The sequence below is a fragment of the Coleofasciculus sp. D1-CHI-01 genome (assembly GCF_040218875.1).
In the GTDB taxonomy this organism is placed as follows: Bacteria; Cyanobacteriota; Cyanobacteriia; order Cyanobacteriales; family Coleofasciculaceae; genus Coleofasciculus.
The window spans coordinates 1-57671 of the sequence record NZ_JAVJQP010000107.1 but is presented as its reverse complement, the minus strand read 5'-3'; the positions used below and the strand labels follow the sequence as shown (position 1 = coordinate 57671).

General features: G+C 45.5%; 58 protein-coding genes (1 of these 58 running past the window's edge). 34 read left to right on the top strand and 24 right to left on the bottom strand.

Annotation, left to right across the window (positions count from 1 at the left end; genetic code table 11):
- Positions 1-1822: the 5' portion of a CHAT domain-containing protein gene (locus RIB93_RS19550; protein ID WP_446374720.1), read on the bottom strand. The gene continues 383 nt to the left of window position 1, outside the view; 1822 of the gene's 2205 nt are visible here — the first part of the coding sequence; it begins with the start codon at positions 1820-1822; its stop codon lies beyond the left edge, outside the window.
- Between the two features lie 228 nt (positions 1823-2050).
- On the opposite strand from RIB93_RS19550, the gene RIB93_RS19545 reads away from it, so the two are divergent.
- The gene (locus tag RIB93_RS19545; protein ID WP_446374718.1) at positions 2051-3421 is read left to right on the top strand and encodes an RNA-guided endonuclease InsQ/TnpB family protein; all 1371 of its coding nucleotides are present in this window, start codon (positions 2051-2053) and stop codon (positions 3419-3421) included.
- Here the strand turns inward: RIB93_RS19545 and RIB93_RS19540 are convergent.
- Positions 3407-3601, bottom strand: coding sequence for a hypothetical protein (locus RIB93_RS19540; RefSeq protein ID WP_446374716.1), 195 nt, complete (start codon positions 3599-3601; stop codon positions 3407-3409). The genes RIB93_RS19545 and RIB93_RS19540 overlap by 15 nt on opposite strands.
- 293 nt (positions 3602-3894) lie before the next feature.
- A complete protein-coding gene (locus tag RIB93_RS19535; RefSeq protein WP_446374714.1) occupies positions 3895-4491 on the bottom strand; it encodes a Uma2 family endonuclease in 597 nt (198 codons plus the stop codon).
- 265 nt (positions 4492-4756) lie between these two features.
- Here RIB93_RS19535 and RIB93_RS19530 point away from each other — a divergent pair, with 265 nt between their 5' ends.
- The 10 genes from RIB93_RS19530 to RIB93_RS19485 all read left to right on the top strand — a co-directional run bounded on the left by RIB93_RS19530 (position 4757) and on the right by RIB93_RS19485 (position 14745).
- The gene (locus RIB93_RS19530) at positions 4757-6838 is read left to right on the top strand and encodes a phosphodiester glycosidase family protein (protein WP_446374712.1); all 2082 of its coding nucleotides are present in this window, start codon (positions 4757-4759) and stop codon (positions 6836-6838) included.
- Positions 6839-7391: 553 nt separating this feature from the next.
- Complete coding sequence (locus tag RIB93_RS19525; protein WP_446374710.1) at positions 7392-7592, top strand: hypothetical protein; 201 nt, start codon at positions 7392-7394, stop codon at positions 7590-7592.
- A 91-nt stretch (positions 7593-7683) separates the two neighbouring features.
- A complete protein-coding gene (locus RIB93_RS19520) occupies positions 7684-8103 on the top strand; it encodes a phosphomannose isomerase type II C-terminal cupin domain (RefSeq protein ID WP_006103117.1) in 420 nt (139 codons plus the stop codon).
- A 248-nt stretch (positions 8104-8351) separates the two neighbouring features.
- Positions 8352-8681, top strand: coding sequence for a HesB/IscA family protein (locus RIB93_RS19515; protein WP_446374708.1), 330 nt, complete (start codon positions 8352-8354; stop codon positions 8679-8681).
- A 178-nt stretch (positions 8682-8859) separates the two neighbouring features.
- Positions 8860-9231, top strand: coding sequence for a 30S ribosomal protein S12 (gene rpsL / locus RIB93_RS19510; RefSeq protein WP_006103254.1), 372 nt, complete (start codon positions 8860-8862; stop codon positions 9229-9231).
- A 197-nt stretch (positions 9232-9428) separates the two neighbouring features.
- Positions 9429-9899: a 30S ribosomal protein S7 gene (rpsG, locus tag RIB93_RS19505; protein ID WP_446374706.1), complete on the top strand. Its 471-nt coding sequence runs from the start codon at positions 9429-9431 to the stop codon at positions 9897-9899.
- Between the two features lie 190 nt (positions 9900-10089).
- Positions 10090-12165 (top strand): elongation factor G, encoded by a 2076-nt coding sequence (fusA, locus tag RIB93_RS19500; protein WP_446374704.1) that lies wholly within the window; start codon positions 10090-10092, stop codon positions 12163-12165.
- A gap of 23 nt (positions 12166-12188) precedes the next feature.
- The gene (gene tuf / locus RIB93_RS19495; protein ID WP_446374702.1) at positions 12189-13418 is read left to right on the top strand and encodes an elongation factor Tu; all 1230 of its coding nucleotides are present in this window, start codon (positions 12189-12191) and stop codon (positions 13416-13418) included.
- 177 nt (positions 13419-13595) lie between these two features.
- Positions 13596-13913 (top strand): 30S ribosomal protein S10, encoded by a 318-nt coding sequence (gene rpsJ / locus RIB93_RS19490; RefSeq protein ID WP_044208966.1) that lies wholly within the window; start codon positions 13596-13598, stop codon positions 13911-13913.
- A 190-nt stretch (positions 13914-14103) separates the two neighbouring features.
- Positions 14104-14745 (top strand): LON peptidase substrate-binding domain-containing protein, encoded by a 642-nt coding sequence (locus RIB93_RS19485; RefSeq protein ID WP_446374700.1) that lies wholly within the window; start codon positions 14104-14106, stop codon positions 14743-14745.
- Positions 14746-14747: 2 nt separating this feature from the next.
- On the opposite strand, the gene pheA is transcribed toward RIB93_RS19485, so the two are convergent.
- A complete protein-coding gene (gene pheA / locus RIB93_RS19480; protein WP_446374698.1) occupies positions 14748-15611 on the bottom strand; it encodes a prephenate dehydratase in 864 nt (287 codons plus the stop codon).
- Between the two features lie 306 nt (positions 15612-15917).
- Here pheA and RIB93_RS19475 point away from each other — a divergent pair, with 306 nt between their 5' ends.
- Positions 15918-16508, top strand: coding sequence for a DUF1997 domain-containing protein (locus tag RIB93_RS19475; RefSeq protein WP_446374696.1), 591 nt, complete (start codon positions 15918-15920; stop codon positions 16506-16508).
- Positions 16509-16685: 177 nt separating this feature from the next.
- Positions 16686-17774 carry an RNA-guided endonuclease InsQ/TnpB family protein gene (locus tag RIB93_RS19470; RefSeq protein ID WP_446374694.1) on the top strand — a complete coding sequence of 363 codons (1089 nt, stop codon included), beginning with the start codon at positions 16686-16688 and terminating at the stop codon, positions 17772-17774.
- A gap of 323 nt (positions 17775-18097) precedes the next feature.
- Here RIB93_RS19470 and RIB93_RS19465 read toward each other — a convergent pair whose 3' ends face one another.
- From RIB93_RS19465 to RIB93_RS19450, 4 genes are all read right to left on the bottom strand, one after another.
- Complete coding sequence (locus tag RIB93_RS19465; protein WP_446374692.1) at positions 18098-18733, bottom strand: ribonuclease HII; 636 nt, start codon at positions 18731-18733, stop codon at positions 18098-18100.
- 300 nt (positions 18734-19033) lie between these two features.
- Positions 19034-21067, bottom strand: a complete 2034-nt coding sequence (locus tag RIB93_RS19460; RefSeq protein ID WP_446374690.1) for an Rne/Rng family ribonuclease — start codon at positions 21065-21067, stop codon at positions 19034-19036.
- A 552-nt stretch (positions 21068-21619) separates the two neighbouring features.
- Positions 21620-22798, bottom strand: coding sequence for a cysteine desulfurase family protein (locus RIB93_RS19455; RefSeq protein WP_446374688.1), 1179 nt, complete (start codon positions 22796-22798; stop codon positions 21620-21622).
- A 164-nt stretch (positions 22799-22962) separates the two neighbouring features.
- Complete coding sequence (locus RIB93_RS19450; RefSeq protein WP_446374686.1) at positions 22963-23595, bottom strand: type I restriction endonuclease; 633 nt, start codon at positions 23593-23595, stop codon at positions 22963-22965.
- A 315-nt stretch (positions 23596-23910) separates the two neighbouring features.
- Between RIB93_RS19450 and RIB93_RS19445 the strand changes: the two genes are divergently transcribed.
- Positions 23911-24774 (top strand): Uma2 family endonuclease, encoded by an 864-nt coding sequence (locus tag RIB93_RS19445; RefSeq protein ID WP_446374684.1) that lies wholly within the window; start codon positions 23911-23913, stop codon positions 24772-24774.
- A gap of 292 nt (positions 24775-25066) precedes the next feature.
- Here RIB93_RS19445 and RIB93_RS19440 read toward each other — a convergent pair whose 3' ends face one another.
- From RIB93_RS19440 to RIB93_RS19425, 4 genes are all read right to left on the bottom strand, one after another.
- Positions 25067-26800 (bottom strand): protein kinase domain-containing protein, encoded by a 1734-nt coding sequence (locus RIB93_RS19440; RefSeq protein ID WP_446374682.1) that lies wholly within the window; start codon positions 26798-26800, stop codon positions 25067-25069.
- Positions 26801-27106: 306 nt separating this feature from the next.
- Positions 27107-28174: an MFS transporter gene (locus RIB93_RS19435; protein ID WP_446374680.1), complete on the bottom strand. Its 1068-nt coding sequence runs from the start codon at positions 28172-28174 to the stop codon at positions 27107-27109.
- Positions 28175-28185: 11 nt separating this feature from the next.
- On the bottom strand, positions 28186-29049 hold the full coding sequence (locus RIB93_RS19430; protein WP_446374678.1) for a type IV pilin-like G/H family protein: 864 nt from the start codon (positions 29047-29049) through the stop codon (positions 28186-28188).
- A gap of 293 nt (positions 29050-29342) precedes the next feature.
- Entirely contained in the window at positions 29343-30218 is an 876-nt protein-coding gene (locus tag RIB93_RS19425; RefSeq protein WP_446374676.1) for a type IV pilin-like G/H family protein, read from the bottom strand.
- A 361-nt stretch (positions 30219-30579) separates the two neighbouring features.
- Between RIB93_RS19425 and RIB93_RS19420 the strand changes: the two genes are divergently transcribed.
- Positions 30580-31122: a hypothetical protein gene (locus tag RIB93_RS19420; RefSeq protein ID WP_446374674.1), complete on the top strand. Its 543-nt coding sequence runs from the start codon at positions 30580-30582 to the stop codon at positions 31120-31122.
- Between the two features lie 444 nt (positions 31123-31566).
- Here the strand turns inward: RIB93_RS19420 and RIB93_RS19415 are convergent, their stop codons facing one another.
- Positions 31567-32442, bottom strand: coding sequence for a WD40 repeat domain-containing protein (locus RIB93_RS19415; RefSeq protein ID WP_446374672.1), 876 nt, complete (start codon positions 32440-32442; stop codon positions 31567-31569).
- Positions 32443-32514: 72 nt separating this feature from the next.
- On the opposite strand from RIB93_RS19415, the gene folK reads away from it, so the two are divergent.
- The 5 genes from folK to RIB93_RS19390 all read left to right on the top strand — a co-directional run bounded on the left by folK (position 32515) and on the right by RIB93_RS19390 (position 36286).
- On the top strand, positions 32515-33009 hold the full coding sequence (gene folK / locus RIB93_RS19410; protein WP_446374670.1) for a 2-amino-4-hydroxy-6-hydroxymethyldihydropteridine diphosphokinase: 495 nt from the start codon (positions 32515-32517) through the stop codon (positions 33007-33009).
- A 152-nt stretch (positions 33010-33161) separates the two neighbouring features.
- Entirely contained in the window at positions 33162-33359 is a 198-nt protein-coding gene (locus tag RIB93_RS19405; protein ID WP_446374668.1) for a recombinase family protein, read from the top strand.
- 39 nt (positions 33360-33398) lie between these two features.
- Entirely contained in the window at positions 33399-33965 is a 567-nt protein-coding gene (locus tag RIB93_RS19400) for an IS200/IS605 family accessory protein TnpB-related protein (protein ID WP_446374666.1), read from the top strand.
- Positions 33966-34041: 76 nt separating this feature from the next.
- Positions 34042-34593, top strand: coding sequence for an NUDIX hydrolase (locus tag RIB93_RS19395; protein ID WP_446374664.1), 552 nt, complete (start codon positions 34042-34044; stop codon positions 34591-34593).
- A 265-nt stretch (positions 34594-34858) separates the two neighbouring features.
- Positions 34859-36286: an FAD-binding domain-containing protein gene (locus tag RIB93_RS19390; RefSeq protein WP_446374662.1), complete on the top strand. Its 1428-nt coding sequence runs from the start codon at positions 34859-34861 to the stop codon at positions 36284-36286.
- A gap of 46 nt (positions 36287-36332) precedes the next feature.
- Here the strand turns inward: RIB93_RS19390 and RIB93_RS19385 are convergent, their stop codons facing one another.
- Together RIB93_RS19385 and RIB93_RS19380 are read right to left on the bottom strand one after the other, a co-directional pair.
- Entirely contained in the window at positions 36333-36623 is a 291-nt protein-coding gene (locus RIB93_RS19385; RefSeq protein WP_446374772.1) for a zinc ribbon domain-containing protein, read from the bottom strand.
- A complete protein-coding gene (locus tag RIB93_RS19380) occupies positions 36616-36843 on the bottom strand; it encodes a helix-turn-helix domain-containing protein (protein WP_446374660.1) in 228 nt (75 codons plus the stop codon). The genes RIB93_RS19385 and RIB93_RS19380 overlap by 8 nt, the downstream gene beginning before the upstream one ends.
- Positions 36844-37250: 407 nt before the next feature.
- On the opposite strand from RIB93_RS19380, the gene purD reads away from it, so the two are divergent.
- Positions 37251-38516 (top strand): phosphoribosylamine--glycine ligase, encoded by a 1266-nt coding sequence (purD, locus tag RIB93_RS19375; RefSeq protein WP_446374658.1) that lies wholly within the window; start codon positions 37251-37253, stop codon positions 38514-38516.
- Positions 38517-38779: 263 nt separating this feature from the next.
- Complete coding sequence (gene nblS, locus RIB93_RS19370; protein WP_446374656.1) at positions 38780-40786, top strand: two-component system sensor histidine kinase NblS; 2007 nt, start codon at positions 38780-38782, stop codon at positions 40784-40786.
- 245 nt (positions 40787-41031) lie between these two features.
- Here nblS and RIB93_RS19365 read toward each other — a convergent pair whose 3' ends face one another.
- Complete coding sequence (locus tag RIB93_RS19365; RefSeq protein ID WP_446374654.1) at positions 41032-41403, bottom strand: hypothetical protein; 372 nt, start codon at positions 41401-41403, stop codon at positions 41032-41034.
- Positions 41404-41414: 11 nt separating this feature from the next.
- Positions 41415-41729, bottom strand: coding sequence for a TIGR03792 family protein (locus tag RIB93_RS19360; RefSeq protein WP_446374652.1), 315 nt, complete (start codon positions 41727-41729; stop codon positions 41415-41417).
- A gap of 206 nt (positions 41730-41935) precedes the next feature.
- Here RIB93_RS19360 and RIB93_RS19355 point away from each other — a divergent pair, with 206 nt between their 5' ends.
- Both RIB93_RS19355 and RIB93_RS19350 read left to right on the top strand, forming a co-directional pair.
- Positions 41936-42259, top strand: a complete 324-nt coding sequence (locus RIB93_RS19355) for a phasin family protein (RefSeq protein WP_044209078.1) — start codon at positions 41936-41938, stop codon at positions 42257-42259.
- A gap of 26 nt (positions 42260-42285) precedes the next feature.
- Positions 42286-42837 carry an FKBP-type peptidyl-prolyl cis-trans isomerase gene (locus RIB93_RS19350; protein WP_006103150.1) on the top strand — a complete coding sequence of 184 codons (552 nt, stop codon included), beginning with the start codon at positions 42286-42288 and terminating at the stop codon, positions 42835-42837.
- Positions 42838-43007: 170 nt separating this feature from the next.
- Here RIB93_RS19350 and dnaB read toward each other — a convergent pair whose 3' ends face one another.
- The 3 genes from dnaB to gloB all read right to left on the bottom strand — a co-directional run bounded on the left by dnaB (position 43008) and on the right by gloB (position 45882).
- Complete coding sequence (dnaB, locus tag RIB93_RS19345) at positions 43008-44354, bottom strand: replicative DNA helicase (protein ID WP_446374650.1); 1347 nt, start codon at positions 44352-44354, stop codon at positions 43008-43010.
- 177 nt (positions 44355-44531) lie between these two features.
- Positions 44532-44990: a 50S ribosomal protein L9 gene (rplI, locus tag RIB93_RS19340; protein ID WP_446374648.1), complete on the bottom strand. Its 459-nt coding sequence runs from the start codon at positions 44988-44990 to the stop codon at positions 44532-44534.
- A 118-nt stretch (positions 44991-45108) separates the two neighbouring features.
- Complete coding sequence (gloB, locus tag RIB93_RS19335) at positions 45109-45882, bottom strand: hydroxyacylglutathione hydrolase (RefSeq protein WP_446374646.1); 774 nt, start codon at positions 45880-45882, stop codon at positions 45109-45111.
- 239 nt (positions 45883-46121) lie between these two features.
- On the opposite strand from gloB, the gene RIB93_RS19330 reads away from it, so the two are divergent.
- The 8 genes from RIB93_RS19330 to RIB93_RS19295 all read left to right on the top strand — a co-directional run bounded on the left by RIB93_RS19330 (position 46122) and on the right by RIB93_RS19295 (position 53209).
- On the top strand, positions 46122-46328 hold the full coding sequence (locus RIB93_RS19330; RefSeq protein ID WP_446374644.1) for a hypothetical protein: 207 nt from the start codon (positions 46122-46124) through the stop codon (positions 46326-46328).
- Positions 46316-47524: a glycosyltransferase family 4 protein gene (locus tag RIB93_RS19325; RefSeq protein WP_446374642.1), complete on the top strand. Its 1209-nt coding sequence runs from the start codon at positions 46316-46318 to the stop codon at positions 47522-47524. The genes RIB93_RS19330 and RIB93_RS19325 overlap by 13 nt, the downstream gene beginning before the upstream one ends.
- A 36-nt stretch (positions 47525-47560) precedes the next feature.
- A complete protein-coding gene (locus tag RIB93_RS19320) occupies positions 47561-49570 on the top strand; it encodes an ABC transporter ATP-binding protein (RefSeq protein ID WP_446374640.1) in 2010 nt (669 codons plus the stop codon).
- A gap of 41 nt (positions 49571-49611) precedes the next feature.
- The gene (locus RIB93_RS19315) at positions 49612-50781 is read left to right on the top strand and encodes a glycosyltransferase family 4 protein (RefSeq protein ID WP_446374638.1); all 1170 of its coding nucleotides are present in this window, start codon (positions 49612-49614) and stop codon (positions 50779-50781) included.
- 72 nt (positions 50782-50853) lie between these two features.
- Positions 50854-51753: a sulfotransferase family protein gene (locus RIB93_RS19310; RefSeq protein ID WP_446374636.1), complete on the top strand. Its 900-nt coding sequence runs from the start codon at positions 50854-50856 to the stop codon at positions 51751-51753.
- A gap of 304 nt (positions 51754-52057) precedes the next feature.
- The gene (gene rplU / locus RIB93_RS19305) at positions 52058-52501 is read left to right on the top strand and encodes a 50S ribosomal protein L21 (RefSeq protein WP_446374634.1); all 444 of its coding nucleotides are present in this window, start codon (positions 52058-52060) and stop codon (positions 52499-52501) included.
- Between the two features lie 160 nt (positions 52502-52661).
- Entirely contained in the window at positions 52662-52949 is a 288-nt protein-coding gene (gene rpmA / locus RIB93_RS19300) for a 50S ribosomal protein L27 (protein WP_446374632.1), read from the top strand.
- Between the two features lie 122 nt (positions 52950-53071).
- Positions 53072-53209, top strand: a complete 138-nt coding sequence (locus RIB93_RS19295; RefSeq protein ID WP_006103223.1) for a photosystem II reaction center protein K — start codon at positions 53072-53074, stop codon at positions 53207-53209.
- Between the two features lie 176 nt (positions 53210-53385).
- Here RIB93_RS19295 and RIB93_RS19290 read toward each other — a convergent pair whose 3' ends face one another.
- On the bottom strand, positions 53386-53940 hold the full coding sequence (locus RIB93_RS19290) for a glutathione S-transferase family protein (protein ID WP_446374630.1): 555 nt from the start codon (positions 53938-53940) through the stop codon (positions 53386-53388).
- An 11-nt stretch (positions 53941-53951) separates the two neighbouring features.
- Positions 53952-54416 carry a hypothetical protein gene (locus tag RIB93_RS19285; protein WP_446374628.1) on the bottom strand — a complete coding sequence of 155 codons (465 nt, stop codon included), beginning with the start codon at positions 54414-54416 and terminating at the stop codon, positions 53952-53954.
- Positions 54417-54908: 492 nt separating this feature from the next.
- On the opposite strand from RIB93_RS19285, the gene RIB93_RS19280 reads away from it, so the two are divergent.
- On the top strand, positions 54909-55613 hold the full coding sequence (locus tag RIB93_RS19280) for a tetratricopeptide repeat protein (protein ID WP_446374626.1): 705 nt from the start codon (positions 54909-54911) through the stop codon (positions 55611-55613).
- Positions 55614-55682: 69 nt separating this feature from the next.
- On the opposite strand, the gene RIB93_RS19275 is transcribed toward RIB93_RS19280, so the two are convergent.
- Both RIB93_RS19275 and psaM read right to left on the bottom strand, forming a co-directional pair.
- Positions 55683-56075: a slr1601 family putative cell division protein gene (locus tag RIB93_RS19275; RefSeq protein ID WP_446374624.1), complete on the bottom strand. Its 393-nt coding sequence runs from the start codon at positions 56073-56075 to the stop codon at positions 55683-55685.
- A 517-nt stretch (positions 56076-56592) separates the two neighbouring features.
- Positions 56593-56688 (bottom strand): photosystem I reaction center subunit XII, encoded by a 96-nt coding sequence (gene psaM, locus RIB93_RS19270; protein ID WP_071777246.1) that lies wholly within the window; start codon positions 56686-56688, stop codon positions 56593-56595.
- A gap of 184 nt (positions 56689-56872) precedes the next feature.
- On the opposite strand from psaM, the gene RIB93_RS19265 reads away from it, so the two are divergent.
- Positions 56873-57589, top strand: a complete 717-nt coding sequence (locus tag RIB93_RS19265) for a TerC family protein (protein WP_446374622.1) — start codon at positions 56873-56875, stop codon at positions 57587-57589.
- Positions 57590-57671: the final 82 nt, after the last annotated feature.

Sequence of the window (57671 nt, the reverse complement as noted above, 5' to 3'; positions counted from 1 at the left end):
TTAATCCTAGTTCTCGGATTTGGTCAAGGGCTAATTTTGTCTGCCAAAACTGAATATAAGAGTTTTCGGGTTTGCCGGATTTAAACTCACCGTGGGTGGCTAGATGCAGGATGCCAAAGGGGGTTTGATTCCGAGCTGTTTTCAACTGTTGGGGCGTGAATGTAGTATTGAGAAACGATTGACCCTGCCAGAGTTTCTCCGTAATTATTGATAACTCTACCGGAACGGCAGGTAAAGGATTTTGGTCGGTAAATTCGGATGCCCCCATCGCCAAGACTGCCAGATTCTTTATATTCGCATAGCGAGTATCTGTCAAGGAAATACTGGGCATTAAATGAACATTGTATTTCTCCAAAAGAAACTGCTCCCCATCATGCAATATTGCCATGGGTAAGGAACGCAAACCACTATCGACCAGAAGGGAAATAGTATCAATTTGGTGGGTATTTAACTCCGATTCAATGGGAGCAACTAACCATTGATAAAGCTGTTGTGCCGCCGGGAGGTAAGGGCGAGGAATGCGAATATCGGTGACAGCGCGACGTAATTGTTGAGTGGTTTGGAGAACTTTTTCTCGTGTTGCACCGGGTATGGGACGGCGTATGGGTTGCCCTTCAGCGGTGACAATAATTAATTCTAGTTGATCCTGACTGTTGTCGCGTTCACGTTCAGGGGTTTCTAGTTTTTTGTTGAGGTCTAATCCGGGGGTTGGTGTTAGTGAGGGGGCGTTACTGGGAACAAAAACAGCATAGAGTAGTGCGGGTTTCGTTCCCGTTTCTTGTTCAATGCGGCGGAGGATGGCTTGGGATTCGGCTTGGTTGGTCGTTGGAGTATCGGAAAACCCTAAATAATCCTCATACTGACGAGTCAAATATTCCTCAATTTCTGCCACAATATCAAGTTTTAGGTCAGGAATTTGAGCTTGGACTATTGGGGGTGGGTTTTGGGGCAATTGGAGTAGGTTGACGGGATTAATCGTTGGATTGGCAGAGGAGTCATTGATGGGATTGACAGGATTAATTGTTGGATTGACAGATGAGTCATTGATGGGATTGACCGGATTAATTGTTGGATTCGCAGATGAGTCATTGATGGGATTGACGGGATTAATCGGTTGAGGAGTTGATGGGGATTGGGGTTCGGGTTGAGGAGTTAATGGCGGTTGAGTTGGGTTATCTGTGTTGGTTAAATCAAAGGGTGTCAACTGTAAACCGTTAGCGGTAGCGATGACTTGATAGTTGCCCGCAATTGTATTTGCCGTAACCGGATTCTCGGCGATACCTTGAGGATTGGTGAGGACGGTTGTCCCGTTACCCAAACTGCCCGATGCACCACTTGATGGGGCATTGAACGTGATAGGCACACCTGGAATCGGCTGATTAGCAAAGTTCTCTAATACTTGCACAGTCAATGAGTCAGCAAAAGCCGTATTAACGGGTGTACTTTGAGGTGAACCTGTGACATTTAAGGTAAAGCCTTGGGACTCAAATGCACCAATATCAACGAGATCATTAATAATGCGGGTTGCTTCTCGTTGGTCAGTCGTTATACCAGCAGGAATATTAGCATTATTCCCCGCATCTAGGGCGGGGCTACCTGGAACGGGGGCATGGGTTTGAGTTGAGCCGCCATTGTTCGCTAAGGGAGCAAGAACTTGGTTAATGTCGGTGATACCTAAACTGGTAAAGGTGAGGTCACTGCTTGTACCGATAGTACCGTTTGCGCCTGTGGGGTCGCCAATTAGCTTGAGTCGGCGAGAAGCCCCACGCTCTAATCTCTGATTGAGCGTGGGATGAATCGCCAGTATTAGTTTGAAGAACAAACTACCTGTCGCTACTAGGTAGAGAGTTTATATAAAAGCGAATAACTTCTGCCATACTCAACCCTTTTTTTTTATCTGCATAAGCTTTTAACTTATCCCACTCTTCATCGGTGACTCGAATATTTAACCGTTTTTCCATTGACATGTGATACTGTTGGGTAGCACAATAATAAGAGTATAAAGCATCTAAAGCATCTGTTAAAGCAAAATTAAAAGGAGGTGATAAAATTGAAGCGAAGCAAAGACACGTTTAAGCTGAATTGCCAGTATCGAATTGTACCGGATAAGCAACAGGTTTATCAGTTAAACGAATGGCTATACAAGTTGTGCCGGATACACAATTTGATGCTAGAGGAACGGTTTAACTGGTGGGAGTTTAACCGCAACTCAGTCAATGCTTGCCCGATTTTTATCACCCATCTACCAGAACTTAAAGATCAGCCAACCTATTACTCACAGAAACGGGCTACCCATTGGTCAAGGGAAACCTATAAGTACCTATATGAGGGAGTTCATTCGCAGGTAATACAGGAAGCGATTAAGCGAGTGGAGGATACATTTAACCGCTTTATCAAAGGTGATTTAAATGGGAAGCGAAGCGGGAAGCCTCGGTTTAAGTCGGTGCGGAGATACCGGACATTTACGATCCCGCAGTTGAAGCCGGACTGCCTAAGCGTCACTACCAATCCTCATCGGCGTAAAAACGGCGGTACACGGCGCGACATTGCCTATATCAGCTTGCCCAAGGTAGGTCAGGTAAAACTCATCTACCACCGTCCAATCCCAGAAGGGTTCACGATCAAGGCGGCACTGGTGTCACGTCGCGCCGATGGTTGGTATATTTGCTTAACCTTAGAGGATAAATCCGTTCCTAGCCTGAAATCACCAGAGATAGAAGCAACACAAGAGAACTCCCTTGGGTTAGATGTGGGACTAGAGAAGTTCTGGACAGCCTCAGACGGGGAGATTGAGCTAATCCAGCAACACTACCGCAAGTCTGAGTCAAAGTTGGTAAAGTTGGCTAACCGCAAAGATAAGAAACCTCACAAATCGGCTCAGGCAAGGAAGCTGGCGAAAAAGATATCCAAGCACCACCAGAGGCTACAACGGAAGCGGAAGCAATTCCATTATGAGTCGGCGACAAAACTGGTGAGCCGAGATGAACAGGTGTTCTTTGTCGAGGACATTAAACCGGGAAATTTGTCCCGTAAAAACAAACCTAAACAGGATGAAAATGGAAAATATATACCCAATGGACAAAGTGCTAAATCAGGTTTAAACAAATCAATTAATGACGCTGGCTGGGGTCAATTCCTATCAATTATCGCTTACAAAGCTGCGAAAGCTGGTAAGTCTGTGGTGAAGGTTAAACCCCACAATACAAGCCAGATATGCTCTTGTTGTAATCGCCTAGTTGAAAAAGATTTATCAGTACGAATTCACCACTGTTTATGTGGATTAATTCTAGATAGAGATTGGAACGCGGCGATTAACATAAAGAGAGTGGGGCTGGGCATATTCCCCACTATAAAACGCCGGAAGCGTCGTTCTAAAGCGGCGACAAAGGAAGCCTACACCGTACCCCTAGGGTCGGTGTAAGAGGATGTCACAGTCAACTTGTGTACCCCCCGTAATCGTGTAGGTGTTGCCCTCCTGTTGAACAATCGTACCCGTGTCATCAGCGGCTGGCGTGATAGATTGGGCAAGGGTTTGGGGCGCAAGGGGAATTAAGCCCAGCAGGGGTAGCAGGGCAATAGCAATGTTGCGGCGATCTACCATGAGGTTTGGGGAACCTTTATATCAGAGGGGAATTCCTATTATTCTCTCACAAGAGTAGGATATTTGGGAGATTCAGGAGTGCGATCGCGCAACTCGCCTCCAATTTTACCCAAAAAAGGCTCTTCCGTAGTTAGTGTGCTAAATTGTTAGTTTGATTTGCCAGAATATTGGATAGCTAAAATCCTGCCCCACTTCCTTGTCCCCGTTCCTACTGACCAAAGTTGTGCGATCGCGAATTATTCTATAGCTACAGGCACACACATTTTTCCACAGTAAAACTATACCATAAAACGTTATTTTTGCAGCGCCTTTTGAAAAGTTTTAATAGCATCCACATGATTCACCATATTGATGCAACGTAATAACAAATCCAGATCAATCCCTTTAACTTCCTCGCTACTCTTAATCTGTTCATAATGAAGTGTCTTCCCCTCTCCTCGCAGGTGATAAAGCTCTAACACCCCATCTTCCCAAAACCACACTTCCTTGATCTTCAGCCGCTTATAGATCTCCAACTTGTTGATACCGCCACTGGTAAACACCACCTCAATCACTAGATCGGGATTGGTTCGACCCGGAGCCAGTTTATAGGATTTATCGGCTTCTCGCTTGACGGCGACTCCTTCACTTTCCAACGTCATCGAGCCAGTTGGAGTAAAGTCAAATCCTGCCATCAACAGGTAAAGCTCCAACAATGCACCAATTCTTTCCTTAACGGTTTCGTGGGGTTCTCCGGGCATTCGTCGTATCTCCAAAACTCCATCTAAAAAAGAAAGTCGATATCCTGGGCGGTCTAACAATTGCTCAACGGCTTTGAACTCTCTCCAGGTCATTCCTTCAAACAAAAGGGGGGATTCCTTTTTGGGTGTTGTGATCGTGGCTAGGGTCATTTGAGTCTCCCGTTTTTTTCGATTATATATCAACTCAAAATTGGACAGGTTTACCACCCACCCTTTCTTTTAAAGTCAATGACTCTTTTAACTTGAAAGCCAAGGTTAACTGGAACTTTTGAGCCTAGATTGCTGTCAACAGCAAAACAGCCGATGTAGAGTTTAGCCTGAATTGTTAAACTAATTTTTTGAATAGACCTACAATACAGGAATTAGTTTATCGGTATGGTTAAATGTTAATTCATCTCACACCAAAGCCAAGATTATGACCAAAGGGTTCTCACGGAATAAAGCCAAAATTGTGATAGGATTCTTAGTAATTTGTGCTTCATGCCTAGGTTTAACCGCTAAACGTGTTAGTTGTGCGGAATCCCTAGTAATAGAGAGTCTAACCATGGGGGAAATTTTGCAACGTTTAGTTGTTCAGTCTACCCTTGAACTCGATCGCGAATGGGTAGAAGCTGAAGCCGTGACTCCCTCTGCTTCTCCCTCACCTCAGACTCAGATTTTAGCTCGAACCCCAACTCAAGTCGTTGGCGGGGGGACAAAACTCTCCTTAAATGGTCGCATACTACCTCTTGCCTGGAAACAGTGGCAAGTTGGGGGAGTCATACGCACGGGTATCAGTGATGTGGGAGTCCAACAACTCTTTGGACTGGAATTGTTGAGTACCCGCAATTGGACGCGACAACCGGTGCAGTGGTTTTCTAATCCCCTAAGTACGCCTCTCGTTTTCGTGGCTCACCATCGTGATGCTTATCGCTATTTAGATATTACAGAGTTTGCCCAACAGGTGGGATGGCAATTTCAAGCCCAAGGAGATACATTAGCTCTAACGTCTGCACCCGCACGATTAGACAGTATCCGGGAAGAGGCACACCTGTGGGGGTTTAGGATTATTCTTGATTTAGATCATCCCACACCTTGGCAAGTGAGCAGAAGCCCCGGTGAAGGGGTGATTATATTAGACGCGATCGCGAATCCATCCCTGATTGAACAGTTTACCCCCCTAGAGCCTGTGGAAGAGGAGGAAGAGGAGGAAGTTGAGGGAGATAGGGAAGATGAGGAAGATGAGGGAGATGGGGGAGATGAGGGAGATGGGGGAGATGAGGGAGATGAGGGAGATGGGGGAGATGAGGGAGATGAGGGAGATGATGTAGCCTTAGAGAATCAACCTGTCATCCGACTTGAAACCAATCAAACCCAAACCACTATCGGGGTTTCGATTCCAGATGGTCTACAGTTACACGTTTTCAGCTTACCCAACCCCAATCGCTTAGTCATCGAACTTCGACCCAATGCCATGGTGGAAAAAGATATTCTGTGGGCACCAGGTATCTGGTGGCGTCAGCGGACTGTGACTCTGGGTGATACTCGATTTCCTGTGGTGTGGCTAGAGGTTGATCCCAAAAATCCGCAAGTCAATCTGAAACCGATGTGGAGTAATCCCACGACTCAAGTGGGAACCGCCCCCCTGATTAAAACAGCGCAGTTGTGGAACGCTTCAGCAGCGATTAATGGTGGCTTCTTTAACCGCAATAATCAACTGCCCTTAGGTGCGATCCGCCGGGATGGATATTGGTATTCTGGACCGATTCTCAACCGAGGTGCGATCGCGTGGACAGATCAGCATCAATTTAAATTTGGACGCCTTAGCCTCCAGGAAACGTTAATTACCGCTAATGGAGAACGTTTTCCGAGTCTATTTCTGAATAGCGGTTATGTGCAAGCTGGGATGTCTCGCTATACCCCAGCTTGGGGCGTAACCTATACCCCTTTAACCGATAATGAAGTGATTTGGGTTGTGCAGAATAACCAGATTACTGCTCAATTACCCGGAGGAGTCGCTGGAGAGGAATCCTTTGTGATTCCAGTTAATGGTTATTTGCTTACCAACCGAGGGCATGATCCCAATGCGATCGCTAAGTCACTCACCATTGGCACAACAGTTCAGATTGAACAGAAAACGTTGCCAGTTGAGTTTAACAATTATCCCAATATCCTTGGTGCTGGTCCCTTGTTACTGCAAAATCGCCAAATTGTCTTAGATGCCAAAGCCGAAAACTTTAGTAATGCCTTTGCCCAACAATCTGCCATTCGGAGTGCGATCGGAATCACAGCAAATGGCACACTAATTATTGCGGCTATGCACAATCGTGTCGGTGGCAGGGGACCCAACTTGACGGAAACGGCACAGTTGATGCAACAACTGGGAGCCGTTGATGCGCTCAATCTCGATGGTGGCAGTTCTACTGGACTCTATTTGGGGGGTCATCTTCTAGATCGTTCTCCTCATACAGCCGCCCGGGTTCACAATGGTTTAGGGCTTTTCCGACCTTATAAGTAAGTGGGTGGACACAATAAAAGAAGAGTGGTGGAGGTCGTTATTTTTCATTTGTCCTTAGTCCTTTGTAAGGGTTTGAGGATACTTTACAAAACTTAATGAATTACCTTTTCTTTTGTCCGACTCTTTTCTTAAAGTTTTGATAAAGCTCAAGCCTCTAAATGTAAAGACTTCCGACAATTTTACGAATCCACTCCCTACTGTATTCAAAATCTTAACTGAATTTGCTAATGTTGATTGTGGTTAGGTTTTGCGTTGTTGAGAACCTGGCAATAGCTAAAAATTCAATAAAACGTTTTTACGTGCGATTAACGCAGGCGCGGAAGTCCTCACCCTCAACGATAGTAGGGTGAGGATGGACAGCGGAAAATTGAGGAACGAAATTTTCAAATTACAATTAACTTTTGGCGCTATAATAACAGTAACCCTCCTAGGTCTACATGGTAATGCATGGGCTAAAGATGGCATGGGCTAGGTGTGATAGAGATGTAGTCCTTGCGCGTTAATGAACTCGACCACCGTTCGCTTTATAGCGTCCAGAAAAGAATAGCGCAAGATGCCTAATGGCATTATTCGGTTAGTACAGACGCTTCAAAAGCGCGTCTCTACAACCGCAAACCGCTATCATCCAAGCGGACTAACAAAATATAACTGTCTGCGGAAGGCGGACAACTGCCTGTGGACGCTGAGTAAGACCAATAGAGGGCAACCTTTAGAGGCATCGGCGGATGAAGCGGGAAATCCTAAAGACGAATAAGACCGTCCTTGTTTAGCTAAGTTGGAAGCCCTAACTTCAGCGAAGCAAGTTAGGGTACTTCACTGTCGTAACTATTTTCAGGAGAAAGACTATGGTTCAGCAAGCAGTTCCTCAAGATTCGGCGATCACCCTACCCAGATCGTTGACTGCCGAAGGCGCTGCCGCTACAGAACTAAGACCTTGGGGTTCATTTACTGTTCTGGAAGAGGGGCGAGGATACAAAATTAAGCGTATTGAGGTGAAGCCGGGTCATCGCCTCAGTCTGCAAATGCACTACCATCGTAGTGAACACTGGATTGTTGTCAGTGGCATGGCGAAGGTTATTTGCGGGGATAAGGAATTATTGATTCATCAAAATCAGTCCAGCTACGTTCCTCAAGGACATGCTCATCGCCTAGAAAATCCGGGTGTCATTCCGCTGGTATTAATTGAAGTACAGAATGGCGAGTATCTTGGCGAAGATGACATTATTCGCTATGAAGATGACTACGCCCGCAGCGAGTCCACCTGACGATAGGTTGGATTATCTGAAGTAGCTAGTACGGCTTACCTGTGCTTTACTAGCTTGACGCCAAATTTGCTCCTCCCTAATACTAGGGGAGGAAATTTTTTTGCCCCGGGTGACGAAAGTTCTCATCGTCATCAATAGAAGGAGTTTTCGAGAATTGCCTGTCAAGATGATTTCTGACAGAAAGCCGGATCTGTGAACGAAGAATCCCCGCACTTTTAAGGCGGGGAGTGTCAACCAGGACAAAACCAATGATTACACTGAGTCAAGCGGCAACCGATGAAATTAGACGCCTGCAAACCAAGCGCCAGCAACAGCAAGCTCGATTACGCTTAGGTGTGAAGCCAGGAGGATGTGCCGATTTATACTATATTCTGGAGTTTGATGATGCCGTCAGAGCGAGCGATCGCGTCTATGACTATCAAGGCGTCGCTGTTGTCGTGGATGAGGCAAGCATCAAGCATTTAACTACCCTCACCTTGGATTATTCCGAAGATCTCATGGGCGGTGGGTTTCGCTTTTATAATCCCAATGCCATTGAAACCTGTGGCTGTGGTAACTCGTTTCGAGTTAAGACGTGAGGAATGATCCTAGGTTTAAGGAGTAATTAAAGCACAAAGGACGTAGCTGGCTTCTTTTCGGGAGCGAGTATGACCAAGGACAAAAGACCAAAAAATTGACATTGTTGCCTAAAAGTCAGTACAATCAGAATTTGTCAATACTTACAAACGATTCAAGGAATTTCACGCGCCTTAACTCATGCCCACTATCCAGCAGCTTATTCGTAGCGAACGTGCCAAAATTAAGGCGAAAACCAAATCGCCTGCACTGAAACAATGTCCACAACGGCGGGGTGTTTGCACCCGCGTCTACACGACAACCCCCAAGAAACCGAACTCAGCCCTGCGGAAAGTGGCAAGGGTACGTCTGACCTCGGGTTTTGAAGTGACGGCGTATATTCCAGGGATTGGTCATAACCTTCAAGAACACTCAGTCGTCATGATTAGAGGAGGACGGGTTAAAGATTTACCCGGAGTTCGATATCACATTATTCGAGGAACTCTAGATACGGCGGGTGTGAAAGATCGCAAGCAGGGTCGTTCCAAGTACGGAACCAAGCGTCCTAAGTAAACCAACAGAGCTTTTCTAAATCTGCCAAAACCCTGCTAGACTTACCCATAGCGGTTTATTTTGGGTAAGTTGATCAGGAAAATAGGGAGATGAAGTGGCTTGCTTTTTTCAAGCAAGTCCTAAAGACTGGAGAAAAAATAATCAGTTCCAGCACAAATAGTTAAATTTGCCGTGTATGTATTTTGTAAAGGTTTACTATGTCTCGTCGTACAGTTGTTAAAAAGCGCCCAGTCCCCCCTGACCCGGTTTATAACAGCCGTCTGCTTAGTATGATGATGCGCCGGATTATGCATCATGGGAAAAAATCAGTAGCATCTCGGATTATCTATGACGCCTTCAAAATTATTGAAGAACGCACCGGAAAGGAACCGCTAGAGGTATTTGAAGAAGCGGTACGGAATGTCACTCCCTTAGTAGAAGTGAAAGCCCGTCGGGTTGGAGGGGCAACCTATCAAGTTCCCATGGAAGTCCGCTCAGAACGCGGAATAACATTAGCCATGCGCTGGCTGATCCAGTTTTCCCGAAGTCGTCCAGGGAGAAGTATGGCGAGTAAATTCGCAAATGAGTTGATGGATGCGGCAAATGAAACGGGGAATGCCATTCGTAAGCGGGAAGAAACCCATCGGATGGCAGATGCCAATAAAGCGTTTGCTCATTATCGGTACTAATTCAGTAAGCTGGTGACTGACAGGCAGAAGGAGGCTAAGGTTTAATTCGGCGTTCCGTGAGGAATAAAGTCGCTGGCTGACTTTTTGAGGAACAAGTAGGACAAATCCCTAAAAAGTTAAACAAAGTATAGAATTGTAAAGAGATAGTAACGCAACGTGTAAACTTGCGGCACAGACGAAGGAGGTAGCTGTGGCACGTACCATCCCGCTTGAGAAAATACGCAATATCGGGATTGCCGCCCACATTGATGCGGGCAAGACAACAACAACAGAACGGATTCTGTTTTACTCAGGAATCGTTCATAAACTAGGCGAAGTCCATGAAGGGACAGCCGTGACCGACTGGATGGAGCAAGAGCGGGAACGGGGAATTACAATTACTGCTGCTGCCATCAGCACGAACTGGCTGGATCACCGGATTAACATCATTGATACACCGGGTCACGTAGACTTCACGATTGAAGTTGAGCGTTCGATGCGGGTTTTAGATGGTGTAATTGCTGTGTTCTGCTCAGTGGGAGGTGTCCAGCCCCAATCGGAAACCGTGTGGCGTCAAGCTGATCGCTACCGGGTGCCGAGGATTGCCTTTGTCAACAAGATGGATCGCACGGGTGCTAACTTTTTCAAAGTATACGATCAACTCCGCGATCGGCTGCGTACCAATGCGGTTGCGATCCAAATTCCCATCGGCAGTGAAAGTGATTTCCACGGGATTGTCGATCTTGTGCAAATGCGTGCCCGGATTTATACCAATGACCTGGGTACGGATATGCAAGACACCGAAATCCCCGAAGAGGTTCAAGAACTAGCCCAAGAGTACCGAGTCAAGCTGATCGAAGCTGTAGCTGAGACCGATGAAGCGCTCTTAGAAAAATATCTGGCAGAAGAAGAACTCACCGAAGAGGAAATTCGTTCTGCCCTGCGTAAAGGTACAATTGTCGGTACGATTGTGCCGGTGCTGTGTGGTTCAGCCTTCAAAAATAGAGGAGTACAGTTACTCCTTGATGGAGTGGTAGACTATCTACCCTCTCCGGCGGAAGTTCCGCCAATTCAGGGACTATTGCCAGATGGGACACCGGACAAGCGACCAGCAGATGATGAAGTTCCCCTATCGGCGCTGGCATTTAAAATTATGTCAGACCCTTATGGTCGCTTAACCTTCATGCGGGTCTACTCAGGCATCCTGAAAAAAGGCAGCTACATTCTTAATTCCACCAAAGATCAGAAGGAGCGGATCTCCCGGCTGATTATTTTGAAATCCAACGAACGCATTGAGGTCGATGAGCTACGAGCTGGCGATCTCGGTGCAGCAATTGGTCTCAAACAAACAACAACGGGTGATACAATTTGTGGCGAAGAAGCCCCGATTATTTTGGAATCGCTTTATATTCCAGAGCCGGTGATTTCGGTAGCCGTAGAACCCAAAACCAAGCAGGATATGGAGAAGCTTTCCAAAGCACTCCAAGCCTTATCGGAAGAAGATCCGACATTCCGGGTCAGTATTGACCCAGAAACCAATCAAACCGTGATTGCGGGAATGGGTGAACTTCATCTGGAAATTCTGGTTGATCGGATGCTGCGGGAGTTCCGAGTTGAAGCGAATGTGGGTGCCCCTCAGGTGGCTTACCGAGAAACCATTCGCAAATCCGTGCAAGCTGAAGGTAAGTTCATCCGCCAAAGTGGCGGTAAAGGTCAGTACGGTCATGTCGTCATTGAATTGGAGCCAGGTGAAACCGGTAGTGGGTTTGAATTTGTCTCCAAGATTGTTGGTGGTTCCGTACCGAGAGAATTTATTTCCCCGGCTGAGCAGGGTATGAAAGAAGCCTGCGAATCGGGTATCCTAGCTGGGTATCCCCTCATTGATGTCAAAGCCACATTAGTTGATGGTTCGTATCACGATGTTGATTCTTCGGAAATGGCGTTCAAAATTGCTGGTTCGATGGCAATTAAAAACGGCGTAACGAAGGCGGCACCCGTGTTACTCGAGCCTATGATGAAAGTGGAAGTTGAAGTGCCTGAAGACTTTCTCGGAGATGTCATGGGCGATCTCAACTCCCGCCGTGGTCAAATTGAAGGGATGGGGACCGAAGAAGGTCTAGCCAAAGTTTCGGCTAAAGTTCCATTAGCCGAAATGTTTGGTTATGCTACGGATATACGGTCAAAAACCCAAGGTCGAGGTATCTTCTCAATGGAGTTTAGCAACTATGATGAAGTGCCTCGTAACGTGGCTGAAGCTATCATTGCTAAGAGCAAAGGGAACGCATAACTAAGAAAAGGAAAACGTAATTCATGGCACGCTCAAAGTTTGAAAGGACTAAACCCCACGTCAACATTGGCACAATTGGTCACGTAGACCACGGCAAAACAACGTTGACGGCTGCCATTACCATGACTCTGGCTTCATCAGGTCAAGCAACCGCCAAGAAGTACGAAGAAATCGATGCGGCACCAGAGGAAAAGGCGCGGGGGATTACCATTAACACCGCTCACGTTGAGTATGAAACGGCGAATCGCCACTACGCTCACGTTGATTGCCCAGGACACGCTGACTACGTGAAAAACATGATCACGGGTGCGGCTCAAATGGATGGCGCGATCCTGGTGGTTTCCGCCGCTGACGGTCCGATGCCGCAAACACGGGAACATATCCTCCTTGCCAAGCAGGTAGGCGTCCCCAACTTAGTCGTCTTTTTGAATAAGAAAGACATGGTGGACGACGAAGAATTACTGGAATTGGTGGAACTGGAAGTCCGCGAACTCCTCAGTGATTATGAATTTGATGGAGATAATATTCCCATCGTGGCAGGCTCGGCGTTAAAGGCGCTTGACTCTCTTACCTCTAACCCAAGCATTAAGAAGGGTGATGATGAGTGGGTTGATCAGATCTATGCGTTAATGGATGAGGTCGATGCTTACATTCCTACCCCAGAACGGGATGTGGATAAGCCCTTCCTGATGGCAGTTGAAGATGTCTTCACCATCACTGGTCGGGGTACAGTCGCCACGGGGCGGATCGAGCGCGGTAAAGTCAAAATTGGCGACGAAGTTGAGCTAGTTGGACTCCGGGATACGGTCAAGAAAACCGTCACTGGCATTGAGATGTTTAAGAAGAGTCTTGATGAAGGGATGGCGGGTGACAATGCCGGAATTCTGCTCCGAGGTGTTGAGAAGAAAGATATTGAGCGGGGAATGGTAATTGCCAAGCCCGGTTCTATCACTCCTCATACTCAGTTTGAGTCGGAAGTCTATGTCCTCAAAAAAGAAGAAGGAGGACGTCATACTCCGTTCTTTTCCGGTTATCGCCCTCAGTTCTACGTTCGTACCACCGATGTGACGGGAACAATCAGTTCCTACACCGCTGATGATGGTACCAATGTGGAAATGGTTATGCCCGGAGACCGAGTAAAAATGACCGTGGAGTTAATCAACCCGATCGCGATTGAACAAGGAATGCGCTTTGCCATTCGTGAAGGTGGTCGCACCATCGGTGCAGGTGTTGTCTCCAAAATCCTCAAGTAGCACTGTTCTCACTCCAAAGAGTAGGAGCAGAGAAGCTGATGCTTTTCTCTGCTCCTTATTCTCTGTGTTGGCAAAACGTTATGAATTCTGAGTGTTGAGTTCTGAGTTCGGGAACATTCATTCAACACTCAACACTTAAAACTCCTAATTATTTCAGAACCTAGACAACTCAAAAAAATGGCAACGATTCAGCAGCAAAAAATTCGGATTCGTCTTAAAGCATTTGATCGGCGATTACTAGACACTTCATGCGAGAAGATTGTGGATACAGCAAATCGCACCAATGCTGCCGCCGTCGGTCCAATTCCCTTACCGACCAAACGTCGTATTTATTGTGTCTTGCGATCGCCCCACGTTGATAAAGATTCGCGGGAACATTTTGAAACCCGTACTCATCGGCGACTTATTGACATTTATCAGCCATCGTCCAAAACCATTGACGCCCTGATGAAACTGGATTTACCGGCTGGTGTGGATATTGAAGTGAAGTTATAGGGTGGAAGATGAGAAGGGTAGGAGGGTAGAAGGGTAATGCTCTTGCCTAAATCAGTACAGGTAATAGACATGCCATAAAACCGGACAAGATATGAGTTAGTACAGCTTTAACGGATTTTGTGGCTTCTTGTCCCAAAAAAATCCGTTAAAGTAGGTAAAGAAGCGCAGTTACCCTTTTCACCAAGGCACAATGGCATCCTCTTCCTCAATTGCTGTTAGAGAACTTCCTTTGTTTCCACTGCCAGAAGTGGTTCTATTTCCGGGACGTCCTCTGCCCCTCCATATCTTTGAATTTCGCTATCGTATGCTGATGAACACGATTTTGGAGAGCGATCGGCGTTTTGGGGTATTAATGTGGGACCCGGTGCAAGGTCAACCCGCCGCCGTTGGCTGCTGCGCTGAAATTATACATTTCCAGCGTCTGCCTGATGATCGGATGAAAGTCTTAACCCTGGGTCAGCAACGATTTCGGGTTTTAGAATACGTCCGAGAAAAACCCTATCGTGTCGGATTGGTGGAATGGATAGAGGATCAACCCTCTCAAAAAGACTTAAAAGAAATTTCCACATCCGTTGAGCAATTGCTGCGAGATGTTGTCCATCTTTCTGCCAAGCTGACGGATCAGAAAATCGAGCTGCCCGAAGACTTGCCAGATCTGCCCTTAGAACTATCGTATTGGGTAGCGGGCAATCTTTACGGCGTCGCCTCCGAACAACAAGCGTTGTTAGAAATGCAGGATACAGCAGCCCGTTTGGAACGCGAAGCGGAAATACTTACCTCCACGCGCAATCATTTGGCTGCCCGTACAGTCCTTAAAGATGCATTTAATTAAGCTTAATTCTCAATCAGCGCAGTTGAATTAATGGGTATGACGCTGTAGCTGCCAAAAATTTTCAGAATTTCTGTATGAGAGGCAGCTTCTGAGAGTGCCTCTTGCACCAACGGTGTAGAGGCATCGGCTTCTAAATCAATAAAGAAAAGATACTCACCCAGCGATCGCTTCGTCGGGCGAGACTCAATCCGACTCAGGTTAATCTCTCGCTGGGCAAAGGCTTGCAGAGGTTTAACTAAGGCTCCCGGTACATTGGCGGGCGTGCTAAAAGCCAGGGAGGTATGACTACCCCCAGGAGACGATTGCTGACCCACAATCCAAAAACGAGTACAGTTGTCTGGATAATCATTGATAGCCGCCGCCAGGATCGGTAATTGATAAAGCATCGCCGCCCGTTGAGACGCGATCGCACCTGCCGTATAGTCAGTATCCAGATGCTGTAAGGCTTCTGTGGTTGAGTTTGTGGGTACGAGTTGTACCGAGGGTAGACTGTTTTCTAGCCACCCTTGACATTGGGCTAAGGCTTGAGGATGAGAATAAACTGTTTGGATTGCCTGAAGACGAGATGCCCGTGATAACAGGGCATGTTGGATTGGCAAAACCAATGCCTGTTGAATTTGTAGTTGATCCAGTTGCCACAGCGTATCCAACGTAATCGTGACACTGCCTTCAATGGAATTTTCCACAGGCACTACCGCCAAATCCGCTTGCCCTTTGGCGACGGCGTGCAGAGTTTGGGCAATGCTGGGATAAGGACATAACCAAGGTTTTGAATCACTTTCACGGGTAAGAGTGCGACAGTAAGCTAATGCTGCCGCTTCCGCGTAAGTCCCTGGTGGTCCAAGATGGGCAATTGAAATTGACATAAACTGCGCTTTAGTTTATAATTTATAACTTTATTTGTACTCAGTAATGAGATTTAATAATTTCTGTCCTTAGGACTAAACCTTTGCTTTGATCGAGGCACTGAAAGTCTTCTATAGGAAGATAACGGTTGGCGAGCATAATTTCTACAATCGGAGTAAGGATTAAGTTACATGCAGTGGTCTCATCTACGAGACTCGCTCATCCCCCTAACCTTAAAAAATTCCCCCCAGTTATGTAAATAAACTTTAATTAAAGTAAGATTAACTTTAAGAAACTTAGACAAAACCCAACGTTGCTCTCACCCTATGACCAGCCAGTTTACTGCATCGCAATCCGTAGAAATTACTGTACCCGCACAACCTGCCCCCATTCAGCACTATTTACGTCAACCTCAGCGGTTGGTACACGCGATCGCTGATCCGAATCTGATCGAGCAACTGAGTCGAGAACAGTTTCGCCTGAAGATGCGTCCATTGCAGTTTCTGTCGTTAACCTTTCAACCGCGAGTCATTCTCAAAGTTTGGGCAGATGGTGAGGGTACAGTTCATCTGCGATCGGTAGATTGTGATATTCCTGGATTGGACTACATCAATCAACGCTTTACCCTGGAGGTCAAAGGAAAACTCTATCCTGATCAACAGCAAAACACCACTCGGCTCAAAGGTAAGGCTGATTTAAAGGTGCGGGTGGATATTCCCTTTCCTCTATCGATGACACCCCAACCCATTATTGAAACAACCGGAAATGGATTACTCAAAAGTGTGTTGCTGCGAATTAAGAATAAACTAATGCATCAACTGCTATCAGATTATCGCCAATGGGCTAACGCGGATCGCCCAACCCTGGCTCAATCTAAATCTCAACACCTTGCACCAGTCGATAATCCCAGCATCTAAGTATTGTGCCGAGGGGAGGGAACAGGGAACAGGGAAAGTGGGGAAGCGGGGGTTGATGATTAGAGCCTGATTCACAGGCAATTTCTAGATATTTCCGGAAAAATACCTGAGATTTATTTTTCCTCTAGACAAAAACTTATGGTTGTATGATAAAAGGGTCACATTTTCTGGGTGTCAATGTTATTAGGATTCAAAACTGAGCTAAGGCTGAATAATCAGCAGAGGACACTGTTAGCCAAACACGCGGGTACAGCCCGTCACGCCTGGAATTGGGGACTGGGATTAACTAAGCAGATATTAGACCATAACCGGGATAACCCAGAAGACAAGATTAAGTTTCCCACTGGTATTGACCTCCATAAATGGTTGGTAGCGTTGGTTAAACCCGTTTGCCCCTGGTACTACCAGGTGAGTAAATGTGCTCCTCAATATGCGCTCAGGCAATTGGTTGAGGCTTGGAGACGGGCATTTAAGAAGACAAGTAAACCCCCACGGTTTAAACGCAAGGGACGGGGCGATAGCTTTACCCTGGATGGGGCAATCAAAGTCGAACATAATCGGGTGAGAGTCCCGGTCATTGGTTGGCTGAGAACTTATGAGCAATTACCTGATGCATCTCAACCCAAATCCGTAACCATTTCCAAAACGGCTGCTCGCTGGTTTATCAGTTTTAAGTTGGAGATTGAGCCGTTCAACACCCATAAACCTTACCCCGTTGTCGGAGTGGATTTAGGCGTAAAAGCATTGGCTCTCTTGTCTACGGGGGTTGTGGTGGAAGGTGCGAAAGCTTACCGGAAGTATGAGAGGAAGCTCTCTCGTATGCAATGGCTCAACCGTCATAAAGTCAAAGGCTCGAACAACTTCAAGAAAGCTCAAATCAAGATAGCCCGTCTGCACCGGAAAATAGCTAACATCCGCAAAGACACATTGCATAAACTCACCACCTATTTAGCCAAAAACCACAGCCGAATAGGGATAGAGAACCTCAATGTGTCTGGCATGATGGCTAATCACAAGCTGGCTAAAGCAATAGGCGACATGGGCTTTTTTGAGTTTAAACGCCAGCTAGAGTACAAGTGCCAATTGTACGGGTCAACCTTAATCGTGGTTGAGAGATGGTATCCCTCAACCAAAACCTGCTCAAGATGCCACACCGTCAAAGACTCAATGCCCCTATCTGAGAGGGTTTTCCGGTGTGACAACTGCGGGCTGGAAATTGATCGCGATTTCAACGCCTCCATTAATTTGGAGATAGCCGCTAGTTAAGTGGTGGTAGCCTGTGGACTGGACAAGTGCCGACACGACCAGAATGAAGCAGGAAGTAAACAGCAGACTTTATCGGATATTGGTAGATTTGTGTAAGTTTTACGTAACGGAAGAACAATTCAATTACAGCTCACTGCGAGCATTATTGACAGTAGGGTATTGTGTAGGGGCGGGTTTTACTATTATCGTTTTTTACCCAACCCGGATGTAACTAAACCCGCCCTGACCCAGTGCAAAAATTCACAAGAGAACTCCCTTCCTTGCCCCTCTGCCCCTCTGCCCTCTGCCCCTCTGCTCCTCCGCTCCTCTGCACCCCATCTTCCTCATCCCCCATCCCTCAGTTGACAAGGACGAAACGAACGGCGATGCTGTGGCGAAGGACCCAACTCTTTGAGGGCTAAACGATGTCGTTCGGTTCCGTACCCCTTATTAGCGGCTAAGTCATAATCGGGATACTTCGTCGCTAAACGTCCAATTAAATCATCGCGCCAGACTTTTGCCACAATGCTAGCCGCCGCAATTTCCAGCGATCGCTGATCTCCTTTAATCAGGCTTTTTTGGGGTACAGGTAAACCTACCAATGCCTGTCTCCCATCAATCAAACATAAATCAGGCTGCACTTTTAACTTAAGCACAGCCCGTTTCATTGCCAACAGAGAGGCTTGTAAGATATTAATTTGGTCGATTTCAGTACTGGTGGCATAACCAATACTCCAATCGACGGCTAACTCTTGAATCTCTTGCGCCAATTTTTGGCGTCGTAGACGAGTTAATTGTTTACTATCTTTCATTCCAGAACCAGCCAAATTGGGCAGCGTTGATGCAGGTAAAATAACCGCTGCAGCCACAACAGGACCAAATAAAGCACCACGCCCAACTTCATCCACTCCGGCGACCAATTTGCGATCGCCCGATAGTTCCGGTAGTTGACAATAGTTAGCTGAATTTTCCATTTTCATGGATTCAAGAGAGTCAACTTAAGGTAAAAACCAGTACTGGCAAGCCTTGAGGCTATGTATCCGTACTATTGGGCTGTTCTTGCTCCCCTCTCCCCTGCAAAAAAAGCGAAGCATCCTCTGTCATCCCCCCTGCAAAAAAAGCGAAGCATCCTCTGTCATCCCCCCTCTTGTAGGGGGGAACGAGGGGGGTAGGGGGGAACGAGGGGGGTAGGGGGGAACGAGGGGAGTCGGGAGAGGGGCTAGGGGTGAAGGCTGGCTTGGGGAGTGATACCAAATCCGCTTTTGAAACCCCTTTATCCCTCACTCATTCTCCATTGCTGAAGAACGGCGGCGACGACGACGAATCAAAGGCGGTTTCGTTTCCGATTCGCTGGTTGAGCTTGAATCATCCGATGATTCTAAATCAACATCAACGGCTTTTCCAGAAGAAGTAACCAGTACCTTGTCTGAACTCTCTTCTGAGTCTGACTCCTCTGATGGGTGAGACGTATCCTCCCATGAATCGTCAGTAGTGTCATTGTCAGGGATGTCATTGTCAGGGATGTCATTGTCAGAAGAATCCGATTCAGCTTCTCCAGGAAGCACCACCGAAACCATAACTGATCGGGGATTTCTAATCTCCTTATCTAACCGCACTAATGGTGAAATGCCCATCAAGGCATAAACATCCTGTTCTTCCGGCGTCATCTCAACCTGAATAACTTCCGGCGGTTCCATTTCTACCACCGACCGAATGAGCTGGGGTTTGCCCACTCGTTCACTGGAGTCTGACACGATGGGACGTTCAACAGATGTAGTATCGCGCCTCATCCCCTCTACGTCTTCACTCACATCAGAGGAACGTTGGGACAGAGTTATTGGGCGAACATTGCTCTTGGCTACAGGTTCATCCTTAGAGATTACATCCTCCAAGCGGCGACGGCGACGGCGGCGATTAGTGCCATCAGGGATTCCCCGTTCTTGATAACTCGGATGATTGAGTTCCAGTTCATCCGGTTCATTAAAGCCAGGGATATCCAGGGGTTCTGGAAGATCAGGGGTTTCTGGGATGTCAACGCGAGAAATAGGCTCTGGCTCTTGCTGCACTTGAGGTTCTGGCTCACCGGGAAGATGCACCAGATGTCCCAATCCACCACAGCTTGGACAAGTGCGACCAAATAATTCGTAAATATTTTGACCTTGGCGCTTGCGGGTGAGTTCGACTAACCCCAGTTCTGACAATTGGGCGATTTGGGGTCTGGCTTTGTCCATTTTCAACGCTTTGTTGAAATGTTCCAGAACTTGTAATTGGTCACGCCGCGAGTCCATATCGATAAAGTCCACGATGATTACGCCAGCAATATTACGTAGGCGCAATTGGCGGGCGATTTCCGTCGCGGCTTCACAGTTAGTCCAGAGGACGGTTTCTCGCGCCGTGGCGGAACGGGTAAAGGAACCGGAGTTCACGTCAATAACGGTTAGGGCTTCCGTCTGCTGGATAATAATATAGCCTCCCGATGGCAGATCGACTCGTGGCTTTAAGGCTTCTCGAATCGCCGCATTAATTCGGAAATAATCGAGAATTGAGAGGCGATCGCGGTGATGGTCAATTAAAACCCCTTCCGGTGATCGACCGCCACTCCAGCTTACTAACTGCTGTTTTACCCGTTTGACCCCAGTATTGGAATCAACCACAATCCGATTCACATCCGCTGTGTACATATCGCGGAGGACTCGTTGGATAAAATCATCATCGCGATTCAGTAGAGCTGGCGCTCTGGTCGAAGTTGCCTCCTGCTGGATGGCTTCCCACTGACGTTGCAGCGCCTCCAAATCCTCCATTATCGCTTCTTCCGCTCTGCCCTCGGCTTCTGTGCGAACCAATAATCCCATCCCAGCGGGTTTAATCAGCACAGCCAAGGCTCTGAGGCGATTACGTTCGTTTTCGTTCTTTATCCGTCGGGATAAATTAACCCCTCGTCCATAAGGCATCAGCACCAGATAACGACCCGGTAAGCTGACATTTCCGGTCAGCCGAGGACCTTTATTGCCCGTCGGCTCCTTCATCACTTGGACTAAGACTTTTTGCTGCGGGGTGAGCAGTTCCGTAATCGCCCCGGAGCGACGTTTAAGTCGCAGCGGACCCAAGTCGGTGACATGAATAAATCCATTGCGTTCGGCATCACCGATATTGACGAATGCGGCATCAATGCCTGGTAAAACGTTTTCGACAATGCCGAGATAAATATCACCTACTTGGTGGCTGCCCGTGGCAACGACAAGTTCTTGGATTTGATCTTCTGAAAAGACAGCAGCCAGACGATATTGCTCTGCAATAATAATTTGCTTTGCCATTCAATTTCCTCAAAATTTGGCAGTACGCTCAAGTACTGAAGCTTGGTCTTTGTTGAAATTTTAGATAGCTGATTAGTTTAGAGAACAGGCAAACGAGCCAAGCTTTAATAATGCTTGAATGCTTGTCTGAGTTACCTTTTCCACCAAAAATCTTAAATCGCATACCTAAAATTGATCGGTCACTCTTACTTTGGCTACCCTTTATGATTCTGAAAAGCAAAAACTTTAGCTTTACTTAGAAAACGTAAATCGTGATCGGGGAGTGACTGAAGACTACTGACACTCTCATGGATCTACTTTTTCTCCAATGCTACAGGTAGCCAATGTCATATCCCTTCGCCCAAGGGTCAGCATTGGAGTTTGGTAACGTGCAAGTCAAAAGTCTGGAAGTGTGAATCAGTTGCGGACAGTATCTATGAGATAGTTTCTACAGGTCGAACCTAGTGTCACTGTAGGTACGCAACTGTTTCCTCAATTTTACATTATACTGCTTTGATTGTTGATTGTTAACGGGTAAGACTATCAGTTTAGCTGTGAGGGGGTTATCGCGGGTTACAGAATCGACGTTTTAGGGGTTTGAGCTTGACGCAAGGACTCAATTGTCGCGATCGCGTGTTGGGCAACCTGATCAATTTCCTCTCTGGTATTAAAGCGCCCAATGCCAAATCGGACTGAGGCATGAGCTAAAGGTTTTGAATGTCCCAGTGCCAAGAGGACATGGGAGGGTGCTACGTGGCTTGATGAGCAAGCTGAACCCGATGACACGGCGACAACAGGCTGTAATCCCAACAGCAGGGCAGAACCATCTACTCCCTCAACCGAAATATTAAGATTTCCTGACAATCGCTGCTCAGGATGACCATTCAGGTGAATTCCCCCTAATGGAGACAGGGTAGTCCAGAGGTGTTCCCGTAACTGGCGGAGGCGTTGAGATTCAGAGGCTTGTTCGGCTAATCCGAGTTCTACCGCTTTGGCAAAGCCTACGATTTGCGGTGTGTAGAGTGTACCCGAACGGAATCCCCGTTCCTGTCCCCCGCCCTGAATTTGTGACGCTAACTTCACTTTCGGGTTACGGCGGCGGACATACAGCGCCCCAATCCCCTTAGGACCATACAGCTTATGGGCAGTGAAGGACATGAGGTCAATATTCATATCTAGAACATCCAAGGGAATTTTACCAATCCCTTGGGCAGCGTCGGTATGGAAGAGTACCTGATGCTGGTGACAAAGTTCTCCAATTTTAGCTAGGGGTTGTAATACGCCAATTTCGTTATTGGCAGCCATCACCGAGACTAAAATCGTATCGGGACGAATTGCTTTTTCTAGCTGGGTTACGTCGAGGAGTCCATCCCCTTGAACAGGCAAAAATGTGACCTCAAATCCTAAGTCTTGTAAATAGGTACAGGGATCAAGCACGGCTGGATGTTCAGTCTGGACGGTAATGATATGACGCCCTTTACTGAAATAGGCTTCAGCAACCCCTTTAATTGCTAGATTATTCGCTTCTGTTGCACCACTGGTGAAGACGATTTCCTCTGGTGTGGCGTGGATAGCGTCAGCAAGGGTTTGTCGTGCTTGTTTAACCGCCGCTTCTGCTTCCCAACCATAAGCATGGCTGATACTGGAAGGGTTGCCGAAATGTTCTCTAAAATAGGGCAGCATCGCCTCTAGCACCCATTCATCCATGGGGGTGGTGGCGTGGTTGTCAAGATAAATGGGACGATGAGACATTGTGAGTAAGTCGGTAGGGACAGTTAAAGTTAATGGCGGTGATCATCATTTGTCATTTGTAAGAGTTTGAGAGTTGTTTACATAGCTTAATATTGTTAAGTTTATTTCCATCAACCTACTTAGATCGTCATTGGTCATGTTAAATAATAGTGCATTTAAATTTATTATTGATCAATCATCAGTTGACTTAATTTTTTGAGGATACTCAAGACAGTATAGAGTTCATTGTCTCGTTTCAATAGGCTAAATGGTTCCGATAAGGCATACTTGGGTGTGTTTTGTTGAACGAGTTTAATAAATACCAATTCACTCCCATTCGTTACTAAACCAAAAACAGTTTGATCTGGATGAGGATTTGCCGCCATATAAACGAGGGCTTGGGGTATACCATTTAGAAGTGATAAGCCAGCATTTTTTGACTCGATCACCAGTAACCACAAATGGTCTTTTAAGACCATAATATCCAGGCGACCGCGTACAAGTTCATCTTGGTCTTGAACTGTTACCTCCATAGATTGCTCATCAACGACATCAAATGGGAGGTGATAAAAGTCTGTCCAAGTCAGCAAAGGACCCAGAACGACTAATTTGACCATGTTTTCGGAGATTTCCCGATGTTTGACCAAACTTAAGTAGTTGGACTTTACACGGTCTAGCACTTGTTTTTCTAGGTCAGAAATTTCGGTAAGATTCTCGTACCACTCTGAAAAAAATTGGTCATCATCAGCTTGAGTTAAACCGAATTTTTGTTCGAGGTCAATGATATTCAGGGTTTGAGCTTGGATGACTTGAACCATAATTAGTAAATTTTATCACAATAAATCTGAGTGGGAATCATGACAATGGATATAAATATCTTGGCGTGACACGGGGCGCAAGCCTTGCGCCCCTACATACAAGGATGGAATAGGTTGTGGGTTTTGTTGACGCCTGTTACCTCACAAAATCTAGGAATAAAAGCTTTTACTACGAACCTAATTAATTTTTTCGTTCTCAATGACTATAACCGATTAATAAAGACAATCAGTAAAGGGAGTGTTAGCGATCGCGCTTTTGTTAAGATACGTTTAGGGATCTGGAAAAAAGCACCTTAGTGGAGAGAGACGCTGATCATGTCAAATTTGGTAACCCAAGAGACAACATTCCAAACTGTGGTAGGCTGGGAACCATCCATGCCGCCAACTGACTTAATCTTTGATGATGGAGAACCGTTGGAAAGTAATCGCCACCGTATTGCTATAAATGTCCTGATTCGCTCATTGCAGCAAGCCTATCTTGACCGCAATGATTTCTTCACCAGCGGTAATATGTTTATCTATTACAGCAGTGAACAGGCGCGGAACCGAGATTTTAGAGGACCCGATTTCTTTGCCGTATTAAATGTTGACGGGACGACTGAACGGCAAGGTTGGGTTGTGTGGGAAGAAGGGGGGTGTTATCCTGATGTAATTGTCGAATTAATGTCTCCTTCTACAGCGGCTATGGATACGGGGACAAAGAAAGATATTTATGAGCGTATTTTTAGAACACCGGATTACTTTGTCTTTAATCCCTTTGACCCCAATTCATTACAGGGGTGGCATTTGGATGCGTCTCAACAGTATCAACCATTAGTCCCCAATGAACAGGGTTGGCTGTGGTGTCAGACATTAGGGTTATGGGTAGGAACTTGGCACGGAACTATAGACCGAGAGACGGCGGTTTGGTTACGATTTTATGATCAAGAGGGTAATCTTGTCCCCCTACCCGAAGAAGCCGCTCAACAGGAAGTGGAAGCGGCTCAACAGCAAGGACTTAAACAAGGGACATTACGACAGTTATTGCGTATCCTCTCGACTCGCTTAGACCAGGTTCCGCCAGATATTGAGCCACGTTTACAGTTACTTGAAGTCAATCAATTAGAGGATTTGGTCGTGGTGGCTTTAACGGCACAAACCCTGGCAGAATTTGTCAGTAACATACCTGAAGGTTCATGATATACCGTAGGGTGGGCTGTGCAACGCCAGTCTTAAGTCAGTGACATTCATCCTATTTAGGTTGTGGCAATTTGAAAAACTGAAACCCTTGTTCGACCTGAGTTTCAATCTTTTCACTTGTTGCATCCTATTTAGGATTGCTATATCCGACACACTTGCGTCCTGCGGACACGAGCAAGCGAACGCGATCGCACTCTCTTACTCGTTACACTTTCAACCCAAGAACTCGAACAGGTTCGGGCGACATTTTCCGATTATCCCGCCCAGTTAGAAAGGGCTAAATAAACAATCCTTACTGCACACTCCATATCTTGATTATACCATCGTGACTACCACTAATTAAGGTTTTACCGTCAGGACTAATCACCAAGGATGTTACAGCATCTAAATACTTAGTTAGAGTATTAATTTCTTGCTGGGTAATTAAGTCCCACACTTTGACTGTTTCATCCTCACTGCCGCTAAACAGGGTTTTTCCATCAGGGCTGATTGCTATAGATAAAACAGAACCTTCATGTCCACTCAGAGTGTAGAGCAGTTCCCCAGTTTTCACACTCCATACTTTGATTTCTTTATCCTGGCTGCCACTAATCACAGTTTGTCCGTCTGGACTCACTGCTATAGACGTTACACCACTTGAATGCTTGGTATAGTTGTGAGTAAATATTTGTTTTTTTATATCCCATATTTTTATTGTCTTGTCCCCGCTCCCACTAAAAAGAATGTTATTTTTGTTTGGGTGAAATGCAAGGGACATAACTTGTCCAGAATGCCCAGTCAAAACTTGAGGGGTTTTTTGAGTTTCTAAATTCCATACTTTAATTGTTTTGTTTACACTACCACTAGCTATGAGTTGTCCATCTGAGCTGATGGCTACAGACAGAACACCATCTCCATGATTAAAAGAATGAGTTTCTTCTTCATTTGCTAAATTCCACACTTTGATCATCCTATCTGCGCTACCACTAACTAAGGTTTGTCCATCAGCACTAATAGCTAATGAGGTAACAGAAGCTGAGTGGGAAGAAGATAAATCATCAAAAACATGGTCTGGTATAACGTTTGACCAATTGTTTTCAGTCGGTGATTGGATCTGTTGTAGTTGTTGTGTTTTTGGATACAAAGTTTGCTGAATCTCTGCCAACCGTGCCAAAATTGACTGAGTATCAGCGGGGCGATTCTTAATTGGACGAGCCATCAGTTGATCGATAAAATCTCCGAGTATAGAAGAAATTTGAGGAGCTTTATCACGCCAATCCTCTAACTCATCGGTATAGATATCGTGGCGATACTGATCGCCAAGGTTCAGAGGATGTTCACCCGTCAGTAAATGGACAAAAGTACGACCCAAGGCAAAAAAATCTGATTTGGGAACAGCACTACCAATGACTTGTTCGAGAGGAGAGTAACCTTCAGAAACAACTTTGGTCACTTGTCCTACTGCTTGTTTTTGCTCGTAGGTTCCTGTAATTTCTCGCGCTATGCCAAAATCAATTAATACCAGCCCTCCATCTGGCTTTAGCATAATATTCGATGGCTTAATATCTCGGTGGAAAAGCTGCTGTTGATGGACTGCGTGTAGTGTATTGGCAAGTTGAGTTAGCCAATCAACCGCTAATTTTTCACTAATGGGGCGATTCCCCCGATTTTCTAGCCACTTTTCCAGATTTTCTCCCTCAATTTTCTCCATTACCAGACAATACACAGGTTCTTGACTGTTTTTAGGGTAAAAGGTGAAGGATTCCTCTGCTTGGGGAACTCCGGGATGATGCAGCCGAGTTAAGACTTGGGCTTCTCGCTGGAATTGTTCTACAGGTTTGGGTTCATTTTTACTCAGAACTTTGATAACTTTAGGAATAGTGGTGCGATCGCTCACTTCATAGGTCTTAGCAAAACCGCCTTCACCCAAGAGACTTATGACCCGATAACAACCCTCCAACAGCAATTCAGACTGACAACTTTGGCAATAAAGCAAATTATCGGGATTATCGGGATTCTGACACTTGGGATTGATACACAGGCTCATCGATTCAACGAATATGGGTCATGATTGATAGTGTAGCGTTATCAATTTAGAGATTGACTGATAAATACTGTCGAAATCCTATTTGTCGAGGCTTGGCTATCGTACATTTTTATATTAATCCGGCTGAATAGCTAACGACGCTGACTAAGCTGTTCGGCATTTAAACCTTAATGTCAATAATGGCGAAAGCCTTGTAGTGCGAGCATCTTGCTCGCTACTAATACCCAATTTAAATGCATGACAGCTTACCTCATTTCCAGTAATCCGGCGACTCGCCCCTACAATCTTTCCTATCCTGCTACCCTTTTACCCAACTTTGCGGCTAAACACCCATAGTAATAACAGCATAACTATTATCACCAACGCCGCAGAAATTACTGATAAACTGATGATCTCGCCCAACCCACCCATCACGGGAATACCACCGATCGCGATCGCTAATCCTAAAGCAAATCCGGCGGCTGTGGCGGGTTGTTCTGGCATCAGGTGGGCTGTGGCGGCTAATGTAACTGGGATACTCGATTGTAATAGAGCCACGGCTGGCAGTAAGGTAAATAGATGATGTCCGCCAAGTACCAGTAACAGGCTGGAGAGGGCTAAAGTTCCCATTGTCCACAATCGCCACCCCCAAGCCGTTGCCCAAATTCCTGCCAAAATTTTACCAATAGCGGCGGCGATCGCGATCGCAATTAAAGCTGGAATATTACCCTGTAGCAGAAAATCCAAGCTAGTCCAAACGAGAGACGTTAACGCGATCGCACTCAATAATATCAGCAAGACTAAATCCTGATCCACAACCGCCGATTCTTGAACCGAGTCAGGATCAGAAGTTTGACGATAGGGGAGTTTAGGCAAAGGTATTCGCGCGATCGCTATCATGATCATACAAAGTAGCGATACCAGTAACCCTGTCCCTTCATATCCGGCTAATCCTAACCCACCACCCACCGCTAATCCTACTACCCCTGGTGCAGCAAATAATCCAGCGCCCAGAGTGGATTGAGGCGTTACCCAAACCGCTATCGCCCCCCCGCCAACATGAAACGCGGCTGAACCGATTCCCGCTAAAATTATCGCGAATTGGGGTTGCCAATTGGCTGAAATTAGCGCCAGACTCAGTAGCAGTAATCCCATGGAAATAGCAATACGGGGGCGTTTGAGTTTATCGGTGATCATCCCGACTATGGGTTGATACCCAAAGGCTAATCCGTTGTAAAGTAAGATGAGAAAACTACTTTTTTCTAAGGATAGCGTTTGCAATAAAGTAGCCAGGAGAAAACCTGCGGCTGCATCAGCACTACCATGTGCCAATCCTAAAACAGTTGGTAAAATATACCGCTTATTTTTAGGCATACCAGGAATGCTAAAATTCATGATTTGATTATTCAATGTAGAAAAGATGAACCCGATGGGCATTGAATTTGACCTTCTATGAGTTGAGGATTATCTGGAGGAACTATAGAGGGTTGATCGGTTTGGCAAATCCCACGCGCCAAGTCATTTTCGGATTTCTCGTTAGCTACCACGATGATTGCCGTGTAGCTTTTGAATGTTTCACGTTTTGCCGTAATTTTTACAATTGTTCGATCGAGGTCAGCAGAGAGTTTAAATTGGTGGAATTCATTTTCTATTGTACGGTCATTCATCAATTGAGTTTTTGGAAAAACAAAAGTATAATTTTCAGCAGAACCCGTCAATTCTTTAAAGGTAGAAGCAAATCGTGAATTTTCATCATAGAATCCATATTGGTATCCCAAAATTATAGGAATTACGTGTTTGGTTTCCCAATGAGCGCGTTCCGGATTTGGCTGCCAAAATAAATTTGATGGGTGGCTGACTGGAAGTAAGACGAAGCTGAAAATGGCGTAACTAGCTAAATTACTCAAAAAAGCGGATAGTAATAATTTAGCCTCTGGATTCCGAATATTTTTAGGCTTAAATAGATAAATATATAAGACCCATTCAATTAACCAAGACAATAAAAACAAGCCCAAGGAAAGCCAGCCCGATAACCCGGATCTGTTAGCGTAAACACTATTAAACGCGAAGGGAAAGCCTATAATTGATGTAGCAATGTTGGCAACTACAGTCATAATTAAGACTTTAGACAGTCCTAATTTTGCTTCAAAAATGAACTTGAATAAACTCCAAATAACCAGGACTTCGACAGGAATAATGCTGAAAACAATTGCGACATTTCCCGTTAGTGTGAGCAGTCTGGGGACAGCAATATTGGCAAGGACTATCATTGGTAATTGGTAATAACGATGTGAGTATTTGCCCGGAGAAGCTATTTCCTGTAAAACATTTCCTCATCTTAGTGTAACGGTTGATCAGGTGTTGGTGGTGGATGCCGAGGATATCCTTTAGGAACAATGTATAGCAAATAGCCCAAATTTTGGGTGCGGCAAATAATCCATCGCCCAGAAATGTCCTAACATATCCCCGTGATCTTATAATACTCAATCCCAGTTTACTCTGGAGTATTTCACCTTGAAATTTTCCCTAGGGACGACCCGCTTGCACAAATCAACAACTCTTTTTAAAAGGGTCTTAAAAAAGATGAACCCGATGGGCATTGAATTTTATTTTCTATGAGTTGAGGATTATCTGGAGGAACTATAGAGGGTTGATCGTGATCGGTTTGGCAAATCCCACGCGCCAAGTCATTTTCGGATTTCTCGTTAGCTACCACGATGATTGCCGTGTAGCTTTTGAATGTTTCGCGTTTTGCCGTAACTTTTACAGTTATTTGATCGAGGTCAGCAGAGAGTTTGAATTTGTGGAATTTATTTTCTATTGTATGGTCATTCATCAATTGAGTCTTGGAAAGACCAAAAGGATAATTTTCAGTAGAACCCGTCAATTCTTTAAATGTAGAAGCAAATTGTGATTTTCTACTATAGAAGTCATATTGGTAACTTAAGATAGCAGGAATTACCTGTTTAGCTTCCAAATGGGCGCGTTTCGGATTGGGTTGCCAAAATAAATTTGATGGGTAGCTAACTGGAAGTAAGACGAAGAAAAAAATGGCGTAACTAGCTAAATTACTCAAAAAAGTAGCTAGAAATAACTTCCCCTCTGGATTCCGACTATTTTTAGGTTTAAATAGAGAAATGTATAAGCTCCATTCAATTAAGCAAGAGAATAGAAAGAAAAAAGGTAAACTAAAGACAGCCGTTCCTGGACTGCCAGCGTACATATTATTAAACGCGAAGGGAATACCTATAATTGATGTGGCAATGTTGGCAACTAGAGTCATTATTATGACTTTATATATGCCGAATTTAACTTTTGAGCGGAACTTGAATAAACTCAAAATAACCAGAGCTTCGACAGGAATAATACTGAAAATAATTGCGACATTACCTGTCATATTTAGAATTTGTGGGGCAGCGATATTGGCAAGGACTATCATTGGTGATTAGTGATGACGATGTGAGTATTTGCCAGGAGAAACTATTCCCTGTCAAACATTTCCTAATCAGGACTTACGCAGCTATACTAACTATAGTGGTAATGGTGCGTTACGCTACGCTCTCCCCACCCTACATTCCCCACCCTACATATAGAGCCTTTGCGTAAGTCCTACTAATCTTAGTTTAACGGTCGATCAGGTGTTGGCTGCGGATGCCGAGGATATCCTTTAGGAACAATTTTGAGGAACCTCCCTAATTTTGATCCTGTAGAGTGATGCACAAGCTCGTCAGTTTAGCGAATATAGAGTCATGATCGATAGTGTAGCCTCATCGATTCACTCTCAATGAGATTATTTACCCATGCGTCAAAATACCACCGCGATCGCACTTATTTCACTTCTGTGCTTAGGGAGTACGGCTGCATTAGCCGCTAAGACTAATCCATCCCCGACACCGACTAAAGACTTATCCTTTGAGTTGAAAGCGGTTGATAACCATTTTGACCCCCGTCAACTCGAACCAGGCGAGGAATTTATGGGTCTGGAAGTTGTCTCAGTTCAAGCTGACTCATTACCTGAGTATGGTGTAATTGGGCGAGTCCAATTTCGAGGTCAAATTGCTATCACTGGGACTTACGAATCTCATCACCAGCTTCCAGGAAACACCAAGATCCCATGTTTTGTTGTTGATGAAGCCGCCGCCAAACAGTTACCCAGATTTCGGGGCGATGATCGCCAAGTTTGGTTTTGTTTCAATAATCCCGAGGTCGCTAAGCAGCAATTGGGTGGAGAGGATAGTCAACCGAAAAAAGCGATAATCGTGATCGATGATTATGAGACGGTGTATTATCCTTCCGATGTCTTTGATACTGCTACTTTAGTGCGGGTGATTACTCAACAGTAATTGTCATTTGTCATTCGTCATTCGTCATTCGTCCTTGGTCATTCGTCAAGGTACTTATGGTTTTGATATTATGTCCGGCTGTGTCGTTCATCTATCATACCTGTAGTTATTGCTAAAAAAACTTACCTTTTTACCCTTCTACCCTGATGATTAGATAATATAAGATTCGGATTAACTAGGGAGGATGTCACCTTTATTTCTCGTGTAGGGGCGACCCGCTTGCACAAATCAACAACGGTGTCCACTAAATTTTATCGGGTCGCCCTTTACTCAACCCCCTGTTTCAGAACACTGATTTATGAATAAGGACGAGTGTTGTTGAACGTTTATCAGTTAGAGGCTAGTTTGAATGGCTAAACCCACACCTAAAAACGGGCGGGTTAGTTGCATCTGGGTAATGTCAGAAACGATAAAAGGAAACCCGCCCCGACACAAAAAGAAAAACTATCTCATTCCCCAAATTTTAATCACATCATTCTGGCTACCACTGGCAATTGTCCGTCCATCTGGGCTAATTGCAACCGTTAAAACGGCTTCTATGTGATCACTAATCGTATGCAAAACGTCCCCTGTCTGTAAATCCCAAACCTTAACCGTTTTATCGTTACTTCCACTAATAATTCGGCGTCCATCTCGGCTAATTATCACTGAAGTAACGGTTCCCGCATGACCTGTCAGTGTGCGAATTTCCTCTCCTGTTCGCAAATCCCAGAGTTTAATCGTTTTGTCAATACTGCTACTCACCAATGTTGTCCCATTGGGACTAATCGCCACTGAGGTAACGCTACCTGCATGACCGGTGAGGATTTTCCGATTACTAATCCAGATAGTACCATCAGCACAGCCACAAACTAATCGTTGATTATCTGAACTGATGGCGAGGGAATACACCCAGTCTGATGGTTCAGTTATAGTGTGCAGTTCAGTACCGTTGTTAATATCCCAAACTTTAATGGTTGTATCCTGGCTACCGCTATAAATTCGTTGTCCGTCAGGACTAATCGTTACACAATATATTCGATCCGAATGACCTTCTAGAGTGTGTAGTTCTTGCCCATTTTTTAGGTTCCACACTTTCAATGTGCGATCAAAACTCCCACTCACCAAGGTTTGACCATCTGGACTTATGGCTACTCCATGCACCCAGTCAGAATGACCTCTAAAACAGGAAAGTTCCTCTCCATTGCTTAAATCCCAGACGCGCACAATTGTATCACCGCCACCACTAATTAAAGTTTTGCCATCGGGACTCATCGCTAGGGAGTAAACGGTTCCCTTGGGACCCGCTAACCAAAGACCGAGGATTTGTTCTTCGTGCATTAATTTATCCGATCGCGGCAAAAGCTTTGTCGATTCTCTGGTAATCTATAAACTTAACAGCAGGGGCGTATCGTGTCACAATCTCAACCATCTGCGATCGCGCTAGGTAGCAACTTGGGGGATTCCCGTGCCATCCTAGAGGCGGCTATAGTCATGTTAGCGAAAACTCCCGGTATCACGGTCGCGTCTCAATCTAGCTGGTATCGAACCGCCCCCGTGGGTCCGCCGCAGCCGGATTATCTCAATGGTTGTGTGATTCTAGAGGTACAGCTAACCCCCCACGATTTATTACAAACCCTTCTCAGCATCGAAAACCAATTCGGGCGAGAACGGCGGGAAAGATGGGGACCGAGAACCCTAGACTTAGATATCTTATTATTCGATAATTTAATAATAGACACTCCTACCCTACAAATCCCCCACCCCCGGATGACGGAACGAGCCTTTGTCCTGGTTCCTTTAGCCGAAATTGCCCCCGACTGGATCGAACCAAAATCCGGATGTGCGATCGCAAAACTCGTACAAAGGGTTTTGAACTGTTGGGGGCAAAATTGTAGAAAATTGTAGATATATAGTAAAATCTAAGAAACTTCTGCCAATGGGGAGGGGTAAGCAACAACACAAGCCTTGCTGGACACTGTGGTAGTACATAAGTTCCATGAAACAGGAAGAGGAAGTTCGTATTGTGAGAGTGACCAAAACAGAGTTTGAACTCTCAGATGGACGCATTTATCCACAGGTCGTTGAACTCTCAAATGTTCCGTTACGTAAGGGTTTCAAGTCACGACCAAAAGAGCAAAGGCGACTTAGACAGGCAGAAAACTAGAATCCTAGAGTATTGCGTTAACCGCAAATACAACGTTGACCACATCCTGGTTGAAGTCGTTAAAAATATATGGGAAGAGGTCGGCAGGTAGACGCAAAGAAAGACAACTAAAAGTTGTTGGAGGGCAATCATGAAAATGGTGGAAAGACACATCATAAACCGGAATCATGCCTATTGGAAGGAAGCCGATGAATTGGCATTTAAGTCAAAGAATCTGTACAACGGGGCTAATTATTTGTGCCGTCAACACTTCTTTAAAACGGGTTCCCGTTATACACTGCTAGCCAATAAGCTAAAACAGCTTGGGATCGCCACTTTAGTCATCGGCAAAAATGAAGGCTGGAAACAAGAGGTTAATCTGGGCAAACGGAATAATCAGAAGTTTGTTAATATTCCTCATGCCAAGTTAATCGACCAGATTACCTATAAGTGTGAATTAATAGGCATCAAGGTAGTCATTCAAGAGGAAAGTTATACTTCAAAAACATCAGCCTTAGACTTAGAGGCTCCCTATAAGCAATCAGCCTATTTGGGGAGACGAGTCAAAAGAGGTTTGTTTAAGTCAAGTGAGGGACGTTTGATTAATGCGGACATCAATGGAAGTATCCAAATTATCCGCAAGTATCTCCCAGAGGCGTTCACCGTCGAGGGAGTAGTGAGCTGCGCCGTGCCGCCAATACTGGTCAATCCAGTGTGAAAGACTGAACCCATAAGTTTCTACAAGTTCAGTCTACACGGTAGACTGTTCTGGAGTTCACCCCGTATAGTTAGACATGCCTCAAGGTCAAGAACCCCCTCAACTACTCAGACAACGCTTTGTTTATCAGGGACGCAAATTTAACTTTGAAGTTAATCACCTGCGTCTTCCCAACCAAGCCAAAGGCGACTGGGAATGCGTGCGTCACCCCGGTGGGGCGCTAGCGGTTCCTGTTACCCCAGAGGGGAAACTGGTTCTCGTGCGTCAATATCGGTTTACGGTACAACGGCGGTTATTAGAGTTTCCGGCGGGTACGGTGGAACCTTTAGAAGATCCTGAAACCACAATTCAACGGGAAATCGAGGAAGAAATCGGATATCGGGCGCACCGTTGGCAATCTTTGGGGAGTTTTCCCTTAGCACCAGGATATTCTGATGAATATATTTACGCATTTCTAGCGCAAGATTTAGAGAAATTGCAGACACCGCCAGGATTGGATATGGATGAAGATTTAGAAACGGTGTTGATGACACCCGAACAATTAGAAAAAGCAATTCATGGGGGGGATGCGGTTGATGCGAAATCGATTTGTAGCTTTTACCTAGCGCGTCCGTTTTTGCAGCAATAGTGGGTTAATTATTTTTTAATTGTTTTTGAAGATATCCCAGAAATCGTAGGGGCGCACGTCAGTCATGCATGCGTGTCAAATTAAGCCACAACCCCCTCACCCCCAGCCCATCCCACCAGGGGGTGAGGGGGTTGTGTGGCAAACATTGTAGAGACGTTGCATGCAACGTCTCTACTCAGCCAAGGCGGGTTTTGAATAAACGTTATAATTAACAGCGAAATGAGAAAGGCTAAACCCGCCCCGACAAATTCAAAACTCATCATTCATGACTGATCTGATTCTCTTCTGGCATCGCCGTGATTTACGAATTTCTGATAATATTGGTCTGGCTGCGGCTTGTCAAAAAAGCCAGAAGGTGATAGGAGTCTTTTGCCTTGATCCGAATATTGTAGAACGTGATGATATCGCCCCAGCACGAGTCACGTATATGATTGGCTGCTTGCAGGAGTTACAACAACGCTACGTTGAAGCCGGGAGTCAATTATTAATCCTGCATCAAAACCCCAGTCAAGGAATTCCCGCCCTAGCTGACGCCCTCAACGCCAAAACAGTAGTCTGGAATCGGGATGTGGAACCTTATGCAAAAACTCGCGATCGCACGATACAAGATGCCCTAGAAGAAAAAGGGATTGCCGTTGAACAGTTCTGGGATCAACTCTTACACGCCCCCGGAGACATTCGCACCAATTCCGGTAATCCTTACAAAGTTTATACCCCCTTCTGGAAAAACTGGAAAGACCAAGCTAAAGCCACCCCCGCTGAATCCTTAAAAAATGCTGAAGGATTGACTGAAACAGAACAGGATGTGGTCAAGAAAGTTGGCACAATTGAGTTACCTACGGCGAAAGAGTTAGGGTTTACCTGGGACAATCCTCTCCTCTTGGAACCGGGAGAGAAAGCCGCGAAAGAGAGACTAGAGGAATTTTGCGATCGCACGATTGACGACTACCAACACCAACGCAATCTCCCCGCTATTGATGGCACATCCCGACTCAGCGCCGCCCTCAAATTTGGTGCGATCGGAATTCGCACAGTTTGGCAAGCGACGCAAACAGCTATAGAACGCAGCCGTAGCGATGAAACTCGTGATGGTATTCAAACCTGGAAACAGGAATTAGCTTGGCGAGAATTCTATCAACATGCCCTTTATTTCTTCCCGGAATTAGCAACAGGACCCTATCGCGACACCTTTCAAGATTTCCCTTGGGACAATAATCAAACCCTGTTTCAAGCGTGGTGTGAAGGCAGAACAGGTTATCCTATCGTTGATGCTGCCATGCGCCAATTAAATGAAACGGGATGGATGCATAACCGTTGTCGAATGATTGTTGCCAGTTTCTTAACCAAAGACTTGATTATTAACTGGCAGTGGGGCGAAAACTATTTTATGCAAAAATTATATGATGGTGACTTAGCGGCGAATAATGGTGGCTGGCAATGGAGTGCGTCTAGTGGAATGGACCCAAAACCCTTGCGAATTTTTAATCCAGCAAGTCAGGCACAAAAATATGACCCAGATGGGGAATATATTCGCCAATGGTTACCGGAGTTGAGTTCACTGGATACTAAAGACTTGGTTACAGGAAAAATTCCAGCAGATGAACGTTCAAGTTGTGGCTATCCTGAACCCATCGTGGATCACAAAAAACGACAGCAAGAATTTAAACAGCGCTATCAACAGCAAAAAGGGTGACATCCTCCCACACCAAATTGGAAATTATGGTGTGGGCTTCCCCAAATCACTTTGGGGATTTCCTGGTTACTCCCTTTCGGGGTTGCGCCACTTGCCTAGATTGGTTTTGGTTTTCACCAACCCCCGGTAGATCGGCTGCACAGGCAGTTTCCTTTCCCACAAGTCCTGCGGGACTAATTAGTTCTATTCCTCGGTTTCTGATTACTTGACCACTGGCGACATCCCTATCGGTTTGATAGCCGCAGTGAGGGCAATCATGTATCCGGACGCTCAGGTCTTTTTTGACTTCACCTTTACATTCAGGACACTCCTGAGAAGTGCCTCTGGCATCAACAATGGAGGTTCGTTACTGGATTTTCCTTAAACTGTGGAAACAGCAATGATTTGAACTGCCCAACCTTCTTAAACCTAGGAAAACATTTGCGACTATTGCACCAATCCTTTATCTCCCCCAGTGCATAGTTGTATGCACGGCGGCAAATCTCCATCCACTCAATTAACCGTTGTTCAGTGGTGGCATCCGGATAGATTCGGTAGCGATAGTTAAAGGTCAGCATACCCCTATTATACAAAATTTACTGGCTAACCGTTCAGCTTTAAATGTCAATTTAGGGTAACATTGAGTTACCTAAATTGACCTTGGGAAGTCATGTATCCCAGCGCGTTCATCACAGATTACAGCGTGGGTCTTACGACCTCCCCAAACCCCTGTCGCGATAAGTTATTCGTCATTCGTCCTTTATCATTTGTCCTTTGTAAATTCTCTCCCTCATCTTCCCCATCTTCCCCATCTCCACTCCCCTGCACCTAGAGCCCCTCCGCACTTCATCAGGGGACATCCCATGGCATAATGGAGAACATTTGCTCAACTCACACACTCATAGGTACAGCGCAAGCCGATGTACCCCCTGCTTTATGGCAGTGTCTAATTTAACGTTCATTTCTTCGGGAGCGCGAGGCTAACGTGAAGATTTTGGTGGTTGGCAATGGGGGACGCGAACATTCCCTCGCCTGGAAACTGTTGCAATCTCAACGCATTAAACAAGTAATCTGTGTTCCTGGCAATGGGGGTACAGCGACAAATCCCCAGTGTCAGAATCTGTCCTTACGAGTGGATGATTTTGCCGGAATTGCTCGGTTTGCTTTGGTTCATAATGTTTCTTTAGTGGTTGTAGGTCCGGAACTCCCGTTGGCGTTGGGGATTACCGACTACCTACGTCGTCAAAATTTAGTGGTTTTTGGTCCGACTCAAGCGGGTGCCCAAATTGAATCGAGTAAGGCTTGGGCGAAAACGTTGATGCAGTCGGCTGGCGTTCCCACTCCTGGGTTTGCTATGTTTGCCGATAAGGATGAAGCGATCGCATACCTGAAACAGCAAGATGCCCCAATTGTCGTCAAGGCAGATGGTTTGGCAGCCGGAAAAGGGGTAACAGTGGCTCAAACCATTGAAGAAGCGGTGGCGGCGGTTGAGTTCTTGTTTAAGAATAAGTTTAATGCTGTGGTCATCGAAGAATGTGTCATGGGTCAAGAAGTGTCCGTCTTAGCACTAACCGATGGCATCACGATTCGTCCCTTATTACCCGCTCAAGATCATAAACGGATTGGTGAAGGAGATACGGGTCCAAATACGGGAGGGATGGGCGCGTTTGCTCCCTCTCCCCTGGTGAATCCTAGCTTGATGGCACGGATTGAACAAGACATTCTCCAACCCACAGTTAAAGCGTTGCAGGAACGAGGAATTGACTATCGCGGTGTTCTTTACGCCGGATTAATGATTACGCCTCAAGGTAATCCCACAGTTCTGGAATTTAATTGTCGCTTTGGTGACCCAGAAACTCAAGCGATTTTACCGTTGTTGGAAACGCCCCTGCACGAGTTGCTCTTGGCGTGTACCGGGCGGAAACTGGCAGAATTTCCGCCAATTAGCTGGCAATCTGGGGCGGCGGCTTGCGTGGTGGCGGCGGCGCAAGGATATCCGGGGACCTATCAAAAGGGTCATGCTATTAGTGGGATTGAACAAGCCCAGGAACGGGGGGCTATGGTGTTTTGTGCCGGAACTCAGTTTAAGCAGGAACAACTGCTAACTGATGGCGGGCGCGTCTTAGCGGTGACAGCAACGGGTGAAACATTGGAGGGCGCGATCGCAGCCACCTATCGGGCGATAGACTGTATTGAGTTTGAGGGCATGTATTATCGTAAAGATATTGGTCATCGTGTCATTCAGACCTAATTTGTCCTTTGTCCTTTGTCATTCGTCATTTGTCCTTTTTTGATCAGGAAATTGCTCCCCCATCTCCCCCATCTCCCTCATCTCCCTCATCTCCCTCATCTCCCCCATCTTCCCCAGCTTCCCCATCTCCCTCATCTCCCCTTGCTCCTGATAACTGATAACTGATAACTTCCCCATCCCCCTCTCCTTGCTCAACGCCTGAATTTTTGAGAGAATTAAGATAAATTAAGGTAACTCTTCCGTTTAATGCTGATCAACCAATTTTGCTGGCTTTGCTGAAAACCTTCCGAGAGATACTGGGACGATGGTGGTCGGAGTTTACTCTCCAGACCCGACTAATGGCGGCGGCGACCTTAGCCGTCTCCCTGATTATGAGTGGCTTGACCTTTTGGGCAGTCAACACGATTCAACAAGACGCCCGGGTGAACGACACTCGTTTTGGTCGGGATTTAGGTCTACTGCTGGCTGCGAATGTCGCCCCTCAGATTGCCGAAAACAATCTCACCGAAGTCGCTCGCTTTTCTCACCGTTTTTATAGCAGTACCTCTAGTGTCCGCTATATGATTTACGCGGATGAGGATGGCAGAATTTTCTTCGGCATCCCCTTTTCTGAATCGGAAGTCCACAATTCTCTCTCCATTCGACGCCGGATTCAGCTTCCCGAAGACTACGCCAAAAATTCCGACTTGCCGATGGTTCGGCAGCATGTCACCCCAGACGGGGAAGTTACGGATGTTTTTGTCCCGCTCACCCATGAAGGGAACTATCTCGGCGTTTTAGCCATTGGCATTAACCCCAATCCCACGGTTGTCGCCTCCTCAAATTTAACTAGAGATGTCACCATTGCTGTGTTTATCTCGATTTGGGTAATGGTGATTCTGGGCGCCGTATTTAATGCGTTGACGATTACCCAACCGATTAAAGAGTTGCTCACGGGTGTGAAAAATATTGCTGCAGGGAACTTCAAGCAGCGCATTGACTTACCCCTGGGTGGAGAACTGGGAGAACTGATTTCCAGCTTCAACGAAATGGCAGAACGCTTAGAGCGTTATGAAGAACAAAATATTGAGGAATTGACCGCAGAAAAAGCCAAACTGGAAACTTTGGTATATACGATCGCAGATGGTGCTGTATTACTGGATACAACCTTGAACGTGATTTTGGTCAACCCAACAGCGCGGCGTATTTTTGGCTGGGATGGTCATACCCTGGTTGGTGAAAACGTGCTGCATCATCTACCGACAGCCGTCACCCTAGAACTGACGCGACCCCTGTATCAAATTGCTGGCGGCGAAACGGCGGCGGAACGGGAAGGAGAGGAGTTCCGTATTACCCTGACTGAACCCACACTGCGTACTGTGCGGATTCTACTGACACGGGTGTTTGACCAATACCGCGAGAGCATTAAAGGTATTGCCATGACGGTGCAGGATATTACCCGTGAGGTTGAACTGAATGAGGCAAAGAGTCAGTTTATTAGCAATGTTTCTCACGAACTGAGAACGCCGTTATTTAATATCAAATCATTCATCGAAACCCTACACGAATACGGCGAAGACCTGAGCGAGGTAGAACGGCAAGAATTTCTGGAAACGGCGAATCGAGAAACTGACCGTTTAACTCGTCTGGTTAATGATGTTTTAGATTTGTCCAGACTGGAGACATCTTGCCGCATTTATCACTTTGAACCCGTAGATATTGCAGGACCTGTGGAGCAAACCCTCCGCACCTACCAGCTTAATGCCCGGGATAAAGGGATTGAACTGGTACAGGAAATTTCGCCTAAATTGCCTCCGGTGTTAGGGCATTATGACTTATTGCTGCAAGTCTTTGATAACTTAGTAGGCAATGCACTGAAATTCACCGAATCCGGTGGACGAGTAGTGATTCGTGCCTATCCCCTAGAACCCAATTCCCATCATCCGGATGAAATTCCCCAAGTTCGCGTGGAAATTTCTGATACAGGTATTGGGATTGATTGGGAGGATCAAGAAAACATTTTTGATCGCTTTTTCCGCGTCGAGAATCGAGTTCATACCCTGGAAGGGACGGGTTTAGGTCTTTCTATTGTCCGCAATATTGTTGAAAAACATCACAGTCGAGTTTATTTAGTTAGTGAAGTGGGGATTGGTACAACCTTCTGGTTTAATTTGGATGTGTGTACCGAAAAAGACCAATCGACGGAGCAGGTTTCAGAAGACCATTTACTGACAACAGAAGACCACTTACTCTCAACTGAGACGGATGAGACAACTGCTTCTGTGACGTGACCTAAAGTTTCACCGATTATAAACATGACAATTCGGATGGCACAAGAATCGGATAGTCCGGAACTAGGACAATTGTATCAAGAAACGGTACTCGCGATCGCGCTTGACAAGGACTAATGAAATATTGAAAACCCGCGCAGGCGGGTTTGGTTTGTGTAGCTGCGGTTTCAACCGCCCAGCTACGGGATTTTCCCGATTGGGCATAAAAGGATGGATAAAAGCGATTCAATTCAAAGTGTAACCACTCAGGAGTTAGAGAGTAAAGTAAACACTATACTAACAGCAAGCAATCCCAGTAACCCGACTACGGCGGGGTGACGCTGACACCACAATTTTGCCGCTTGTAAGAAAGTACGACGCGGCATATAAATCGACTCAGGTTCGAGCGGAGACTGGTCTTTATCCATGTAAAGGGTACATTCCTTAGCATAGGGACGTTGAGGAAACGTACAAGTATCATCAGCATGATAGAGACAGGTTTGACACAAATACTCTTGTTCCACGGCTCGGTGTAAGGTAATACCCGGATGACCGTAGGCTTTGAGAATCATGCCACAATGAGGACAAGTAATTTCTCGATTACTGATAGATTGATGGCAACGGGGACAATTGGGCATCAGGTCTAACGTTAGCTGGGTGTTTGGGGGAATTTTCTCACTTGATATTCACTCGCCTGAATCATCTGATAATCTTTGCCAAACTCCTGCTCGAACTGCTGTTGGGTTCCCTCCAACTGCTCTTGGGGAATAGCTTTCCACTGTTCACGGCTTGTCCAACGAATAATCAGGATGACTTCGGTGGGTGTTTCTGGCTCAATCCAGACTTCTTTGCTGATAAATCCCGGACAGCGAGCCAGCATCGATGTCCAGATTTCGGCATCTTTGAGAATAAAGGTTTCCCGAAGTTCGGGCGAGACTCTAATTTTAAGATACTCAATTACCATATAAAACGCTTGATCGGTTACGGTGCAAACGGTTGAATCATAACAAGTTCAAGTCAAAGATAGTCGTTTTTCTGCCTCTGCTTCTCGCTTCAGGGCGGGTAAATACGGCAGCAGTTGTGGGCAAGATAGCACAAAATGGAACTGGGGGTTGGAATCAACCTCCCTTCCCCTATCCTGGGGTTAGCACCGAGTTACAGGAACAGCGTATGGATAATAGAGATTGGCTGAAGCAGTTATTGATGGTTGGTGTAGGCACAACGTCAATGGTCGCAGACAAACTACGAGAAGTTAGCGATGAATGGGTAAAAGATGGAAAAATTAATCCAGAGCAAGCCCAAGGATTCGTTGATGATATGGTGCAGCAGATCAAATCGGAGCAAGGTAACTTTGAAGTCAACATGGAACGACAGCTACGGCATCTGTTGCAGGAGTTAGGTGTGCCTCGGCAAACGGAAGTGGATGAATTGCGGGGGCGCATTGATAGGTTGGAACGTCAAGTGCGGGATCTAGAAAATAAGCTGTGGCGTTAATCAAACATTGAATAGGAGGATAGATTTTGAGAGATATTCTAATCAGCTTAGGTGTTATTGTTGCCTGTGGATTGTTGTTGGTCGTGACTCAACTCAGCCGTGGGAGTGCAACCGCCGACGAACTCAACCCAACCCAACCTCAACCCCTAACCCAAGTTACCCAGGCTAAACCAATCCCTGAAAATCAATCAATTGCTATGAGTACGGATTCAACTGAGGAACAGAACACCGAGCAGGAGGTTGTTACCACACCATCGGGTTTGAAATATATCGAACTCAAAGAAGGTGAAGGCGCACAACCCCAAAAAGGTCAAACCGTTGTGGTTCACTATACCGGAACCCTGGAGGATGGCACCAAGTTTGATAGTTCCCGCGATCGCAACCGTCCGTTTTCCTTTAAACTCGGTGTAGGACGGGTGATCAAAGGCTGGGATGAAGGCGTTGCCACGATGAAAGTGGGCGGACGTCGTCGGCTGATCATTCCCCCGGAATTGGGGTATGGTTCCCGTGGTGCAGGTGGCGTGATTCCGCCCAACGCGACTCTAATTTTTGATGTGGAATTACTAAAAATTAGTTAAAACTTGTCCAGCCTTTCCTAGTCAGCTAGCTCTCTTCTAACTTGAGCGTTGGTCCTTGGGCTTCAACCCAAGGCGGCTGGCGAGACGAATGACAAATGACAAATGACGAATGACAAATGACAAATGACGAATGACAAATGACAAATGACAAATGACGAATGACTAAATAATCACTGATTGGGATTGGCAAGATTGCGGAAGCGAGTATACTGAGGGTCGAAAATCAACTTCACGACACCAGTTGGACCATTGCGATGTTTGGTAATAATCACTTCCGTGATCCCTTGATCGGGCGTATCCTGATGGTAATACTCATCCCGGTACAACATAATCACTAAGTCCGCATCTTGCTCAATCGAACCCGACTCTCTCAAATCGGACATCATCGGTCGCTTATTCGTCCGCGCCTCTACCCCTCGACTAAGCTGAGATAAGGCAATCACAGGAGTATTCAGTTCGCGGGCTAATCCTTTGAGAGAACGGGTAATCCGAGACAGTTCTTGGACTCGATTGTCACTACCACTCCCTTCCATTAACTGCAAGTAATCGATCAATACCAATCCCAGCGTTCCTCCTTGTTCAGCCTGGAGACGCCGCAGATTTGATCGCATCTGCATAACGGTGGGGTTAGGCGTATCCTCGATATAAATGGGTAATTCTGATAACGTTCCCAGCGCATGGGAGAGAGGTTCCCATTGATTTTGAGTAATTCGCCCCGTTCGCAAATAGTTACTTTCAATGCCCGCCTCGCTGGATAAAAGCCGCTGGACTAATTGCGCCTTGGACATTTCTAAACTAAAAATTGCGACAGGAAATCGGTTAGCAATATTGCGAGCCATAGCCAACGCAAAGCTAGTTTTACCCATTGAGGGTCTTCCCGCCACAATAATTAAATCAGAACGCCCAAATCCACCCGTTATCGCATCCAAGTCATAGAAATTAGAGGGTATACCGGGTAAGGCAAGTCCTTCATGAAGCGTTTCGATGTCCTGGAAGGCTTGAATTAATGTCTCAGAGATTGGCACTAACCCTTGTTGTGGACGCACCTGAGTCAAATTGAAAATTTTCTGTTCCGCTTGGTCAAGAACAAAGTCCAACGCCATCGGTGTCTGGTAACCCAATTGAACAATCTCATTTCCCGATTGGATCAGTTGACGGCGCAGGTACTTATCCATCACCAACGCTGCGTAGCGGTCAATATTCACGGCTGACACCGTGCGATCCATTAACTGCGCTATCTTGCTCTGACCCCCCACCTTGTCTAATAATTTATGGTCATACAACCAAGAGGTAACGCTCATGAAATCCGTTGGCTTACCTTCATGGTGCAGAATGAAGGCAGATCTATAGATTTCTTGGTGAACGCTAACGTAGAAAGCTTCTGGAGATAATAAATCTACCACTCGACTCATTGCTTCAGGATCAAGCATGATCCCACCCAAAATAGACTCCTCCGCCTCGATGTTTTGAGGCGGTACAGAGCTAGGGATGATTGAAAGGTTAAAGTTTGAAGCCATCGCCAGAGATAGCGAGTACAACCAGAGGGTAGGGGAGCAGGGGAGCGGGGGAGCGGAGGGCTGTAATTCCTTGTTCCCCTGGAAGGGCGGGTTGAGTTAAGTTATCGGGACAGTTCCAAACCGTTATCGGTAAAACCCGCCCCTACATCCGGAGTAGAGATGTAGCATGCTACGTCTCTACATCGGAGCAACGTGAATTTCTATAACCGCCGTAACTTCTGGATGCAGTTTGACTTGTGCTTTGTAGAAACCGAGCTTGCTGATATCGGGAAGCGTGATTCCCCGACGATCTACCTCTTGGTTTGTGGTTTCTTGAATGGCTTCTGCTACCTCGGCTGCCGTAACCGTACCAAAGATTGCCTCTTGTTCACCCACTTGCTTGCGGATGGTAAAGCGACCTATGGTTTCTAATGCTGTCTTACGGGCTTCAGCTTGCTGCTTTTCTTCGAGTAAACGTTGTCGCTCTTGTTCTTTGCGCCGCTCAACTTGCTTGAGAATACCAGCAGTGGCTAAGGTTCCAATCCCATGGGGAATTAAATAATTACGAGCATAGCCAGGAGCGACGTCCACCAGTTCGCCGGATTTGCCTAGCTTCCTAACGTCTTGATTTAAAACTAACTGTACACGTTTTGCCATTGTCTTTTTTGGGTACGGGCTATTTGACTTAGATTATTGATGCTTACTCAGAACTCCAATTATACGAAAATTTGGGATTCGTGTAGAGACGTAGCATGCTACGTCTCTACACCCTGGGTTAAAATTGATCCTTCATTCCCCGCAATCGGGCAAAGGTTTGCACGGGTTCTGTACTGTTGACCGCTTCTTGGAGTGTCGGTTGTTCCCAGCGCAAAAAGGGATTCGTCAGTTTTTCTACGCCCAGTAAGGAGGGGACTGTTGCCTCTTTTCGACGACGAGCCGCTTCAACGTCAGTATAGCGGCTTTGCAGGTCTGGGTTGTTGGGATCAACGGTTTGGGCAAATTTCAGATTCTTTAGGGTGTATTCATGGGCGCACCAGACACGGGTGTTGTCCGGTAACCTTCGCAGCTTACTCAAGGAATCAAGCATTTGCGTGGGTGTCCCTTCAAAAAGCCTGCCACATCCTCCGGCAAATATGGTATCACCACAGAATAACTCACCCACATCATCGCTGGTGACCGGGGGAAAATAGTAGGCAATATGCCCGCTAGTATGACCGGGAACAAAAAAGACCTCAGCCGTGCGATCGCTAAACTTAACCGGGTCTCCCTCTTGTAAAAATACCTGTTGTCCCGGAATTCTGCCACGATCTTGGGTTCCCCCATAGACACAGACATCAGGGTATCGCTGAATTAATTCTTGATTTCCACCCACATGATCCGAATGATGATGAGTGTTAAAAATTGTTACTAACTCTGCACCCAGTTTTTCCAGATGCTGTAATACAGGTTGAGCCTCGGCTGGATCAACCACAGCAGCAATGTTCTGTTCAGGTTCATGCAGCAAAAAGATATAGTTATCTGAAAGGGCTGGTAGTCGATGGACTTGCATATTGAATCGTTTCTCCAAGAGAAAAGTTTGCTATCAATCATTTTCCCTATTCGACAGATAAACCACCTCAATGGCAAATCGTGTCAATAGGCATTAGATTTAGAATGGAAATACTCGCATAGCCTTTAACCTTCATCCTAGTCTCTACTGCCGCTCACTCAGCTTGAGATGACGAACCTCGGTTAACTAGGCTATCTTAGTCGAAAATCTAGGTCACCGCTAAAAAAGACTAACCGCCCATGGCAGGAACTGTTCAACGCCCCTCTAGTCCCGCGATCGCGCCAATTGTTGATCGGATTCTCGATACAGGTCAATTGAGCCGTTGGGAGTATCTTCAGTTGGTTACTACGATGCTTTCTGACTATAAAGTTACGGAAGAGGAACGTAGTTATATCAATCGTGTCTTGGATGAACGGCAAATGGGACGACTACAGTGGATCAGTTAAAAAAGACAAAATCGTTGAAACCTAAACGGAAAATTTCATTAGTTGTCAGTGACTTATCGAGCAGTGGATCTGGCAGGTGGGGCGGAGCCGTGCGACCTTTTTTATTGTATAAAGCTCTCAAGAAACTCAATTATGAAGTCGAAGTTATAGGATTTGTTCCCCACGAGCAGAGTTCAGATATTCCGCATTCTGAAATTCCTATTATTACAATTCCCGCTTATAATTATCCAAAATTCATTATTTCAATTAATACTCTAATTAAAAATATTCAAGGCAATATTATTTATGCCAGCAAATTAAAACCAACAAGTTTTGGGGTTGCCCTTATTAAAAAGTTTAAAACCAGATGTCCTGTTCTCTTAGATATAGACGATTGGGAGTTAAGTTGGTATGGAGGTGATGATTGGGCATACCGTCCTAGCATAAAACAATTCGCTAGAGATATTTTAAAACCTGAAGGCGCTCTCAGAAATCCGAATCATCCTGTTTATTTAAGGTTGACCGAAGGGTTAGTTTCCCAAGCTGATGTAATTACAACTCACACCCATTTCATGCAAGAACGGTTTGGTGGTGTATATCTACCTCAGGGCAAAGATACGACAGTGTTTGACCCCAGTCAGTATAATCCAGAAACCAGTAGAAAACGATATGATCTGACTGACTATCGAGTTCTCATGTTTCCAGGAGCGCCACGCCCTTATAAAGGTGTAGAAGATGTTTTAATCGCGCTCGATCAATTAAATGAGCCCGACTTAAGGCTTGTCATTGTTGGGGGTAGTCCATACGATGATTATGATCATCAACTGATGGAAAAATGGGGACGTTGGATTATCAAGTTACCCAGATTACCTGTGTCAGCAATGCCTGAAGTCGTTGCGGCAGCTCATATTGTAGTCGTTCCTCAGCGCGATACTCCAGCAGCTAAAGCTCAGTTTCCACTCAAACTAACCGATGCTATGGCAATGGGCAAACCAATTTTATCCACCCGCGTTGGCGACATTCCAGAAATTTTAGGAAACACGGGTTATTTGGTCGATGCCAGTTCTCCTGAACAAATTGCTGATAAAATTCGGTGGATATTTCAAAACTACCAAGACGCCAATGAGCGAGGGAAAGAAGCGAGACAAAGGTGTATGGAGTGTTACAGTATAGATAAAATGGCAGATATACTATCTGAAGTGATTAGTCAATTATAGTTTTAAGTATTGATCATACTAAACAAATAAGACTCTATGGCTTCCAATTTATTATCAAAAGTTATTAGACGATATCCGATTCGAGTGGGGACAACGGTTCTCTTAGGATTATCGGGTGGATTATTTAACGGTATTGGTACAGCCCTAATCGCTCCGATCGTTTTAAATCTTTTAGGTATAGATTTAGATTTAAAAAGTGGTCCGCCCATTCTCCAGGCGATTATGTCTCCCTTTAATAACCTGCCGGGAAATTATCGACTGGTAGCGATGGCGGGAGCTATTGTGGGACTCATTATATTAAAAAATCTTTCTAATTATGCCAGTACATTAGCCTCCAGTTCGTTGAGACGCCGAATTACATGTGATTTACGTGAAGCCGGCGTGAAATTATTGCTCGACGTAGATATAGATTTTTACTCTCGCATGAAAGTCGGTGATCTAGTGAATCGCCTAGGGACAGAAATTGGTCGAGCCGCTGGGGAGGTCAGCACTATACTGAATATGATGGTGACGGTGACGAATGCCCTAGTATTTCTCGCCTTACTACTGGCTCTTTCCTGGCAATTAACTTTAGCTTCAACGGTTCTGGTGGCTATTGTGGCGTTAGTCAATCAATACTCAATTAGTCGTGCCAAAGCATTTGGCAAACAGCTATCAAGTCTGTCAAAAGCTTATTCGATTGCTGTGCTAGAAACGTTGAGTGGAATTCGACTCGTTAAATCTACTGGTAATGATGAGAGAGAGTATCAGCGAATCCGAAAGCTAATCCGCGATCGCGAAAAGGCGGATTTTAAATCCCAGGCAAACAATGCAGCTATAGCACCTGTTGGTGAAGTGACTAGCATTGTCGGTTTGCTGACAATTGTATTTATGGGACGAATATTTTTTGCTAGTCAGATAGAGGCTCTATCGGCGGTATTACTAAGTTTTCTCATCTTACTGCAACGGCTCTTACCGTTAATTTCCCAATTAAATAAAGCGAGGGGTTCCTTAGCGAATAGTTCAGCCAGTGTGGAAGTAGCACATGACTTCTTGCGTTATGATAATAAGCCCTTTATGCAGCCGGGTTCTCAGCCTTATCATCCATTGAAAAAAGGAATTTATTTTCATCAGCTATCGTTTGCCTATCCGACTCAACCGAACAAGGTAGTGTTAAAAGAGGTTAATTTAGATTTACCTCGTGGGACAACATTAGCGTTAGTGGGAGCATCGGGTGCAGGTAAGTCAACGTTAGCGGATTTATTACCACGATTTTATGATCCCACAGAGGGGAGTATCACCCTAGATGGAATCGATTTACAGGAGTTTGATATCAAAAGTCTGCGTAATAATATGGGAATTGTTAGCCAGGATACTTTTTTGTTCAATACCTCGGTTCATGATAATATTGCTTATGCTCGACCAGATGCTTCCGAAAAAGATGTGATTGAAGCGGCGCGACGGGCGAATGCCTTAGAATTTATTGAACAACTCCCTGGGGGGTTTAATACGATGATTGGCGATCGCGGGGTATTATTATCAGGAGGACAGCGTCAGCGCCTTGCTATTGCTCGCGCTATTTTACAAAATCCGGATATCTTGATTCTGGACGAAGCTACGAGTGCATTAGATACGGTTTCTGAGCGTTTGGTGCAAGAAGCGCTGGAGGAATTGAGTCGCGATCGCACAACTTTGGTTATTGCTCACCGCCTTTCGACTGTGCAAAACGCCGATCAAATTGCGGTTTTAGAGAAAGGGTGTGTGATGGAAGTCGGGAAACATGACGAACTTTTACGCAAAGGAGGATATTATGCACGGTTGTATCAGATGCAATTTGCGGAACATCCTCAAGGTACGCCCACCACAAATCCTGCTTTAATGAAAGCCTCTCACGAAGTCCGAACCATGCTCAATTCCATGCTCGGTTCTATCCGGTTGTTAGCGGATGACTTAGTAGATACCCCAGAAGAGGAGAATGAATTATTAGAAGAATCCTATAGTTCAGCCATTAATATCCTTAATACTATTGAATTGTTTGAGAATAGCGCTAGAATGTCAAAAAAATAGGCGTTACTCTCTTCAAAATCTTTAAAAAATATAACAATCCGATGAATAAATATTATATTTTTTTCACGAGAAATGTATTACCTAAACCAGAAGCTCATATAGTTCATGATGTTAATACGGCTAATGCAGCAGCAAACCTGGGTTATCCGGCTGTTTTAGTCTATCTTCAAAAACCACGGCAATCCCTTAATCCCATTGACTGGATTTATCCATTTCGCCTGAATCAGCCAGAGGAAACAATTGTTAAACATTACAACATTCACAATAAACTTAAAGTTATTCCCCTAGCCATGCCGTGGCCCATTGGTCGAATTGGAGGAAAGTGGACTCACCCCAGTACGATCGTCTGCAAGTACTATTTTCCTGTTCATATTTTTCCTCATACTAAAGTTTTGCATACTTTAGATTGGAATTTGGTAAAGATAGCTATTAAATCTGGTATTCCAGTTATTTACGAGCGAGAACACTATCCCAACCATAAATATGAACCAGAAATTGTCCAGCATCCTCTCTTTCAAGTAGCGGTAACAGTTGCCGAACCTGTGCGCGAGAAAATGATTCAAAAGGGAATGCCACCAGAGAAAATTCTCAAGCTTCATCTTAGCTTTAATCAATCGTTTCTAGTTCGACAACCTGACAAAGCTGAACAATGGCGACAAAAGTTGCTAGCCGAGGGACGACAAAACTTGATAGTATATTCAGGAGGATTGTATCGATTTAAAGGGGTTGATCTGCTAATTGATGTTGCTAAAAAATTACCCCAGATTCAATTTGCCTTTGCTGGAGGAGATGAATCGCAGGTACAAGCCTATCGTCAACTAGCCAGGGAAAAACAGGTTGATAATGTTACGTTCTTAGGTTACATTCAGCACGAACATTTACCTAGTTTACTGCAAGCTGCCGATATCTTAGCTCATCCGCACTGTTCGGGCGAAGCAGCAACGTTTACCTCACCCCTCAAATTTTTTGAATATTTGGCGTCTGGAACTCCTATTGTAGCAACAGAGATCCCACCATTAATGGAATTCAAGGAGACAAATATGATTGCGGTTTGGTGTGAACCTGATAATCCCAATCAATTCGCTCATTGCCTTCAATATACTCTAGAAACCTATCCCCGAAGAAAGAATGGTCATTCAGAGCAAATTGGTTTTGCTCGTCAATTTTCTTGGGAAAATCGATTAGCAAAGATTATGAGGTACATAAAATAGAAAAAAAATAAATTATGTAATTAATCAGGTAACAATGTCTGTACAATTAAACTATGAGTTCAAAATATGATAATGCCTAATTTTTTAATTGTAGGGGCGGCGAAAACAGGAACGACTTCACTTTATAGATATTTAAAGCAGCATCCGCAAATTTACATGAGTCCTGCAAAAGAACCAAAGTTCTTTGCCTATGAAGGAGAAACATTGAATTTTTGCGGTCCCGATGACTCCAAAGAAGCCAAGTCAGTTGTGACTAACATTGATGCCTATCAAGCACTATTTGATAAAGTAACCGATGAAATAGCGATTGGCGAAGCATCTACAATCTACCTTTACAGCTCGAATGCGGTTAAACGGATAAAACACTATATTCCTCATGTGAAGCTGATTACTATGCTTCGCAATCCAATTGATAGAGCTTATTCAAATTTTTTACATTTGGTCTACCAAGGTCGTGAACCATTAACAGATTTTGCCCAAGCTCTTGAACAAGAAGAACAGCGAATATTAGATAACTGGTGGCCTTTTTGGCATTACAAAAAACGGGGGTTATACTATGTCCAACTGAAACGCTACATTGATGTGTTTGAACGTGATCAGATTAAAGTTTATATCTATGAAGATTTCCAGAATAATCTTTTCAGTGTTTTACCAGACATTTTTAAATTTTTAGAAGTCAACGAAACATTTATTCCTTGTTTATCCGAAAGAGTTAGAGAATCCCGCCGCGCTCCAAAAAATAAAACTTTATATGCACTCTTTAACAAACAAAACCCAATCAAATCGATATTGAAGCCACTGTTTCCCGATAAACTGCGCCAGCAAATTACGTTCACTGTTAACAATGGAAATCTTGTTAAACCTAAAGTTTCACAAGAAGTCCGCAAGCAACTCGTCGAATTTTATAGAGAAGACATTCTTCAGCTTCAAGAGTTGCTTCAGCGAGATTTGTCAAAATGGTTAGAGTATTGAGAATGAAGTGACTTGGGCAAAAAAACTTTGTTCAAACTTGACAAGTTTAGCATTTATAAGTTAAGGTCATAAAATGCCTTTATACACCTGCTCGGATCAGGTAAAGATATAGCAAAAGCAGCTCAAAGCCTGAGAGTCACAGCGATTTATCGCTTCTCTACGGGATTAGGACTAAGGAAAAGTCGTTAGGCTTAGTACAAGTGTTAAGTTAGACAGTGCTGTCGCTTGTATATCTGATGTTGTGTCTTAGTCCTAACCTACTAATGAGCTAGCTACCTGTACGGCTACATTTAAGGACAATTCCATGAGTTACGCAATTATTGAGACAGGCGGCAAACAACTACGAGTTGAACCCGGTCGTTTTTACGACATTGAACTCCTGCCCGTTGAACCCGAAGAGAAAGTCACCATTGAACGGGTGTTGCTGGTTGAGCATAATGGTGACGTCACCATTGGTCAGCCTTTAGTTGAAGGGGCAACAATCGAAGGCACGGTGATGCGACATTTTCGCGATCGCAAAATCCTGGTCTACAAGATGAAGCCGAAGAAGAAAACCCGCAAAAAACGGGGACATCGCCAGGAAGTTACCCGTCTGATGGTTGATGCTATTAGTATGAATGGTTCAGTGTTAGCGGGTACTAGCGCTGAATCCCCAGAAACGCCGACGTCAGCGACGCCTGTAGAGGTAATGCCAACTGAGGCTGAGGAGTCAGCCCCTGAAGCAACATCGGAAACGGCTTCAGAATAAGAATAGGAATCTACTCACACCAAATCCGCCTTTATCACTCCATGCAAGAGGAGGCGATTGAAATCGCTGCTACACAAGCAAAGTCCGCCTGCGCGGACTAGGTTATAACAGGGGTAGCTAACCCGGATTTGGTATCACACCATTAAAACAAGAGGAGACTATGGCTCACAAGAAAGGTACAGGTAGTACTCGTAACGGTCGTGACTCTAATGCCAAGCGGCTAGGAGTTAAACGCTTTGGCGGTCAAGTCGTCAAAGCAGGTAACATTTTGGTGCGTCAGCGTGGCACAAAATTTCACCCCGGTACCAATGTCGGTTGTGGCAAAGATTATACTCTATTTGCCCTGATTGATGGCACGGTGACCTTCGAGAGAAAGGGTAAATCTGGCAAGAAGGTGAGCATTTATCCAGTTGCGGCTGAAGCTGAACTGGCAACAGCTCAGGTTTAGGTTTTTCGGTTGGGTCTCTTCCCTAGACCCAACCTACCCCCTGAAGCTAGCTCAGTTGTAACCCAGTTCATGTTAAGATACATTTCAATTCTGAAAATTCGCTTAGAAAGGAAGACTTAACTATGGAAGCAGCCATGCTGTTGGCGAAATTGCCTGAAGCCTACTCTATCTTTGACCCTATCGTAGACGTTCTCCCAGTCATCCCCGTCTTTTTCTTGCTGCTAGCGTTTGTTTGGCAAGCGGCTGTGGGTTTCCGGTAAATCACGAAAATAAATCATGGCAAGGACACCCAGTTAGGGGAAATGGCACTGACTTTAGAGTTTGTAGTAAGCAATGCGAGCGCTTCTGGCACGCTTCGTGCCTACTACAAACCCAGCTTAAGTCATCAACATTCCAGTTAGGGGTGTCCTGATTCATAGTCCACAGCTTTATATATTTAGCTGCGTCCGCCAATGGTTTTCTGAAACGCCGATCGCTCACCAAGGCGTTTAATATAGTCTGAAATAGCTGGGTACTCGCTTAGGTCAAGCTGTAACATGATCGGGATATAACTCAAATACGATCCCACAGCCACATCAGCGACACTAAACTTATCTCCCAACAAGAACGGTTGATTCTGTAAACGTTGCTCAAGCGGGGGAAATAATTTCGCCATTTCCCGCTCTCGACTCGCCTCCACAAAAATTCCCGGACCAAGCGTCGCATTGGCAAACAAAATCCATTGAGCTATGGTGGCTTGCTCCTCCAATCCGTTCAGGTTGCCATATTTTTGAGCCAGGTAGAGCAAAATTGCTCCCGACTCCCACAGTTGGAAATCCTCATCCATAATAGCTGGGACTTTACCCATGGGATTAATCGCCAGATAATTCGGCTGGCGATGTTCTCCAGCTTGCATGTCTAACAATACATAGTCGTAGGGAACGCCCAATTCTTCTAAATACCACTGGACAATTGACGCCCGACTGCGAGAGCCACCATAAAGTTTCAGCATCGTTGTTTTGATTAAAGAACTTTGTGAGTGTATTCGTGCTGTTTAACGTCGTCTTCCTTACGCACAACTCGTATCTGATTCAGCACCCGCTTGCGTTCGATGGAGTAATTGAAATCATTGCGCGTTGTACCAGGGGGAATGTGGGCTTGTGCCTCCGGACGAGTTTTGTAGGTGCGAGCTGCGGCGATCGCGCGGGCGATAAAATCATCGCAAAAATGAGCCTCTGCGGGAAATTCCGGCGGTTTTTCTGGGGTGTCACCACTGATAACCTCGCCCAGTGTGGTGCCACACGCCATGGAATAGGAGGTCGGAATCCCTTTGAGAACTGCCTCCAGAGCCGCCGAAGGAATTGGTTCCAGGATTTTCACCTCCTCAACTTCACCCTCTTGTTTCAAGAAGCAGGTGGCTAACCCTACCACTAAATAGTTATCTGCACTAACGTCAGGAGCATCCTGTAATGCTGTTGTCGTTGCCATTTTTCAGTGTCCTTAATTATTCCCAACCCAAACCAATCAGTTACTTGGGTTGCATTTTACCACCTTCTAGACGGGACATTCTTTATCTGTGGGTCAGACTGGGCAATCACTTGCTGGGGAATGTAAAGAAACGTTGCAGATTTCTGGCACGTTACCGTTAACCCTGTAAGTTTGGGGGACGGAGCATCGCCAGATGGCAATAAAGGTTTGAGTGCTGATTACAATTGTGCCAATTTTTGTAGGTACACACAGCTAGCGGGGTGAACAACACCCAGGATAGAGGGAATGACTCAGCTTCATTCATTAAGATTTCAGGAAAGCAACTAAGTTGTGCTGTAGATTTCTCATAGAACATCAATATGTTGGGTTGGCTGGTGATTATTAAGAGGAGTAAAGACGCCTCAGGAAGTGACACACCGACACCAACTCGCGGGGTGCAGCCAGACTTAAGGTTGATTGTAGATAGACCGCAGGTGTTGTTGGAGAACGATTATGAACGCTCATGTATTTATCAAAGGCGATGAACAGAATAGACAATGGATTCCCATGTCCCGCCGGAAACCCCAGCCTTTACCCACGATTACACTGACCCCTCAAACCCCTGACCACCTTTCGATTAAAAATTTACGCACCTCAGCTCAACGCAAAGCCAAACAGGGAGAGTACAGGAGTGCGATCGCGCTTTTGAGTCAGGCAATTAAACATCATCCTACCCACGCCATTGACTATAACAACCGAGGATTGATTTACTTCCAAATGGGTCAGCGTCAAAAAGCTTTAGACGATTACAACCGAGCCTTACAACTCAATCCCGAATTGGACAGCGCTTACAATAATCGCGGCAATTACTATGCTGCCATGGGACAATTAGCCAAAGCCCTTGCTGATTACGAAAAAGCATTGGATCTCAATCCCCGTAATGTTCGCACTTGGATTAACCAAGCCATTACATTTCGGGAATTAGGGCTTTATGACCTCGCCATCGAAAACCTGGACTTGGCTTTAATCCTGGGATGCCTACAAAACCACATCTATGCCGAACGAGGTCGTACCTATCATCTGCGAGGGGACTGGAACTGCGCGATCGCTGACTATCAACGCGCCCTCTCTCAACTCCCTGTGTCAGGAACCTCGGGTCGTCTGCGCCAGAAAGTTGAAACCTGGATGGGTGAGTTGCTTGATCCCTTAAGCGCATGAATTCAAACCTCAACAGGGGGTTGAAACTGTTCCCTCTCTCCACCCCAAAATTTATTCAGCAGCCCCTATTTAGTTATCGGGCATGAGACGTCGATCTTCCCAGACGACTTGACGCTGATTTGGATCAACCCGATAACTTTGATCTTGCATAACTCGTCTAGCTTGTGCCGGATCAAACGCTTCGCCGAAGTCACTGCGGAGTTTCTGAACACGGCTTTGGGTGCGTTTCACTTCCGATCGTACTTCTTGCAACTTCGCCTTTTGGGACAGATGATAGGGCAACAGTTGTGCCAATCCCGCGATCGCGGCAGTACAAAGAATCAGATTTACCACTAATTTAACCGTAATTTCACCCGCCACAACGGAGTAGGAATGCCGCCGAGGACGACGCTCTTGGCGAGTAACCCTGCGGCGGGTTGGTAAAGGTTGCCGAGTGGGTCGAGAGGTTGGGATTGCATTCATCTCAAAAAAAACTCGCTGGAGACTCCCGTTATCGTCTTTGATTTAGCGGCAGAGGAAAGCTCGGCATAAAAGTATCGCTTCCCTTGTACAAAAGTTGGTAAGACCCCTACCGCCTTATTGACTAACGACGTTTGACGTGCCAGCGTTCACCTCTCGTCTGGATCGTTACAGACTCGTGCTTTTAAACTGTACGCCTAGGGGTTGATGGAACGTATGTCCGTTGCCAAAATGAAATGCTAACAATCGCTAACATTTTCATCCGGCTTCATCCTGGCAGTGTCGGCACTCACCAGTCCACAGACTGAAACGACCGAGCTGGTCGCCTAAAGTTCAGATCATAGACGAAGAGTTTTCCGCAGGCAATACTCTGCTGAAGATAGTCAGATACCTTAAAGCATTTTGCTGCCATTATCCGGAATTATGAGATGAGGGGTGCAACTCAAACCGTATCTACAAGACAAGGGTGGACATCACACCCCTCATCCTTGCCAGTTCCCAGCCAGATTGAGAATGAGAACTACTTATAGAGTTCCGTAGCTAAACGGAAGGCTAAGATACCGGGAATGAGCGCTACGACGAGAGCGACGAAAACTTGGGTATCTGAAAGGGACATGGTTTACAAGCTCCTAATTAAACATCAATATGACCTTTAGTCTACTGGCTATTGCTCCGTTTTCGGCAGAAATTTCGGGCAACACGTTAAGATTAGTTAACAGAAGGACTCATAGTTGCCGAGCAAGAGCAGCTTACGTCCTCGTCAATACTCGAAATCATTATTTATTTCATTTATTTCATTAATGCTGGATCAAGTTTTTAAGTTACCGTTCAATCTAGGAATAGAAGCCCCCTTAGTCCTGCTGATTTTGGTTGCCCTCGAAGCCGTGCTGTCAGCCGATAACGCGATCGCGCTGGCAACAATTGCTCAAGGGTTAGAAGACAAGCAACTTCAGCGACAAGCGCTGAACTTTGGCTTGGTGGTGGCTTATGTCCTGCGGATCAGTCTGATTCTGACGGCAACGTGGGTGGTCAAGTTTTGGCAATTTGAACTTCTCGGTGCTGCTTATTTGCTTTGGTTAGTCTTCGAGCATTTCACCTCAGAGGAAGATGAACAACATCACCATCATGGACCCCGATTTACATCGCTGTTACAAGTGATTCCTCTGATCGCCATTACTGATCTAGCATTTTCCTTAGATAGTGTCACCACCGCGATCGCGATTTCTGACCAAATCTGGCTGGTTCTGGCAGGTGGCACCATCGGTGTGATTACTCTACGATTTATGGCAGGTTTATTCATCCGCTGGCTACAGGAGTATGCCAATCTGGAGGATGCGGGTTACATTACCGTCGGTATAGTCGGATTGCGACTTTTGGTTCGGGCGATTAATCCAGAATTCGTGCCGCCCGAATGGTTAATGATTACCATTATTGCTTTGATCTTCCTTTGGGGATTTGCCCAACGCACGAATGAAGCTGACAACTCACTACCCGAAGTTAATGAACAGCCTGAATAAGTCGGTGGGAAAAATTGAGGATCGTCATTTGTCATTTGTCATTTGTCATTTGTCATTTGTCATTTGTCATTTGTCATTTGTC

What these genes read in the sequence shown, in the direction of transcription:
- RIB93_RS19540 (WP_446374716.1), bottom strand. Translation starts at nt 3,601, where the DNA reads ATGGTAGATCGCCGCAACATTGCTATTGCCCTGCTACCCCTGCTGGGC.
- RIB93_RS19535 (WP_446374714.1), bottom strand. Translation starts at nt 4,491, where the DNA reads ATGACCCTAGCCACGATCACAACACCCAAAAAGGAATCCCCCCTTTTG.
- RIB93_RS19530 (WP_446374712.1), top strand. Translation starts at nt 4,757, where the DNA reads ATGACCAAAGGGTTCTCACGGAATAAAGCCAAAATTGTGATAGGATTC.
- RIB93_RS19525 (WP_446374710.1), top strand. Translation starts at nt 7,392, where the DNA reads ATGCCTAATGGCATTATTCGGTTAGTACAGACGCTTCAAAAGCGCGTC.
- RIB93_RS19520 (WP_006103117.1), top strand. Translation starts at nt 7,684, where the DNA reads ATGGTTCAGCAAGCAGTTCCTCAAGATTCGGCGATCACCCTACCCAGA.
- RIB93_RS19515 (WP_446374708.1), top strand. Translation starts at nt 8,352, where the DNA reads ATGATTACACTGAGTCAAGCGGCAACCGATGAAATTAGACGCCTGCAA.
- rpsL (WP_006103254.1), top strand. Translation starts at nt 8,860, where the DNA reads ATGCCCACTATCCAGCAGCTTATTCGTAGCGAACGTGCCAAAATTAAG.
- rpsG (WP_446374706.1), top strand. Translation starts at nt 9,429, where the DNA reads ATGTCTCGTCGTACAGTTGTTAAAAAGCGCCCAGTCCCCCCTGACCCG.
- tuf (WP_446374702.1), top strand. Translation starts at nt 12,189, where the DNA reads ATGGCACGCTCAAAGTTTGAAAGGACTAAACCCCACGTCAACATTGGC.
- rpsJ (WP_044208966.1), top strand. Translation starts at nt 13,596, where the DNA reads ATGGCAACGATTCAGCAGCAAAAAATTCGGATTCGTCTTAAAGCATTT.
- RIB93_RS19485 (WP_446374700.1), top strand. Translation starts at nt 14,104, where the DNA reads ATGGCATCCTCTTCCTCAATTGCTGTTAGAGAACTTCCTTTGTTTCCA.
- pheA (WP_446374698.1), bottom strand. Translation starts at nt 15,611, where the DNA reads ATGTCAATTTCAATTGCCCATCTTGGACCACCAGGGACTTACGCGGAA.
- RIB93_RS19475 (WP_446374696.1), top strand. Translation starts at nt 15,918, where the DNA reads ATGACCAGCCAGTTTACTGCATCGCAATCCGTAGAAATTACTGTACCC.
- RIB93_RS19470 (WP_446374694.1), top strand. Translation starts at nt 16,686, where the DNA reads ATGTTATTAGGATTCAAAACTGAGCTAAGGCTGAATAATCAGCAGAGG.
- RIB93_RS19465 (WP_446374692.1), bottom strand. Translation starts at nt 18,733, where the DNA reads ATGAAAATGGAAAATTCAGCTAACTATTGTCAACTACCGGAACTATCG.
- RIB93_RS19460 (WP_446374690.1), bottom strand. Translation starts at nt 21,067, where the DNA reads ATGGCAAAGCAAATTATTATTGCAGAGCAATATCGTCTGGCTGCTGTC.
- RIB93_RS19455 (WP_446374688.1), bottom strand. Translation starts at nt 22,798, where the DNA reads ATGTCTCATCGTCCCATTTATCTTGACAACCACGCCACCACCCCCATG.
- RIB93_RS19450 (WP_446374686.1), bottom strand. Translation starts at nt 23,595, where the DNA reads ATGGTTCAAGTCATCCAAGCTCAAACCCTGAATATCATTGACCTCGAA.
- RIB93_RS19445 (WP_446374684.1), top strand. Translation starts at nt 23,911, where the DNA reads ATGTCAAATTTGGTAACCCAAGAGACAACATTCCAAACTGTGGTAGGC.
- RIB93_RS19440 (WP_446374682.1), bottom strand. Translation starts at nt 26,800, where the DNA reads ATGAGCCTGTGTATCAATCCCAAGTGTCAGAATCCCGATAATCCCGAT.
- RIB93_RS19435 (WP_446374680.1), bottom strand. Translation starts at nt 28,174, where the DNA reads ATGAATTTTAGCATTCCTGGTATGCCTAAAAATAAGCGGTATATTTTA.
- RIB93_RS19430 (WP_446374678.1), bottom strand. Translation starts at nt 29,049, where the DNA reads ATGATAGTCCTTGCCAATATTGCTGTCCCCAGACTGCTCACACTAACG.
- RIB93_RS19425 (WP_446374676.1), bottom strand. Translation starts at nt 30,218, where the DNA reads ATGATAGTCCTTGCCAATATCGCTGCCCCACAAATTCTAAATATGACA.
- RIB93_RS19420 (WP_446374674.1), top strand. Translation starts at nt 30,580, where the DNA reads ATGCGTCAAAATACCACCGCGATCGCACTTATTTCACTTCTGTGCTTA.
- RIB93_RS19415 (WP_446374672.1), bottom strand. Translation starts at nt 32,442, where the DNA reads ATGCACGAAGAACAAATCCTCGGTCTTTGGTTAGCGGGTCCCAAGGGA.
- RIB93_RS19405 (WP_446374668.1), top strand. Translation starts at nt 33,162, where the DNA reads ATGGACGCATTTATCCACAGGTCGTTGAACTCTCAAATGTTCCGTTAC.
- RIB93_RS19400 (WP_446374666.1), top strand. Translation starts at nt 33,399, where the DNA reads ATGAAAATGGTGGAAAGACACATCATAAACCGGAATCATGCCTATTGG.
- RIB93_RS19395 (WP_446374664.1), top strand. Translation starts at nt 34,042, where the DNA reads ATGCCTCAAGGTCAAGAACCCCCTCAACTACTCAGACAACGCTTTGTT.
- RIB93_RS19390 (WP_446374662.1), top strand. Translation starts at nt 34,859, where the DNA reads ATGACTGATCTGATTCTCTTCTGGCATCGCCGTGATTTACGAATTTCT.
- RIB93_RS19380 (WP_446374660.1), bottom strand. Translation starts at nt 36,843, where the DNA reads ATGCTGACCTTTAACTATCGCTACCGAATCTATCCGGATGCCACCACT.
- RIB93_RS19365 (WP_446374654.1), bottom strand. Translation starts at nt 41,403, where the DNA reads ATGCCCAATTGTCCCCGTTGCCATCAATCTATCAGTAATCGAGAAATT.
- RIB93_RS19360 (WP_446374652.1), bottom strand. Translation starts at nt 41,729, where the DNA reads ATGGTAATTGAGTATCTTAAAATTAGAGTCTCGCCCGAACTTCGGGAA.
- RIB93_RS19355 (WP_044209078.1), top strand. Translation starts at nt 41,936, where the DNA reads ATGGATAATAGAGATTGGCTGAAGCAGTTATTGATGGTTGGTGTAGGC.
- dnaB (WP_446374650.1), bottom strand. Translation starts at nt 44,354, where the DNA reads ATGGCTTCAAACTTTAACCTTTCAATCATCCCTAGCTCTGTACCGCCT.
- rplI (WP_446374648.1), bottom strand. Translation starts at nt 44,990, where the DNA reads ATGGCAAAACGTGTACAGTTAGTTTTAAATCAAGACGTTAGGAAGCTA.
- gloB (WP_446374646.1), bottom strand. Translation starts at nt 45,882, where the DNA reads ATGCAAGTCCATCGACTACCAGCCCTTTCAGATAACTATATCTTTTTG.
- RIB93_RS19330 (WP_446374644.1), top strand. Translation starts at nt 46,122, where the DNA reads ATGGCAGGAACTGTTCAACGCCCCTCTAGTCCCGCGATCGCGCCAATT.
- RIB93_RS19320 (WP_446374640.1), top strand. Translation starts at nt 47,561, where the DNA reads ATGGCTTCCAATTTATTATCAAAAGTTATTAGACGATATCCGATTCGA.
- RIB93_RS19315 (WP_446374638.1), top strand. Translation starts at nt 49,612, where the DNA reads ATGAATAAATATTATATTTTTTTCACGAGAAATGTATTACCTAAACCA.
- RIB93_RS19310 (WP_446374636.1), top strand. Translation starts at nt 50,854, where the DNA reads ATGCCTAATTTTTTAATTGTAGGGGCGGCGAAAACAGGAACGACTTCA.
- rplU (WP_446374634.1), top strand. Translation starts at nt 52,058, where the DNA reads ATGAGTTACGCAATTATTGAGACAGGCGGCAAACAACTACGAGTTGAA.
- rpmA (WP_446374632.1), top strand. Translation starts at nt 52,662, where the DNA reads ATGGCTCACAAGAAAGGTACAGGTAGTACTCGTAACGGTCGTGACTCT.
- RIB93_RS19295 (WP_006103223.1), top strand. Translation starts at nt 53,072, where the DNA reads ATGGAAGCAGCCATGCTGTTGGCGAAATTGCCTGAAGCCTACTCTATC.
- RIB93_RS19290 (WP_446374630.1), bottom strand. Translation starts at nt 53,940, where the DNA reads ATGCTGAAACTTTATGGTGGCTCTCGCAGTCGGGCGTCAATTGTCCAG.
- RIB93_RS19285 (WP_446374628.1), bottom strand. Translation starts at nt 54,416, where the DNA reads ATGGCAACGACAACAGCATTACAGGATGCTCCTGACGTTAGTGCAGAT.
- RIB93_RS19280 (WP_446374626.1), top strand. Translation starts at nt 54,909, where the DNA reads ATGAACGCTCATGTATTTATCAAAGGCGATGAACAGAATAGACAATGG.
- RIB93_RS19275 (WP_446374624.1), bottom strand. Translation starts at nt 56,075, where the DNA reads ATGAATGCAATCCCAACCTCTCGACCCACTCGGCAACCTTTACCAACC.
- psaM (WP_071777246.1), bottom strand. Translation starts at nt 56,688, where the DNA reads ATGTCCCTTTCAGATACCCAAGTTTTCGTCGCTCTCGTCGTAGCGCTC.
- RIB93_RS19265 (WP_446374622.1), top strand. Translation starts at nt 56,873, where the DNA reads ATGCTGGATCAAGTTTTTAAGTTACCGTTCAATCTAGGAATAGAAGCC.